The organism is Acetobacter malorum, assembly GCF_001580615.1.
GTDB lineage: Bacteria > Pseudomonadota > Alphaproteobacteria > Acetobacterales > Acetobacteraceae > Acetobacter > Acetobacter malorum.
This window is the reverse complement of the sequence record NZ_LHZC01000043.1, coordinates 1-57,671: the sequence shown is the minus strand read 5'-3', so window position 1 is coordinate 57,671 and position 57,671 is coordinate 1. Positions and strand designations below refer to the sequence as shown.

General features: G+C 57.8%; 48 protein-coding genes, 1 tRNA gene and 1 riboswitch (1 of these 50 running past the window's edge). Of the genes, 33 read left to right on the top strand and 16 right to left on the bottom strand.

The features are described 5' to 3' along the window. Positions 1-160, top strand: the end of a protein-coding gene (locus tag AD930_RS05075; protein WP_156476862.1) for a hypothetical protein. It extends 554 nt beyond the left edge of the window; 160 of the gene's 714 nt are visible here — the last part of the coding sequence; its start codon lies off the left edge, out of view; the stop codon is at positions 158-160. Between the two features lie 84 nt (positions 161-244). Here the strand turns inward: AD930_RS05075 and ppk2 are convergent, their stop codons facing one another. From ppk2 to AD930_RS05055, 4 genes are all read right to left on the bottom strand, one after another. Next, positions 245-1,159 (bottom strand): polyphosphate kinase 2, encoded by a 915-nt coding sequence (ppk2, locus tag AD930_RS05070; RefSeq protein WP_156476861.1) that lies wholly within the window; start codon positions 1,157-1,159, stop codon positions 245-247. Positions 1,160-1,256: 97 nt separating this feature from the next. Beyond that, entirely contained in the window at positions 1,257-2,801 is a 1,545-nt protein-coding gene (locus AD930_RS05065) for a carbohydrate porin (protein WP_244150497.1), read from the bottom strand. 247 nt (positions 2,802-3,048) lie between these two features. After that, on the bottom strand, positions 3,049-3,726 hold the full coding sequence (locus AD930_RS05060) for a hypothetical protein (protein ID WP_156476860.1): 678 nt from the start codon (positions 3,724-3,726) through the stop codon (positions 3,049-3,051). Between the two features lie 103 nt (positions 3,727-3,829). Next, on the bottom strand, positions 3,830-4,855 hold the full coding sequence (locus AD930_RS05055) for an NAD(P)/FAD-dependent oxidoreductase (RefSeq protein ID WP_061505385.1): 1,026 nt from the start codon (positions 4,853-4,855) through the stop codon (positions 3,830-3,832). A gap of 351 nt (positions 4,856-5,206) precedes the next feature. Between AD930_RS05055 and AD930_RS17705 the strand changes: the two genes are divergently transcribed. Next, positions 5,207-5,890, top strand: coding sequence for a hypothetical protein (locus AD930_RS17705; protein WP_156476859.1), 684 nt, complete (start codon positions 5,207-5,209; stop codon positions 5,888-5,890). Between the two features lie 163 nt (positions 5,891-6,053). Here AD930_RS17705 and AD930_RS05045 read toward each other — a convergent pair whose 3' ends face one another. Next, entirely contained in the window at positions 6,054-7,274 is a 1,221-nt protein-coding gene (locus AD930_RS05045) for an NADP-dependent isocitrate dehydrogenase (protein ID WP_061505384.1), read from the bottom strand. A 247-nt stretch (positions 7,275-7,521) separates the two neighbouring features. On the opposite strand from AD930_RS05045, the gene AD930_RS05040 reads away from it, so the two are divergent. Continuing rightward, positions 7,522-9,018 (top strand): peptide MFS transporter, encoded by a 1,497-nt coding sequence (locus AD930_RS05040; RefSeq protein ID WP_061505352.1) that lies wholly within the window; start codon positions 7,522-7,524, stop codon positions 9,016-9,018. Positions 9,019-9,272: 254 nt separating this feature from the next. Here AD930_RS05040 and AD930_RS05035 read toward each other — a convergent pair whose 3' ends face one another. The 3 genes from AD930_RS05035 to AD930_RS05025 all read right to left on the bottom strand — a co-directional run bounded on the left by AD930_RS05035 (position 9,273) and on the right by AD930_RS05025 (position 13,271). Next, on the bottom strand, positions 9,273-10,079 hold the full coding sequence (locus tag AD930_RS05035; protein ID WP_061505351.1) for an SDR family NAD(P)-dependent oxidoreductase: 807 nt from the start codon (positions 10,077-10,079) through the stop codon (positions 9,273-9,275). Between the two features lie 31 nt (positions 10,080-10,110). Then, positions 10,111-10,746: a glutaredoxin 2 gene (gene grxB / locus AD930_RS05030; RefSeq protein WP_061505350.1), complete on the bottom strand. Its 636-nt coding sequence runs from the start codon at positions 10,744-10,746 to the stop codon at positions 10,111-10,113. A 119-nt stretch (positions 10,747-10,865) separates the two neighbouring features. Continuing rightward, entirely contained in the window at positions 10,866-13,271 is a 2,406-nt protein-coding gene (locus tag AD930_RS05025; protein ID WP_061505349.1) for a TonB-dependent siderophore receptor, read from the bottom strand. 273 nt (positions 13,272-13,544) lie between these two features. On the opposite strand from AD930_RS05025, the gene AD930_RS18170 reads away from it, so the two are divergent. Further along, positions 13,545-13,847 (top strand): hypothetical protein, encoded by a 303-nt coding sequence (locus AD930_RS18170; protein ID WP_208598571.1) that lies wholly within the window; start codon positions 13,545-13,547, stop codon positions 13,845-13,847. A 79-nt stretch (positions 13,848-13,926) separates the two neighbouring features. Here AD930_RS18170 and AD930_RS05020 read toward each other — a convergent pair. Both AD930_RS05020 and AD930_RS05015 read right to left on the bottom strand, forming a co-directional pair. Next, a tRNA-His gene (locus AD930_RS05020) sits at positions 13,927-14,002 on the bottom strand. Positions 14,003-14,168: 166 nt separating this feature from the next. Further along, a complete protein-coding gene (locus tag AD930_RS05015) occupies positions 14,169-15,344 on the bottom strand; it encodes an aminotransferase (protein WP_061505348.1) in 1,176 nt (391 codons plus the stop codon). Positions 15,345-15,606: 262 nt separating this feature from the next. Between AD930_RS05015 and AD930_RS05010 the strand changes: the two genes are divergently transcribed. The 4 genes from AD930_RS05010 (at position 15,607) to AD930_RS04995 (ending at position 21,623) form a co-directional block, all read left to right on the top strand. Then, positions 15,607-15,945 (top strand): P-II family nitrogen regulator, encoded by a 339-nt coding sequence (locus AD930_RS05010; protein ID WP_043551886.1) that lies wholly within the window; start codon positions 15,607-15,609, stop codon positions 15,943-15,945. A gap of 98 nt (positions 15,946-16,043) precedes the next feature. Continuing rightward, the gene (gene glnA, locus AD930_RS05005; protein ID WP_043551888.1) at positions 16,044-17,489 is read left to right on the top strand and encodes a type I glutamate--ammonia ligase; all 1,446 of its coding nucleotides are present in this window, start codon (positions 16,044-16,046) and stop codon (positions 17,487-17,489) included. Positions 17,490-17,674: 185 nt separating this feature from the next. After that, positions 17,675-17,899: riboswitch (cobalamin riboswitch) on the top strand. A 124-nt stretch (positions 17,900-18,023) separates the two neighbouring features. Next, positions 18,024-20,309, top strand: a complete 2,286-nt coding sequence (locus AD930_RS05000) for a TonB-dependent receptor plug domain-containing protein (protein ID WP_082781713.1) — start codon at positions 18,024-18,026, stop codon at positions 20,307-20,309. A gap of 126 nt (positions 20,310-20,435) precedes the next feature. Continuing rightward, complete coding sequence (locus AD930_RS04995; protein WP_244150496.1) at positions 20,436-21,623, top strand: major royal jelly family protein; 1,188 nt, start codon at positions 20,436-20,438, stop codon at positions 21,621-21,623. 125 nt (positions 21,624-21,748) lie between these two features. Here AD930_RS04995 and AD930_RS04990 read toward each other — a convergent pair whose 3' ends face one another. Together AD930_RS04990 and AD930_RS04985 are read right to left on the bottom strand one after the other, a co-directional pair. Continuing rightward, positions 21,749-22,609 (bottom strand): hypothetical protein, encoded by an 861-nt coding sequence (locus tag AD930_RS04990; protein WP_061505347.1) that lies wholly within the window; start codon positions 22,607-22,609, stop codon positions 21,749-21,751. A gap of 70 nt (positions 22,610-22,679) precedes the next feature. Further along, the gene (locus tag AD930_RS04985; protein WP_061505346.1) at positions 22,680-23,501 is read right to left on the bottom strand and encodes a hypothetical protein; all 822 of its coding nucleotides are present in this window, start codon (positions 23,499-23,501) and stop codon (positions 22,680-22,682) included. Between the two features lie 165 nt (positions 23,502-23,666). On the opposite strand from AD930_RS04985, the gene AD930_RS04980 reads away from it, so the two are divergent. After that, positions 23,667-24,689 carry an adenosine deaminase gene (locus AD930_RS04980; RefSeq protein ID WP_061505345.1) on the top strand — a complete coding sequence of 341 codons (1,023 nt, stop codon included), beginning with the start codon at positions 23,667-23,669 and terminating at the stop codon, positions 24,687-24,689. A gap of 20 nt (positions 24,690-24,709) precedes the next feature. Here the strand turns inward: AD930_RS04980 and AD930_RS04975 are convergent, their stop codons facing one another. After that, the gene (locus AD930_RS04975; RefSeq protein WP_082781712.1) at positions 24,710-25,915 is read right to left on the bottom strand and encodes an aldose epimerase family protein; all 1,206 of its coding nucleotides are present in this window, start codon (positions 25,913-25,915) and stop codon (positions 24,710-24,712) included. Between the two features lie 418 nt (positions 25,916-26,333). Here AD930_RS04975 and AD930_RS04970 point away from each other — a divergent pair, with 418 nt between their 5' ends. The 9 genes from AD930_RS04970 to AD930_RS04930 all read left to right on the top strand — a co-directional run bounded on the left by AD930_RS04970 (position 26,334) and on the right by AD930_RS04930 (position 39,373). Then, positions 26,334-28,739: a glucose/quinate/shikimate family membrane-bound PQQ-dependent dehydrogenase gene (locus AD930_RS04970; protein ID WP_061505344.1), complete on the top strand. Its 2,406-nt coding sequence runs from the start codon at positions 26,334-26,336 to the stop codon at positions 28,737-28,739. A gap of 227 nt (positions 28,740-28,966) precedes the next feature. Further along, positions 28,967-29,833, top strand: coding sequence for an NmrA family NAD(P)-binding protein (locus tag AD930_RS04965; protein WP_061505343.1), 867 nt, complete (start codon positions 28,967-28,969; stop codon positions 29,831-29,833). Between the two features lie 48 nt (positions 29,834-29,881). Beyond that, positions 29,882-30,130: a hypothetical protein gene (locus AD930_RS04960; protein ID WP_061505380.1), complete on the top strand. Its 249-nt coding sequence runs from the start codon at positions 29,882-29,884 to the stop codon at positions 30,128-30,130. After that, entirely contained in the window at positions 30,127-30,897 is a 771-nt protein-coding gene (locus tag AD930_RS04955; protein ID WP_061505342.1) for a helix-turn-helix transcriptional regulator, read from the top strand. Before AD930_RS04960 ends, AD930_RS04955 begins: the two co-directional genes overlap by 4 nt. A gap of 192 nt (positions 30,898-31,089) precedes the next feature. Next, entirely contained in the window at positions 31,090-33,564 is a 2,475-nt protein-coding gene (locus AD930_RS04950; protein WP_082781711.1) for a TonB-dependent receptor domain-containing protein, read from the top strand. Between the two features lie 248 nt (positions 33,565-33,812). Beyond that, positions 33,813-35,618 (top strand): translation elongation factor 4, encoded by a 1,806-nt coding sequence (lepA, locus tag AD930_RS04945; protein ID WP_043551897.1) that lies wholly within the window; start codon positions 33,813-33,815, stop codon positions 35,616-35,618. 100 nt (positions 35,619-35,718) lie between these two features. Then, on the top strand, positions 35,719-36,894 hold the full coding sequence (metX, locus tag AD930_RS04940; protein WP_061505341.1) for a homoserine O-acetyltransferase MetX: 1,176 nt from the start codon (positions 35,719-35,721) through the stop codon (positions 36,892-36,894). Continuing rightward, the gene (gene metW / locus AD930_RS04935) at positions 36,894-37,523 is read left to right on the top strand and encodes a methionine biosynthesis protein MetW (protein ID WP_061492268.1); all 630 of its coding nucleotides are present in this window, start codon (positions 36,894-36,896) and stop codon (positions 37,521-37,523) included. The genes metX and metW overlap by 1 nt, the downstream gene beginning before the upstream one ends. A 509-nt stretch (positions 37,524-38,032) precedes the next feature. After that, positions 38,033-39,373, top strand: a complete 1,341-nt coding sequence (locus AD930_RS04930) for a DEAD/DEAH box helicase (RefSeq protein ID WP_043551901.1) — start codon at positions 38,033-38,035, stop codon at positions 39,371-39,373. A gap of 74 nt (positions 39,374-39,447) precedes the next feature. Here AD930_RS04930 and AD930_RS04925 read toward each other — a convergent pair whose 3' ends face one another. The 3 genes from AD930_RS04925 to AD930_RS04915 form a co-directional block, all read right to left on the bottom strand. Continuing rightward, positions 39,448-40,479 carry an endonuclease/exonuclease/phosphatase family protein gene (locus AD930_RS04925; protein ID WP_244150495.1) on the bottom strand — a complete coding sequence of 344 codons (1,032 nt, stop codon included), beginning with the start codon at positions 40,477-40,479 and terminating at the stop codon, positions 39,448-39,450. 70 nt (positions 40,480-40,549) lie between these two features. Then, positions 40,550-41,233, bottom strand: a complete 684-nt coding sequence (locus AD930_RS04920) for a carbonic anhydrase (protein WP_043551903.1) — start codon at positions 41,231-41,233, stop codon at positions 40,550-40,552. Positions 41,234-41,511: 278 nt separating this feature from the next. After that, on the bottom strand, positions 41,512-42,147 hold the full coding sequence (locus tag AD930_RS04915; protein ID WP_043551905.1) for a LabA-like NYN domain-containing protein: 636 nt from the start codon (positions 42,145-42,147) through the stop codon (positions 41,512-41,514). 126 nt (positions 42,148-42,273) lie between these two features. Between AD930_RS04915 and folK the strand changes: the two genes are divergently transcribed. The 15 genes from folK (at position 42,274) to AD930_RS04840 (ending at position 57,528) form a co-directional block, all read left to right on the top strand. Beyond that, on the top strand, positions 42,274-42,810 hold the full coding sequence (gene folK / locus AD930_RS04910; protein WP_061505340.1) for a 2-amino-4-hydroxy-6-hydroxymethyldihydropteridine diphosphokinase: 537 nt from the start codon (positions 42,274-42,276) through the stop codon (positions 42,808-42,810). A gap of 78 nt (positions 42,811-42,888) precedes the next feature. After that, the gene (gene rpoZ, locus AD930_RS04905; RefSeq protein ID WP_025829482.1) at positions 42,889-43,260 is read left to right on the top strand and encodes a DNA-directed RNA polymerase subunit omega; all 372 of its coding nucleotides are present in this window, start codon (positions 42,889-42,891) and stop codon (positions 43,258-43,260) included. Between the two features lie 81 nt (positions 43,261-43,341). Then, on the top strand, positions 43,342-45,627 hold the full coding sequence (locus AD930_RS04900; protein ID WP_082781714.1) for a RelA/SpoT family protein: 2,286 nt from the start codon (positions 43,342-43,344) through the stop codon (positions 45,625-45,627). Further along, complete coding sequence (gene acpS, locus AD930_RS04895) at positions 45,624-46,031, top strand: holo-ACP synthase (RefSeq protein WP_061505339.1); 408 nt, start codon at positions 45,624-45,626, stop codon at positions 46,029-46,031. Before AD930_RS04900 ends, acpS begins: the two co-directional genes overlap by 4 nt. Before the next feature lie 76 nt (positions 46,032-46,107). Next, complete coding sequence (lepB, locus tag AD930_RS04890; RefSeq protein WP_043551910.1) at positions 46,108-46,917, top strand: signal peptidase I; 810 nt, start codon at positions 46,108-46,110, stop codon at positions 46,915-46,917. Continuing rightward, positions 46,914-47,660, top strand: a complete 747-nt coding sequence (rnc, locus tag AD930_RS04885; protein WP_043551911.1) for a ribonuclease III — start codon at positions 46,914-46,916, stop codon at positions 47,658-47,660. The genes lepB and rnc overlap by 4 nt, the downstream gene beginning before the upstream one ends. Next, a complete protein-coding gene (era, locus tag AD930_RS04880) occupies positions 47,653-48,552 on the top strand; it encodes a GTPase Era (protein ID WP_061492264.1) in 900 nt (299 codons plus the stop codon). The genes rnc and era overlap by 8 nt, the downstream gene beginning before the upstream one ends. 113 nt (positions 48,553-48,665) lie before the next feature. Then, positions 48,666-49,403, top strand: a complete 738-nt coding sequence (gene pyrH, locus AD930_RS04875) for a UMP kinase (RefSeq protein ID WP_043551915.1) — start codon at positions 48,666-48,668, stop codon at positions 49,401-49,403. Between the two features lie 144 nt (positions 49,404-49,547). Beyond that, on the top strand, positions 49,548-50,069 hold the full coding sequence (gene frr, locus AD930_RS04870; protein WP_052404034.1) for a ribosome recycling factor: 522 nt from the start codon (positions 49,548-49,550) through the stop codon (positions 50,067-50,069). 113 nt (positions 50,070-50,182) lie between these two features. Further along, entirely contained in the window at positions 50,183-50,863 is a 681-nt protein-coding gene (uppS, locus tag AD930_RS04865; protein ID WP_197056279.1) for a polyprenyl diphosphate synthase, read from the top strand. Then, positions 50,860-51,690, top strand: coding sequence for a phosphatidate cytidylyltransferase (locus tag AD930_RS04860; protein WP_061505338.1), 831 nt, complete (start codon positions 50,860-50,862; stop codon positions 51,688-51,690). The genes uppS and AD930_RS04860 overlap by 4 nt, the downstream gene beginning before the upstream one ends. Positions 51,691-51,754: 64 nt before the next feature. Beyond that, positions 51,755-52,912, top strand: coding sequence for a 1-deoxy-D-xylulose-5-phosphate reductoisomerase (gene dxr, locus AD930_RS04855; RefSeq protein ID WP_061505337.1), 1,158 nt, complete (start codon positions 51,755-51,757; stop codon positions 52,910-52,912). 31 nt (positions 52,913-52,943) lie between these two features. Further along, on the top strand, positions 52,944-54,056 hold the full coding sequence (gene rseP, locus AD930_RS04850; protein WP_208598573.1) for an RIP metalloprotease RseP: 1,113 nt from the start codon (positions 52,944-52,946) through the stop codon (positions 54,054-54,056). A gap of 129 nt (positions 54,057-54,185) precedes the next feature. Then, positions 54,186-56,627 (top strand): outer membrane protein assembly factor BamA, encoded by a 2,442-nt coding sequence (gene bamA, locus AD930_RS04845; RefSeq protein ID WP_043551921.1) that lies wholly within the window; start codon positions 54,186-54,188, stop codon positions 56,625-56,627. A 4-nt stretch (positions 56,628-56,631) separates the two neighbouring features. After that, entirely contained in the window at positions 56,632-57,528 is an 897-nt protein-coding gene (locus AD930_RS04840; protein ID WP_082781709.1) for an OmpH family outer membrane protein, read from the top strand. Positions 57,529-57,671 lie beyond the last annotated feature (143 nt).

Sequence of the window (57,671 nt, the reverse complement as noted above, 5' to 3'; positions counted from 1 at the left end):
CCCCGGTGGTGGCCGCGCAAAGGATGACGGCAAGAAGGACGGCGGCGGGAAAGGCGGCGGTGGTGGTGGAGGCGGAGACGGTGGCGGCGGTCATGAAATGGGGATGATGGGCGGCACAGGTGCGGAGCATCATGAGGTGACAATTTCATCTGGTATTTAAATCGGACAAGGGGTTATTTGGTCAGAATCTTTTGAAAATCTTTGAGGCGCGTTCACAAAAGGACCAGTGAACGCGCCGTTTGTTTTAGTAGAGTTCCGGCACAATCATGGATTCGGGTGTCGGTTGCCGTTCATAATCCGGGTGGTAGATGCGCGGGGGCAGGACTACCTCGGGGCAGGAGACGGGCTGATACGGCACCAGAGACAGAAGGTGGCTGATGCAGTTCAGGCGGGCCTTCTTCTTGTCCACGCCCTGCACAACCCACCAGGGGGCTTCCGGAATGCTGGAGCGTTCCAGCATGACTTCCTTGGCCAGCGTGTAGGCTTCCCATCGTTTGCGGCTTTCCAGATCCATGGGGGAAAGTTTCCACTGCTTGAGTGGATCATCCATGCGGGCGCGGAAGCGGGCTTCCTGCTCATCATCCGTGATGGAGAACCAGAATTTGATAATCTGGATCCCGCTGCTGACGAGCATGCGCTCAAATTCCGGCACGGAGCGGAAGAACTCTTCATACTGCTCGTCCGTGCAGAAGCCCATCACGCGTTCCACACCGGCGCGGTTATACCAACTCCGGTCAAACAGAACGATTTCCCCCGCTGCGGGCAGGTGCGCTACGTAACGCTGGAAATACCACTGGGTGCGTTCGCGGTCATTGGGGGCGGGCAGGGCGGCAACGCGGCAGGTGCGCGGGTTGAGGCGCTGGGTAATGCGTTTGATGGCCCCGCCCTTGCCTGCGGCGTCACGCCCTTCAAACAGCACAACCACACGGTGCCCGGTGGCCTGCACCCAGTCCTGCAACTTAATCAGTTCGCCCTGCAGGCGCACCAGTTCACGAAAATAGACACGACGAAAAGCGCGATCTTCAGCGTCCAGACTGCTTATGCCATCGGCATCGTCTTCCAGAGAAAGCTCAAATTCCTCGTCAAGATCATCAATAATCTCACGGCGCCTCTGTACGCGTTCGCGTTCTTCTGCTGAGAGGCTCTCCAGATCGCTCATTCTTATCCCTTTTTCGTCGCAGGTCATGGTCTGCGACGCGGACTATAAAGATTGAGGGATGGAACCGGTTTGAAACTTTGATGACATTGAAGAAGCCTCAGAACGTGGTGGTGACGTTCAGGCCAGTGACAACGCCGTTGCGGATATGTTTGCCGGTATCCGGGTTGAGCGACGTGCCGCCAACGTGCCAGAAATACTGGAAATCCGGCTGTACAATCAGCCAGGGGGTAGCTGCCGCCTGATAGGTGAATTCCAGATGATGTTCCGGCGTGAGCGCGCCTGCGGTATTGGTGCCCAGACGGAAACTGTCATGCGTGTTTTCCTTGGCGCGCAGGCCATACAGGCCGGTGCCCCACGCTAAGCCGAGTGTGTCATCCGGTCTGCCAGGCAGCAGTTCATCAAATGTAAAACCGCTTTGAATTTCAGAAGAAAACCGGCTGTTGGTGCCGTTGCTCAGGGTGGCCCGGGCAAAAAAGTTGATGGTCTTGCCTGAGCCTTTTTCCTTACGCCAGATCATCTGGTCTATAACGAAATAGGCCATCCAGTTGCCCTGATGATAGAGCGGTGAGCCGCTACTGTCCGGGCTGGCCAGCAGGCCGTGCTGTGCATCGTAACGCTGGTCCGGGAAGCGCCCGGAATCATACAGCCCGCCAATTTTCCACACACCGGGCAAAGCCACATCGTCACGGCTGCCAATCTGCTTTGCGGCATCCAGCCAGAGCTGGGCCTCCCCAATAAACAGCGCGCCGCCTTTGGTGGAAAAGAGCGTGCCGGACGGGTCGCGCTGGGCTGCACTGATGGTGCTGTAAAATGGGCCATGCGTCGGGTTGTCATTCGTGATGGCACCCATGAGCACCAGTGGAGCTGCGGCACGCCACTTCACGCGCCCACCAACAGCGGAATAGGGCCAGGACGGGCCGCCGGAATAGAGATTGTTAGAAGTGGAAAGCGGCCAGCCGAAGCTTGAGTTCAGGAAGAACGAGGCGTTCTGACTGACCAGAAATTCCGTATCCAGATCCAGCGTGCCCACGCGCACGTCCAGCGTGCTGTTCAGAAAACTCTGGCCATACCAGAGTTCAAACAGGCGGGTGGAGCGTCCGGCATCATAACCGCTGACGGTGTTCAGCGCGCCCAGCCGTTCCCCGGTAAAGGACCGGCCACGAATTTGCAGCGCGCTGACATTCAGCAAACCGCCCTGCCAGCCAAAGGCTTTGCCGGTATCCAGTGAGAGGGCGGCGGCGGTCATGCCATCATACGTCGCCCCGCGCTGCATGCCGCCGGAGGCCAGCCCCCACAGTTCCTCAACGTCCTGCAGGGTGATCCGCACGCCTTTTTTGCCCAGCCATGTGCGCGCCCCGCCCATGGTGCCGAGCAGTTCCGTGCTGGCGTCTTCCTCCGGTGGGGAGAAGGTGGGTGAAGGCACGGGGAGTGGCACGCCGGAGGGCAGAATATCCGTGGCCAGCGGGATATTGGCAGCGTGCGCCAAAGGGATGGGGAGTAGGCAAGCGAGCAGACCGCAGAGCGTGGTGAGCAGGCGGCTCGTGGCCGGGTTCCGGGGCTGCCGGTCAGGCGTCAGCATGGCAGAAGGGGCGGAGCCGGGGCGATATGGGACGCATAAGCAGGGTGGTCGGGGATGTGTCACGCCTGCTCCTTTTCGCGCGGTGATGTGGAGAATTTTGACAATTTCGAAGTCGATTTAAAAGGACCTTATCATGGCAGATCACGTTGCTTATTGCGTTTAAGCGTTTTTCTCGGGAAGGGGGCGGGAGGTTATGTGCTGGATTGAATAATCATTTGCAAATGAGAAATTTGCAAAGCGCTCACTGTGTATCCATAAAAATTTCTTTCTAATACAATTCTATATTTATTTTACAATAAAAAATAATAAATCACTTTTCAAAACTATACGCTGTACTTATTAAGATAATATATATAATAACGAAAGCATATTTTAGCTTTGTTGCAGCTTTCAATAGAAACACGTAGGGCTTCACCATGAAATTATAAGGTATCTTTTTCAAAATCACAATATAATTTCTAAATAAAGTTGTCAGCCTAAAATCTAAATAATAAATAGAAAGCCTATTAAATATAGATGAATGGTACATAAAACATAAAAAAGAAATAATCAATAATAAAAAATGTAATATTATATAGAATGTTTTAAGTATATTATATAAATTGGAATTATTTTCATGTATGGTTGGAATTGGGATTATATTTGTTGCATAATGAACTGAAATGACGTTCAATGCTGAGATGTATAAAATCCAAGAAAGTGCTTTAAATTTAGGTTCGCATTTTTTGAAATATTTATCAAAGTTTTCTTTTGATTGCTCTTCTCTATTTCTTAAGGTTTCAATACTGTCATCAATATTTTTTATTTGGCTTTCGTTCTCTCTCCTTAGTTCTTTTATTCTTTCTTTTTCTCTTTCAATCTCTGAAAGCATTGATTCTTTTTGCTCTTTGGTTAATATATGATTGTTTTCTATCTCATAAATAAATCCATGTATTGAAATTTCAAAACTTCTTATTTTATCGTTTCTTTTTTCAAATATACTTTTCATTTTGTAACCTAAATTTCACGGACCACTAAATTTATAAATTCGTTCCATTAAGTTAAGAATAGAATATAAATCTAGTGGGCCAGCCTTCGGATTAAGAAATTTATTAATTTTGGCCTACAGGAACACCCTTACTGGTGGAATATTCGAAGTGCAGGGCCTGATCGGGGTTGACGATCGGGTAGATGGAATGGGCGGCCATTGCTCCTTCACTAAACCCTTGCAGGATCAGCTTGAGCTTGCCGGGGTAGGTGGCCACATCGCCAATGGCGAACACGCCGGGCATGCTCGTCTCGCAGGAGGACGGCGTGACGGGGATGGTGGAGCGGACGGTGTCCATGCCCCAGCGGGCAATGGGGCCAAGGTCCGTCGCCAGCCCGAAGAAGGGCAGCAGTGTATCGGCTTCCAGATGCCGGGTTGTGCCGTCCAGATCCGCCACTTCCACACTTTCCAGCGCGCCGTTGGCTCCGTGCAGGGCATGGAGCTGGTAGGGCACGACCTTTTCAATCTGCCCGGCGGCCACGGCTTCATCCAGCAGGCGCAGGCTTTCCGGCGCGCCACGGAAGCGGTCCCGACGATGCACCAGATACAGCTTTGCAGCTTTGTCCTTAAGAGACAGCGCCCAGTCCAGCGCGGAATCCCCGCCGCCGGCAATCACAATGCGCTTGTTTTCAAAATCAGCTTTGCGGCGCACGTAATATTGCACAGCGCCACTTTCTTCAAACGCTTCCAGCCCGTCCAGCGGCGGACGGTTGGGGCCAAATGCGCCTGCACCGGCGGCAATAATCACCGCTTTGGCGTTAAGGGTTGCGCCTTTATCCGTGCCCAGCGTGAACGCGCCCCGATGGCCGCTCAGGCTTTCAATCCGGTGTTTGAGCAGGCGGGGGATATCAAACGGCGCAATCTGCTGTTCCAGATTGGCAATCAGCTGCGCGCCTTCCACGGCGGGGCAGGCGGGAATGTCGTAAATCGGCTTTTCAGGGTAGAGCGCCACACACTGGCCGCCAATTTCCGGCAGCACGTCAATCAGCACGCACCGCAGGCGCAGCATGGCGCACTGGAAGGCAGCAAACAGCCCCGTGGGGCCAGCGCCGATAATGGCGACGTCAGTCTCGATCGGCATATCCGTCATGGCGCGGTACATCTCCCCTTCTGGCCGTATGATCTGCCGTTGTTTTTGCGACAGGTCCGCAGTCCGCGCAATAGGGCAGGGTTCGGGAGCCTTCTATGCCCCTATTAGAGGGAGTGGGATTCCCGAGCAGTATAAACATGCTAGACATGAACATAGAGGACGGACGTTTCAGCATTGGATTGCTGAATGTACCGGGTATATAAGTTTGAGATGCTCAGTCTATATGACCAAAATTCAATGTCATCCGTTTAGTGAGGATCAGGAAGTCATAAGGATGCGTATTTTTTAAAAAAGCATGATTGGAAGGAAAAGTTATAATTTTATATTATATTGTCAAAGGGTATTATTGAAATGTCTAATATTTTTCAAAAATTGACATGCCGCAAATGGGTGCTTGCATGCCTTGTCTTACTACTAGCTGGTGCGGCTTTTAAATCTTTTTACGACCAGCCTTCTCCTTTTGAAGACTACAGATTAAACGGAAAATGTTTCAGAATTCCTGCGGGTTATGTGGTTACTTATATTGCGTCCAATAAGCCTGGTGGAGAAGATTATCTTGGAATGATAAGCAAGTGGCCTGATTTATCTCCAAATTCTTATCAATTCTATCATCCAGATCCGACGTCTCATGGCCCCTTTGAAGACCGGGGTGTGATCACGATTTCTATTTTTTCTAACTCTCCAGGAAATGTTTCTGGTCAGGCGTTACTTGACAGAAATGTCGAAATAGGAGGGATAAAGAATTTAAATAATCCGGTTAAAGACAAATTAGGATTTAATGAATATTATGGAATAATAAATACGCTTTACGAAAAAGAAATTAATAATATAAAAAAAGTTGTGTCCTGTTCCCCGACCCTTAATGGGCACCTAAAGTCGACATGTGAATACAAATTCCCACTTTTTGTTCAGGATGAGAATAAATATTTATACGAAGATATGATCGATATTGAAACAGGTCCGCAGCATTTGAAAGATATGTTTGAAGTGGGAGAGGCTGTGCGGGCTAAGGTTCTATCATGGATGAGGTGTTAATTGATGTGCCGTATCCGTATCAGGAGGTATCGTTAGGATATCACAGCAGGCGGTGCCCAGACAGGCGTGTGCAATAACGTACAGACTGCCTGCTGGGTATGAGGAGAGAGGGGGACTGTGCCGCGGACTTTTGTCTTCCGAATCCGCACAATCCCCTTTCCCATCAGGCTGTTTCAAGAGCCTTTTTCAGCGCAGCATCCAGCACATCAAGGAAGTCCTGCGTGTTCAGCCATTTGGCGTCTTTGCCAACCAGCAGGGCGAGGTCCTTGGTCATCTGGCCGCCTTCGACCGTTTCGATACACACGCGTTCCAGCGTTTCGGCAAAGTGGACAACGTCCGGCGTGTTATCAAACCGGCCACGGTAAGCCAGCCCGCGGGTCCATGCAAAAATGGATGCAATGGGGTTGGTGCTGGTGGGGCGGCCTTTCTGGTGCTCGCGGTAGTGGCGGGTCACCGTGCCATGGGCTGCTTCGGCTTCCACCACTTCGCCCGTCGGGTTGAGCAGCACAGAGGTCATCAGCCCGAGGCTGCCAAAGCCCTGCGCCACAATGTCGCTCTGCACGTCGCCATCGTAGTTTTTACAGGCCCAGACATACCCGCCCGGCCATTTGAGGGCGCAGGCCACCATGTCATCAATCAGGCGGTGTTCGTAGGTCAAACCGGCCTTTTCAAAGTCAGCTTTGAATTCCTTGTCATAAATCTCCTGGAACACGTCTTTAAACAGGCCGTCATAGGCTTTCAGAATGGTGTTTTTGGTGGAGAGATAGACCGGCATGTTGCGGTCCCGCCCGTAGGAGAGGGAGGCGCGGGCAAAGCCTTCAATGGACGCACGGGTGTTGTGCATGCCCAGTGCCACGCCGGGGCCTTTGAAGTCATGCACGTCCAGCGTCACGGTCTCGCCGCCGCCTTCGGGCGTGTAGGTCAGCTTGACGGTGCCGGGGCCGGGCACGAGGGTTTCCACCGCGCGATAGATGTCACCATAGGCATGGCGGCCAATCACAATCGGCTTGGTCCAGTGCGGCACAAGGCGCGGCACGTTGGAGCAGATGATGGGCTCACGGAAAATGGTGCCATCCAGAATGTTGCGGATGGTGCCATTGGGTGAGCGATACATGCGCTTCAGCCCGAATTCCTTCACGCGGGCTTCATCCGGGGTGATGGTCGCGCATTTTACGGCCACGCCGTAGCGTTTGGTGGCTTCGGCGGCATCGACGGTGACCTGATCATCCGTTGCGTCGCGGTGTTCAATGCCAAGATCATAATATTTCAGGTCAATATCGAGATAGGGCAGAATCAGGCGCTCACGGATAAAGTGCCAGATGATGCGCGTCATCTCATCACCATCCATCTCAACGATGGGATTTTTAACTTTAATTTTTGTCATGGTGAATACTCCCTCGTCCCCGCATGGGACCGTAAAAATCCGCATGAGGCGTATGAGCATCATGCGGCAGGCGGATGAACGGGATAAGAGGCCGGGGCCGGTCTGTCGCTTCACATTCCGGTTAGGAAATTCCCTCTAAGTGGGGTGTTTTCCCCGGTTTTGTGCCGCTGGAGGCCGGATTTGTGCGGGGTGTGTGCTTGTGGCGGAACTGGTGTAGGAGGGGGCATCACAATATGGTCAGGACTTCATGACAGCATCTGCGTCTTCTCTGCCGTCCCGAACCCAGTCTTTTTCTGTCGTGCTGGCGATTGAGCTGTGGGAACGGTTCGGCTTTTACGGCATGCAGGGTATCCTGCTGCTTTACATGATCCAGCGGCTTGGCTTTTCCGATACACAAGCCAACCTGCTGTGGGGCACCTTTTCCGCCGTCTGTTACGCCGCCCCCGCAGTCGGGGGCTGGGTAGGGGACACCCTGCTTGGTGCCCGCCGCACCATGGTGATGGGCGCTGTGGTGCTGACGCTGGGATATGTCCTGCTGGGCGTGGACCTGGGTGGCCAGATGGCGCTGTTTGTCGCCCTTGCGGTCATTGCGTTGGGGAATGGGCTGTTTAAATCCAACGCGGCCAATCTGGTCCGCCGGGTTTATGAAGGGGACGATGCCCGCATCGATGTCGCCTTCACCATTTACTATATGAGCATCAATGTCGGCTCCACGCTTTCTCTGCTGCTCACGCCGTGGTTGCAGGAAAACTATGGGTGGTCTCCGCCATTTCTGGTCTGTGCCGCCGGCTTGGCGCTTGGGGTGGCGTGTTACACGCTGTGCCGAAAGTGGCTGGCGCGCATTGGCTCCCGCCCGGATTTTGAGCCACTGGTGTTCTCCCGCCTGATGGCGGTGCTGGGCGGGATGGTGCTGGTTCTGGCCGTTATGGTCGGGCTGCTGCGGTATCCGGCTGCGGGCCGGGCCTGTGTGTGGGTTGCCGCACTGAGCGTGGCTGTGGTGTGGACGGTGCTGTATCGCCGAGCCTCCGCCGCCGTGCGCCCCGGCCTGCGTCTGGCGTATCTGCTGATTGTGCAGACCATGCTGTATTTTGTGTTCTACCAGCAGATGGTGACGTCCCTCACGCTGTTCGCGCTGCGGGATGTGGATTCCGCCTTTACGGTGGGTGGTTTCACGCTGTTCCACCTGTCAGCCGGGCAGTTTCAGGCGCTCAATCCGGTGTGGATTATGCTGGCCAGTCCGCTTCTGTCCTGGGTTTATAAAGCCATGGCGGACCGGGGGTGGAATTTCCCCATTGCCGAGAAGTTCATTGTCGGCTTCTCGCTGGTCTCGCTCTCCTTCCTCATCTGGTGGTGGAGTGCGGCGACGGGCGGCAACCATCTGGTCTCACCCTGGGTGATGTTCTGGGCCTATGGGGCGCTGTCTATCGGGGAATTGCTGATCAGCGCGCTCGGGTTGGCCGTTGTGGCACGGTATGCGCCCGCCAATGTCGGCGGGTTCATGATGGGCAGTTACAACGTCTCCAACGGTGTGGCGATGTATCTGGGCAGCGCGCTGGCCAATCTGGCAGCGGTGGGGCCTGCCGTGGCCTCGGGTGACCCGGCCCAGACCCTGCCGGTTTATGCGGGCCTGTTCCGGATGCTGTTCCTGCTGGGCCTTGGCTGCACGCTGCTGTTTGTGGTGTGTCTGCCCTTTACCCGCCGGTGGGATGCCCAGCACCGCGCAGCGCAGGGCGCGGCGGAGTAAGCGGCGGCGTTCCTGTCTGCATAAGTTCCGAACGGGGCGGGGGGAAATCCTCCGCCCCGTTTGCGTTGGGGCGGGCAAACAGGCTGCTCTTTGTCCAGAGTTCGTGTCTGCGCCGCGTTTGAAGGGCATCTGCGGGGCACGGCGGCAGCGTTTTCACACCAGGTCTCCATAATAAAAAGTTGGAGGCCAAACGCAGTGTGCTGCAAAAGGTTCTGGGTAAAAACGGTATGCCCGGTCTGTGCCCCGTGCGGGTTTTACAGAATACCGCCGGCAATCGGCAGGTTAACGCCAGTCATGTAGCTGGCGGCATCGCTCAGCAAAAAGGACACAACGCCCGGAATTTCCGAGATATTGCCGTAGCGGCGCATGGGCACGCTGCCAATCATCTGCTTGGCCACGGTCTCAGGATCGGTGGAGAAATACTGCGTGTTGGCTTTAGCCTGCTTTTCCACCTGCATGTCCCACATCGGCCCCGGCCCCATAAAGGCGGGGCTAATGGCGTTGACGCGGATATTATGCGGCGCGAGGTCTTTGGAGGCCGTTTGCGTCAGCCCGACAATGGCAAATTTGGACGCGCCATAAGCTGCCATGTTCGGCGGGCCCTGCACGCCGGCCATGCTGGCCGTGTTCACAATGGCCCCGGATTTCTGTTCCACCATCTGCCGGGCAACGGCCTGCAGGACATGAAACGCGCCACAGACATTGATCTGGATAACGCGGTTAAAATCCTCTTCCGGGTAATCCTGCACCGGGGCAAAAGCCCCCTGAAAGCCTGCGTTGTTGAACAGGAAATCAATTTTCCCAAAATCGGAAACAACTTTCTCTGTTGTGCTGTTAACGCGCTTTGCATCCGTCACGTCACACACATAAGGCCGGACAATGGTGCCGTATTGCCGGACTTTTGTGGCGGCTTCCTCCAGTTTGTCCTGTTGCAGATCAAACAGGGCGATGTCCGCCCCCAGAGAGGCCAGATGTTCGGCCACAGCAAGGCCAATGGTGCCAGCGGCTCCGGTAACCACGGCAATCTTGCCTGAAAACTGGCCGGATGCGTGTGTCTTCATGAAGGGTCTCCTGTTCGTCCAATATCAGCCGTTACTGGGCCTGATCCGCCAGCAGCGGCACGCGGCTTTTCTGCGCCATGTCCTGCATATAGCGCAGGGTGTTGGGGCCGAAGTTCAGGCCTTTGACAATGCTCAGGGAGCGCAGCACCGGGTAGAGGTGGAAGTCGGCTTCTGTCAGCACTGGCGGGCTGGCCAGCAGAGGTTCCAGCTTATCGAGCTGCGCCTGCACGGGGGGCAGGAGCGTCTCTGTCTGCGCCATGAGGGCATCCAGATTGCCAAAATGCTGCTCTTCACGAGCAATAAAGGCCTGTCGGGCGGCATCGGTCGCGACTTCTGCAAATTTGCCACGGGTAAAGCGGGGCACAATCAGCTTGAGGCCCAGAGACCAGGTCTGTTTGCTCCAGACCATAAGGGCTTCATTGGCGGGGGATGTCAGCAGGCGCGGCGGGTAGGTGTCATCCAGATAATGCACAATATCCAGACTTTCCGGCATGCAGGTGCCGTCGTCTTTCTGCAGGATGGGCAGACCCTTTTTACCGGTGAGGCGCAGCGGGGTTTCGCTATCGCCTTCCATCACAACGCACAGCTCGACGGGAATATTTTTCAAACCCGCCATCATGCGGGCGCGGGAGCAGAACGGGCAGTGTTCGTAAATATAGAGCTTCAACGACAGACTTCCTCACTCCGACCGGACCCATGGAGAGCCGGCCACTCTCTTAGTTTTGCGTAACTAAAACACGTGAGGGAGAGGATCGTTGCACCGCGGTGCTGGCAGGGCTGGTGTGCTTAGAATTCAGCAGACAGGGTGAAGTGATACACGCGCGGCAGGCCGGCATACAGGCTGGAAGACGCGCCGGAGGTGCCGCTGGGGGCGCCGGTGAAGACGGAGGCCCAGTAGCGTTCGTTGGTAGCGTTGCTCACCCCAAAGCGCAGGACCATCGGCAGGCGTTCGGTCGCGCGGAAGGCGTAGCGCGTGCCCAGATCCAGCGTGGTGTAGGAGCCGGTGTGCAGTGTGTTGGTCACGTTGGCCGCGCGGTTGCCCATGTAATGCATGTTGGCATTAAACGCCCAGCCGGAGGCGAAGGAGCCGAGGGAGGCTGGCAAGCGATAGTCCAGCAGCAGGTTGGCCTGCAGCGGGGCCGCGCCCACAATTTCCTTGCGGTCCAGCGTGGGGGAGGCCGCATGCACCAGTTCCGCATCCAGCCAGGTCATGCCGGCCAGAACGGAAAGGTTGGGCAGCACTTCACCTGAAATCTGGGCTTCCACACCATAGTTCCGCTGCGTGCCACCATACTGGTAGGTCTGGCAGTTGGTCATGGCGGCGCAGCCAGTGTTCGGGTTGGCTGCGGCGACATACATGGCGTAGGGCGAGGTCATGCGGAAGCCGGCGACGTTAAACTGCATGGTATTGTAACGCAGTTTGTAGCCCACCTCATATTCTTCGGAATGGGCGGCGGGCAGCGCGATGTTTGTGTTGGTGTAGCTCGCGCTGTTTGGCGTGACAGGCCCGGCTTCAACAGAGCGACCATAGGTGAAGTAAAAAGTCTGGTTGTCCGTCGGCTTATACATAAGGCTGGCGGTTGGGCTGAACGCGGCAGATGTTTCAAACGTGTCCCGCAGAGCGCTTTTGGCGTTCAGCGCGCCGCGCTGATGGATCCAGCCCCATGAGAGCGTGCCCATGATGGACCAGTGTTTGTTGAGTTGCAGGGTATCCCCCACAATGAAAGACTGGCTCATGATGCTGCTGGATTTATAGCGCCCATGATAATAAGGCTGCGTGCCACCGTTCTGGCTCGCGCCATACATGTTGTGGATGCCCAGATTTTGCGCAGCGGTTGAGGCGGCAACCGGGTTGTAGTTGCCCATCATGTAGCCGTTGGTGCCAATCACCAGATCATGCCGGATGGGGCCGGTGTAAACGCGGCCGTTGATGTAGGCCATGTTACTGCCAACGCGGAAATCGTTCGCGGTGGTGGTGGCGGTGGCTCTGGAGCTGTACCAGCCGTCACTCCCGCGCAGGCCGCCGCAGGTTTTGCCGCCGTCACACAGGGTATCGGCTACACCAAAAGCCTGACGCGCGGCATCCTGATACAAACCACCGAGTGTGAAGCTCCAGTTTTCGTTAAACTGATGCTTGATTTTTCCGAGGAAGGTGTTGGTTTCCATATGGTAGCCGCTCCATTCCGGAGCCAGACGCTTGCTCAGATCCGGAGCTTCCGGGAGTTTGTCGCCTCCCACGCCGGTGGCCAGAATACCAAAGCCGGGCGCACCGCCGCGCTGGTCATAGGTGTAGTGGCTAGCGTCAATTTCGATAACTGTCTTGTCATCCAGATGGAAATCGAAATCACCGCTGACCATTTCACGGCGCATGGAGCTGCCCTGCGTATAGGCCGTGCCATCGGCATGCAGCATGTTCAGGCGGTAGCCGAACCAGCCGTTGCGGCCCAGACGGCCAGAAATATCACCATTCACGGTCGGGGTGCCGATGGAATCCACGCCAACGGAAAGCCGTTCCGTGCGGCGGTCGGTCGGGCGTTTGAGTGTGTATTCAAACACGCCAGCCGGGTTTTCCGGCCCATACATGGCCCCTGCCAGACCATTGAGCACCTGAAGGTTATCCACCCATTCCGCCGGATACGGGGTGGTGGAAACCACGTTCAGCCCGTCCAGACGGGAGTTGGCGACAACATCGGACTCAAACCCGCGAGACTGCGGGCGGGACGTGTTGGGGTCACCACGGATTTCCAACTGCACGGAGGGCAGATACTGCGCCATGTCATTAATGCTGCGGATCTGCTGGTTGACCACAACGTCATGCGTCACACCCATGACGGAGTAGGGCGTGTCCAGCGTATCGCGGTTGCCCAGCGGGCCGAGATACACAACCTTGTTCATATATTTGGCGGCGGTGCCGTCGGCGGCGTGGTGGCCGTGGACGTTGATCGTTTCCCCGTTGGAGCCGTCAAGAATCCCGGCAATGGGGGTAGAGGTGCGCTTTGCAGGCACCGCAGCTGCAGGGGTTTTAAGAGCAACCTTTTGGGCGGGTGCTGCTTTGACGGCGGCCTGTTTATCTGTTGTGGCCTGCGGGGCTGAGGCGGGGACGGGTGCGGGCGTGGAGGCCAGAGCAGAGCTCGTCAGCAGGAGTGCGCCAAATGTCCCTGTGGCGAAAAGGCGGGGAAAACGATCGTGCATGGCTCTGGCAGGTCCGGAATAGGAATGAACAACAAGTGAGCCGCTTTTGCCGAGCTTGCCGGGCGTTGTCTATATACGATCAGACATAAACCTATATACGGACGAATATAATCATCTGACTGATGCCAGAATAATACAGTTGGGCAGTGTTTCGCCGGGAAAATGGGCGTGCCTGCGCAGTTTTCTGCATTATGGTGATGCGGGAAATGTATGGGGAAAACTGTGGCTAAATGTGCATCTATGGTGAGTCTTATTTAAGAAGGGATCACCAACATGACGCATGCAGATTTCAGCGAGAACGAGAGCGGTTTTCAGGAATGGCAACGTAATCACCCGGACGGCGTATTCGTTAATTCTATGCCGGGGAAGCTCAATCCTAACTATCTCGTTGCCCATAAATCAAACTGCCGGACAGTGAGTCGGCATACTGGGCGTACCACAGTGTATTCAAAGCATTGTTTTGATAGCCTGGTGGATGCACAGGCGTATTTAGCGGCAACTTGCGGGAAGCAGGCCTCCACAGGTTGCAACATTTGCCATGTAGGAAAATCCCGCCTTACTGCCGTGTCTGGATAGGTCCACCAAATCCGGACGCGCAACGAAAGCACCTAGGATGCTTTGCTTCAGCTATTATCAATTTTTAGGAGAAAAATGCTGGGGCGAATGACGGGGCTCGAACCCGCGACAACCGGTACCACAAACCGGCGCTCTACCAGCTGAGCTACATCCGCCACACAGCAAGCGCTCATGTAGAGAAACGGAGCTGGCCCGTCAAGACCGAGATGCGGCGAAGAGGCAAAAAATTCCGCCGCCCGCTTTTACGCAGGCGCGGGGCGGCGCTCTGGCGGTCCCGGCTCTGTTTGCAGGCCGCCAGAGGTCAGGAGGTCAGGGGAGGGGTTAGCCTCGCTGGCTGGCCCAGCGTTCGATGCAGGCCACAGCCTCCTGCAACACGCTTTCCTGCTTACAGAAGGCAAAGCGAACCAGATGCGTGGGCGGGGCACCGTTGGACGGGTCATAAAAGGCGGAGGCGGGGATGGTCGTCACGCCAGCTTCTTCCGTTAGCATCCGGGCGAAGGCGACATCATCCAGCCCGTTGGCCAAGGGGGTGATGTCCGCCATCACAAAGTAACTGCCGTCACACGGGAGCACATCCAGCCCTACGCCGCGCAGGCCAGCGGAGAGGATGTCGCGCTTACGGGCCATGTCCCCGGCCAGATCGCGGAAATACTGCTCATCCTTATTCAGGCCGAACGCCACGGCACGTTGCAGGTTGGGGGCGGTGGCAAACACCAGATTCTGGTGCGCCTTGGCCACCACGGCGGCCAGCGGAGCCGGGGCGGTGACGTAGCCCACTTTCCAGCCGGTGAGCGAGAAGCTCTTGCCTGCGCTGCCAATGCGCAGGCAGCGTTCCCGCATGGCGGGGCGGCTCATCAGCGAGACATGCGGCGTGTCGAAAGTGAGATGTTCATACACCTCATCACATACGGCATAGGCGTCGTGCTGAATCAGCAAGCCGGCGATGAAGTCCAGTTCTTCCGTGGAGAACACCTTGCCGGTGGGGTTCATGGGGGTGTTGAGCAGAATGGCCTTGGTGCGGGCGGAAAAGGCGGCCGCCAGCGCCGCACGCGGGAGCGTCCAGCCCGGTTCTTCCAGCCGCACCAGTTTTGGCACGCCGCCAAGCTGGCGGACCATGGGCAGGTAGGTGTCATACAGCGGTTCAATCAGCACCACTTCATCACCAGGTTCGATCAGCGCCATGAGCGAGGCGGCGAGGGCTTCTGTCGCCCCGGAGGTGACGATCACTTCCGACTCCGGATCAATCTCCAGTCCCTGAAAGCGGGCGTTGGAGTCTGCCACCGCGCGGCGCAGCTCCGGCAGGCCGGTTAGCGGCGCATACTGGTTGCGGCCATCCAGCAGGGCATCCGCTGCTGCCTGCACCATGTCGTGCGGGCCTTCCGTATCCGGGAAGCCCTGCCCCAGATTAATGGCGTCATGCGCGCGGGCCAGTTCCGACATCACGGTGAAAATGGTGGTGGGCAGGGCGGCAATCTGCCGGTTGAGCGGTTTTGTCATGGCCGTATGTCCTGAAGGCTGCCGGGGGAAAGACGCAGTGGAAAAGCACAAAGTGGCGGGCAGACTGCCACGGGCTGGCAAGGGGAGAAAAGAGGGGAGATTGATGCCGGATCGTTATATTTCGCACAAGGCCGATTGCCCGCGCGGCCAACCCGTGCAAGTTTGGGGCTGTTCGGCCTGAGCCTTCATGCCCTATGGGCAGGTTCGCGCAGGAAGGACCCCCTCTTGTTCAGTGCAGCACCAGATATATTGATGACGTGACATGAGAAAGATCGAGGCCATAATCAAGCCGTTCAAGCTGGACGAGGTGAAGGAAGCCCTTCACGAACTCGGCCTGCAAGGCATTACCGTGATCGAAGCCAAGGGTTTCGGCCGGCAGAAAGGGCACACGGAACTCTATCGTGGCGCGGAATATATTGTCGATTTTCTGCCCAAGATGAAAATTGAGGTTGTCTGTCCCGCAAATCTGGTGGAACGCGCGGTGGAGGCGATCTCGGCCGCAGCGCGTACCGGACGAATCGGCGACGGCAAAATCTTTATTCTCCCGGTGGAAGACGTGGTGCGAATCCGCACGGGGGAACGAGGGGAAGATGCTATCTGAGGCAGCCCGGCCCGGGGCGCCCCGAGAGCGGACGCGAGTTTTATAATCCTAGACGTGCCGCAAGAGTGTGGTGCGCAACAGGTTGTAGGTGAAGACATATGGTGAAGAAAACGACCACTGCGGGTGACAGCAAAGCCGCAGCGATTGCTAAGGTTTTTGACCTGATCCAGGAAAACTCGGTCGAGTTTGTCGATCTGCGTTTCACGGATCCGCGCGGCAAGTGGCACCACACCACGCAGTATGTCACCACGATTGAAGAAGACACCTTTACCGAGGGCTTCATGTTCGATGGTTCCTCCATTGCCGGATGGAAAGCCATTAACGAAAGTGACATGGTTCTGCTGCCGGACCCGGAAACAGCCGTGATGGACCCGTTTACGGCCCGCCCGCAGCTGATCCTGTTCTGTGACATCATCGAGCCGTCCACAGGTCAGCCCTATAACCGTGACCCGCGCTCCACCGCCAAGCTGGCTGAGCAGTATCTGAAGTCCTCCGGTCTGGGTGATACCGCCTTCTTCGGTCCGGAAGCTGAATTCTTCATTTTCGACAACGTGCGCTTTGGCACGGGCCCGAACTTCGGCAAATATCAGCTCGACAGCATCGAAGGACCCGGCGCGTCCCTGAAGGACTATCCGGAAGGCAACATGGGCCATCGTCCGGGTGTGAAGGGTGGCTACTTCCCCGTACCGCCGGTGGATAGCGAAAACGACCTGCGCGCCGAAATGCTCGCCACCATGGGTGAGATGGGTCTGCCGATTGAAAAGCAGCACCACGAAGTCGCACAGTCTCAGCACGAGCTGGGCACCAAGTTCGACACGCTGGTCCGCTCTGCCGACTTCATGCAGATCTACAAATACTGCGTGCACAACGTGGCCCATTCCTACGGCAAGACCGCCACGTTCATGCCCAAGCCGATCTATGGCGATAACGGCTCCGGCATGCATGTTCACCAGTCCATCTGGAAAGACGGCAAACCGACCTTTGCAGGCAATGGCTATGCGGACCTGTCCGACACCGCCCTGTATTACATCGGTGGCATCATCAAACATGCCAAGGCGCTGAACGCCTTCACCAACCCGTCCACCAACTCCTACAAGCGCCTGATCCCGGGTTTTGAAGCTCCGGTGCTGCTGGCTTACTCTGCGCGCAACCGCTCTGCGTCCTGCCGTATTCCGTATGCCACCAACCCGAAAGCCAAGCGCGTTGAAGTCCGCTTCCCGGACCCGACGGCCAACCCGTATCTGGCGTTCTCCGCCATGCTGATGGCTGGTATCGACGGCATCAAGAACAAGATCCACCCGGGCGATGCCATGGACAAGGATCTGTATGACCTGCCGCCGGAAGAACTGAAGCAGATCCCGACGGTTGCTGGCTCCCTGCGTGAAGCGCTGGAAGCTCTGGCTGCTGACCATGAGTTCCTGCTGGCTGGTGGCGTGTTCACCAAAGACCAGATCGAAAGCTACCTGACGGTGAAGTGGGAAGACGTGTATCGCTTCGAACACACCCCGCACCCGGTTGAATTCGAAATGTACTACTCCGTCTGATCCCTCTCCTTTAGAGGTTCAGTCGATCAGGAACGCGGCCTTCTTCGGAGGGCCGCGTTTTTTTGTGCCTGCCGTCCGGGCGTTGGCCCGGAGGGAGGCTGATACGCTTTTGCTGTTTGGGGGTTGTGTGTTGCCTGCGGGCAGCACTGGAGCGCGCGGTAATTGACTCGGCAGAACGAAGCGATAAGACACCCTCTTGTGATGGTTTTCCCCCACACAGGGGAATGAAAAGGGAACCGGGTGCAGGCCATGCCTGCGTTAATCCCGGGCTGCCCCCGCAACTGTAAGCGGTATGCCTGAGTACGCCCGAGCGCCTGACGCTCGGCCCACTGGAGAAGGTGTTTTTCCGGGAAGGGGTGCGCAGGTGAGATGCCGTAAGCCAGGAGACCTGCCATCCAGCAAGTGGTTGCGATCAGGAAACGCCAGTCGGGGTGAGTTGGCGTGCGTAACTGAGTGTTGCTCCGGCGTCTGCCGCATGGGGCAGGCCAGAAACGCTGTCCTGTGGCAACGGCTGACCACGGGATACGAGTAACCATGAGCCTTTTTCGTTGTGTGCTGACAACCTCCACCATTCTGGCTGTGTCCGGCTTTGGTCTGGCAGGCGCGCAGGCCGCCACCCTTTCTGACGCGCAGACGCCTTCAGGCAAACAGCTGGCGCATAAAGCCGCCTCTTCTGGCAAGACGGTGAAAGGTCGGGCCGGAGTGTCTCGCACCAGTGCACGCGGTGTTTCTGCACCGTCGCAGACCGGCGCGGCGCCGCAAGCAGCGCAGGGGAATGTCGGGCAGGTTGCCAGCGGAAACGGCGTCTCACCTATGGCCGCTCAGCAGCCAGTCGGCATGGCACCGGCGGGGCAAACGCGGGTCTCACTCAGCCCGTCACAGGGATTACCGGAAGTGGTTACGGTCAGTGCGCTGCGCAGGCCTGTGCGGGCGGATGATGTCGGGTCCAGTGTCACCGTGGTCACGGATGAGCAGATTGCCACCCAGCAGCGCCGCACCTTGCCCGATATTCTGGCGCGTCAGCCGGGGCTGAATGTGGTGCGGTCTGGCGGCTTTGGCGGCACAACGTCCATTTTCATGCGTGGGGCCAACCCCAATGACGTGAAGGTGCGTATTGATGGCATGGACATCAATGATGGCAGCTCCGCCAGCAATGCGTTTGATGCCGGGCAGTTTGTGACAGACGGCATTGGCTCCATTGAAATCCTGCGTGGCCCGCAGAGTGGCCTGTATGGTGCGGACGCCATGGCCGGGGTGATTGATATCAACACCAAACAGGGCGAAGGGCGCTTCAAACCTTTTGTGCGGATTGAAGGCGGCTCCTACGGCACGTTCAATCAGGCATTCGGGGCTTCAGGCAGCACCGGGCGCTTCCATTATAATGTTGTTCTGTCCCATTACCGGAGCGACGGTTTTCATGAAATCCCGCGTTATATTGAGCGGTATAATGAGGCCAATCGTGCCCAGCGCCGCGCGGGGGACCGGAATGATAACCGCAGTGCAAACGTCAAACTGGGTTATGACGTCACGCATAATTTTGACCTTGGTCTGACAGCGCGGCTGATACAGGCCAATTATCATACCTTCACATCATATGATCAGATGTTCACGCCATACAACGGTGACCAGCTGATCCGCGACCAGAATACGCAGAATGAGGCCGTTGTGCGCGGCACGGCGCATCTTTCCTCCTTCGGTGGGCGGTTTGATCAGATTCTGGGTCTTGGTTACATGACCAACCGCCGCCGCTACATGCAGGATGGGTCTTACGCGGATGGTGAGCCCGCCATGACGGACCCGGATTACTACCGCTCCACCCGCCTGAAGGTGGACTGGCATGGCACGGTTGACCTGCGGAAATTCGGCACGGTTCTTGTGGGTGCCGAGCATTTTCACGATAATATCAATGTCTCTACGGATGACCCAACGGCCCCGGTTCACACCAGCGCAGGCATGGATACAACAGCGGGCTACGGGCAGTATGAAGGCAATTGGAACCGCATTCTCTATGGTGCGGCCAATGTGCGGTATGATGCCAATTCCCGCTATGGCAACCATGTCACGTGGCGTGTGGCTCCGGCCATCCATGTGCCAAACACCGGTACCATTATCAAAGCCAGTGCCGGCTCTGGCTTCCATGCGCCGTCACTGTATCAGCTGTTTGTCAATCAGCGTGGCGCAGGCTGGGCGGAAGAGGGTAACCCGAACCTGAAAGCCGAAACCATGATTGGCTACGATGTGGGTGTCGAGCAGAAGCTGCTGCATGACAAACTGCATTTTGGCGCCACATGGTATGACAACAAGGTGCGGAATCTCATCCAGTCTTCCTCATATGTGCTGCCGTCGGCTGGGAGTGCATGGGGCGATTACATCTATTCCTACGGCAACGTTGGCCATGCGCGGATGTATGGTGTGGAAGCGTTCCTGGACTGGAAGGCGCTGGATACGCTCAGCTTCGCGCTGAACTACACCTGGACCCACGCGCGGGATACGGAAAACGATGCGCTGCTCCAGCGCCGCCCGCAGCATAAGTTCAATTTCAACACTACATGGTCTCCGGTTAAGGACTTCACGCTGTCTGGCAATATTCTCTACACCAGCGGCTGGCGGGATTATCCTTTGGTGGGCGAAAACTACTGCGCCACCTGTGCTAAAGGGCATGGATACTTCACGATTGATCTGACCGCACATTACAAAATCAACCGCTATATCTCGGTGTTTGCGCGGGCGGATAATCTGCTCAACCGCCAGTATGAAAATCCGGTTGGCTACCTCCAGCCGGGCCGTGCCGGATATGGTGGCTTTACGCTGAATTACTGATCCCCCACAGGGCGCGTGCTACAAGGCCATTGCGACGGAACACTGTTCCTGTGGCAATGGCCTTTTTTACGCCATGCGTTAGAGTGACAAGACAGTTTGAGACGTCTTTGAGAAAGGTTTTCCCGTATGGTCACGCAACGCCCCGAAACACAGTCCACACAGCGCCAGCCGGTGCGCCGCACGTTTAAGGCGCTGGTGCGGTCTGGCATGCTGATGGGCCTGCTCTGCGCATCCGTGTCCGGCACGGCGCTGGCGGAAGACAGCACGGTGCATAACTGGACCACCAGCGGGAATGTGACGGTGGCTGATCGCTTCCCGGATGTGCAGGCGTCCGGCATTGCGCGGCTGCCGGATGGGCGGATTGTGCTCTCTCTCCCCACCAGTGCCCAGCGGCATAAAGGCCCGGTGCTGGCTACATGGACGCAGGGGCAACTGACGCCGTTCCCCAGCAAAGCCGCGCAGAGCAAGATGATCTCCCCACTGGGCATGACAGTGGACGCCAACGGCCAGCTCTGGCTGCTGGATGAAGGTGTGCGGGCGGGCAGTAAGGCCAAAGCCAAACCCGCCCTGCTGCATATTGACCCGAAGACGAACAGGATTATCCGTCGCTACGCATTTGGCGCACCCGCCGTGCGGCCTGACAGCCACGTGAATGATGTGCGCGTTGACCTCACCCACGGCAGCGCAGGCACGGCGTTTGTCAGTGATACGTCACAGACAACGCACCCCGCTCTGCTGGTGGTGGATCTGGCCAGCGGTAAGGTGCGGCGTATTCTGGAAGAAACCGTCTCCGTCAGCCCGGTGCCGGGTTTTGTGATGGAAGCGGATGGTCGCCTCGGCCGGTATGATGCCGAGCACCCCACCGTGCCGCAGGGTGGCGTGGACGGTGTGGCGCTGAGTGCGGATTCCTCACGCCTTTACTGGTCTCCTCTGTCCTCCCGCCGGCTCTACAGCGCTCCGACCGCTGTGCTGGCCGACCCCAACGCCACGGAAGCCACGCTGGAAGCTGCCGTGAAGGATGAAGGGGAAGTGGGGATTATGGACGGCATGATCACCGCCCCCGATGGCAGCCTGTATGTGACGGATATTGAGCGCCATGCCGTGGTGCGTCGCGCGCCGGATGGCAGCCTGTCCCTCGTTGCGCAGGATGCCCGCCTGATTGCACCGGACAGCATGGCGTTTGACGGAAACACTCTCCTGCTGACAGTCGGCCAGTGGGCGCGCCTGCCGGACTTCCATAATGGCAAGGATATGCAGGAACGCCCGTATATTCTGGTGCGTATTACCCCGCCGGCGCTGCCTGCCCAACCCTGAGGCTTTTTTGAAAAACCGCTTCCTGTGCTGTGTCTGCCGAGTTTTGACGGGCACAGGGCAGGGAGCGGTTTTAATTTGATTTTTAGGATGGCGGCAAGCTTCCGGCGTCTTTTGGCCTGATCGGACTAGATGAATTTGGGAGTTTTAAGAGTTTTACCTGCCCGCATACTCATCAGTGCGCAGCAGGCCAGAACAAATTTGTTGCGCGGAAAGCTTCTGCAATATCCGTAAAGGAAGACAATATCCTCGTTGGTTGTTGAGTCATTCTCTTCAGGAATGGGAATGAGCTTTTCGGGATTGTCTTGATTTGCAAAATTCCAGCCGCTTATCAGGCCCAGAAAGGCCTCGTAATACACAACGACGAGCTGACGATTGTTCTTTTCATAGAATTTTACAAATTCTGAACAGGGCGAGGAGACTGGCCCGTAGAGCCGGACCTGACCTGCAGGAAGAGGTTCTGTTTTCAGGAATTTTTTTCTGACAGCTTCGGAAAAGGAGGTGAAATTTTCACTCATATAGTCTGGAATTAAATTCAGATTTTTGAGTTCGCCACTATTATGAACTTCATAGTGTGTTCCCTTATCTCCTATGATGAAGAGATCATCCCTGAGTTCAAAATACGCATCAAGTTTGCCCTCCTTGTTCAGGAAATAGGTCTGGTCATGATCGTCTATCATGTAGGCGTTCAATTTGATCGACAGTTCGAGCATTTTTTCCATCAGGGTGTCGCTCGGCCTTTGTGCGGTAAAACCCCATGGCTCGAACCAGATCGCACTTTCGCCGTTTTCATACTCCTCCCGCACCGGGTTCCCGACATAAATCACTACGCCATAGCGAGGATCTTTTTTATCAGGCTCAAACGCCAGAGTTGGGTCGGCATCAATAACGGCATGGACAATGTGGGGCTGGAATTGCAGAAGGGGACGACCTGCAACTTCGTCATCCCAGCAGCCTGCTTCACGTGTGATGTTCACTGTAAAAGACATTATTTATTCTTTCTGTGATTTATAAAAATTCTTCTTATTGAGAAGTGGGTTTTAAAAAAGGGAAGGATGGTCACTGGCGGTCCAGTCGCATAGTGCGGAGAGCCAGACAGGCTGAAACGAACATGTCATCAGGATTGCGTGTGCAGTAGGCGTATAAAAACGCAATATCCACATTCACGACAGGATTTGAGGTCTGATATGTAACATTTTTCTCCGGGCTATCCTGATAGGCAAAGTTCATGCCGCTGAGAAAACTCAGGCACCAGAAATAGTAAGCGTGAATGGAAAGCGTGACGTTTTTTTGGTAAACCGTGCTGAAAAGTGAGCACTTAAAGGTGCCCAGTCCTTTTAAAAGAGCGGGTGCTGGCGCGTTGGTTTTTCTCTGCGTCGTGTCTGGCTTGTCTTGCAGAAAAGAATAGTCATTTTCTGCAAGATAGTCGGGCAGGCGTGCAGCGTCCGCCAGAGCACCTGTGGGAGTGACGGCGTAGCGTGTGCCTTTGTCTCCCGTAATATAACTTTTTGCGTCCAGATCCTCGGTAATATTCAGTAAACCGCTGGCATCTTTGAAATAGAGGGCACCATGGTCGCTCAGAACATGGGCTTTCAGCTTTTTGGCAAGGTCGAGAAGTTTGAGAACAAGGGGGGCGTCCGCATTGGTGCTGCGAATACCGTCTTTGGTGAAGGAAAATCTGTGAACCTGCGGACTGCCAGAAGAGTCCGGGCTTTTATGCAGAATGGTTCCGTAACCCGGGTCTGAGGCGCTTTCTTCAAAATCGAGCGAAGGGTCTGTTACCACCAATGCATACACAGCATCCGGCATGATGCGCAGGGCAGGGCGTGTCTTGTCCTGCAGTGCGAAAGGCTCCCGCGTGATCAGAAGAGTAACATCCATAATAAAATTCGCCTGAAATCTCTAAAAATACGGTTTCTATTTATAGAAGATACGTTCCTCACGACAAGGCACGGCAGGAAATAAGCGGATAAATTTGCGTTATGGTGCCGTTTTGTCCTTAACTGGTCTTATTTCTACATGATCGTTTAGCCAGAAGGAGCGCCAATGCACAGGCAGGATTTTATTACGGAAATTCCGAAAGCTGAGCTGCATCTGCATATTGAAGGCAGTCTGGAGCCGGAACTGATGTTTGCGCTGGCGCGGCGCAACCGGGTTTCCATCCCGTTTTCTTCTATAGAGGATGTGCGTCAGGCGTATCAGTTTACAAAGTTGCAGGATTTTCTGGATATCTACTACGCCGGGGCTGATGTGCTGCTGACGGCGGAGGATTTTCGGGATCTCGCCGTTGCCTATTTTGATCGTGCAGCGGCAGATGGCGTAACGCATGCCGAGATCTTTTTTGATCCCCAGACGCATACGCTGCGAGGTGTGCCGTTTGACGTGGTGATGGAAGGGCTGCTTGCAGGGGTGGAGGACGCCCGGCGCAGGCATGGGATGAGTGTTCTGCTGATCCTGTGTTTTCTGCGCCATCTGGATGAAGACTCAGCGTTTGCAACGTTCCGCTCGGCTGAAAAATGGTTTGGTCAGATTAGTGGTGTCGGGCTGGATTCTTCAGAAGTCGGGCATCCACCATCAAAGTTTGCAAAAGTCTTTGCCGCCGCAGCCGATGCCGGGTTGAAACGTGTTGCGCATGCCGGGGAGGAAGGGCCGCCCGCCTATGTGTATGAAGCCCTTGATATCCTGCGGGTAGACCGGCTGGACCACGGCAACCGATCACTGGAAGATCCTTTTCTGATCAGCCGTCTGGCGCGGGACGCCATGACACTGACGGTCTGCCCGCTCTCCAACCTCAAGCTCTGTGTGGTGGAGGATCTGCGGAACCACCCCATTGATATCATGCTGGAGAAGGGGCTGCGGGCGACCCTGAACTCGGATGATCCGGCTTATTTTGGTGGCTATGTTGCGGAGAATTACCGCGCGCTTGTCGATGCAGGGAAACTGTCAAACCGGGATGTTGCGACGCTGGCTCGGAACAGTTTTCTTGGTTCTTTCCTGAATGATGAAGCTCTGACGCACCAGCTTGAAAGGCTTGATGCGTTTTTGCTGCGTCATACTGCGGCTCTGTAAAGGCAGGCCGTCAGGCCCTTTTACGGCTCAACCCCAAACGCAAAGACTGTGGTGTGGTCAAACTCTTCACCCGGTCTGAGCACGGTTGAGGGGAAGTTGGCGTGGTGCGGGGAGTCCGGGAAGAACTGGGTTTCCAGCGCAATGCCGTCCGTTTGTCGGTAGGTCTGGCCGGACGGGCCGGCATAACGGCCATCCAGACTGTTGCCGGTGTAGACCTGAATGCCGGGTTGCGTGGTGAAAACAGACAGGGTGCGGCCGCTGGCCGGGTCCGTCAGCGTGGCGGCCAGACGCGGGGCCGGGCCGGTCGGTGGGCTGAGAACCCAGTTATGATCATAGCCGTGAGCATGGCGCATTTGCCCGAAGGTGCTGCGCAGCCGCTCGCCAATTCGGGTGGGGGTGCGGAAATCCAGTGGCGTGTTCTCAACTTTGGCAATATCCCCCGTGGGGATCGAGGCATCATCTGTCGGGGTGTAATGCTCCGCGTTCAGGGTGAGGACGTGGTTTTCCACCGTGCCGGAGCCTTCACCACTCAGATTGAAATAGCTGTGGTTTGTCAGGTTCAGAACGGTGGGGCGGTCCGTGCTGGCGCGGTAGCGGATGCTCAGGCGGTTGCTGTCATCCAGAATGTAGGACACGCGCACCGTCAGCGTGCCGGGAAAACCTTCATCCCCATCCGGGCTGACCAGTGTGAGTTCTGCACCCGTGGCGTTGGTCAGGTCGGAAAGTTTTTTGACAGACCATATCTTTTTATCAAACCCGTTACGGCCACCATGCAGGGTGTTCGGTGGCTCAGTGGCCGGGAGGTGATAAGTCGTGCCGTCCAGATCAAATGAGGCACCGGCAATGCGGTTGGCATAGCGGCCTACCAGTGCACCAAAAAACAGACTGCCTTCTGCACTATCCCGTGTGTAGCCCTCCAGCGTGGGGAAGCCGAGGACGATATTGGCCTGCTTTCCGGTTTTATCCGGTGTGGAAATGGCCGTAATCACCCCGCCATAGGAGAGAAACTGTACGGTGAGGCCTGCTTTGTTGCGCAGCGTATAGCGGGAGACCTTCTGCCCGTCTGCCAGTGTCCCAAACGGTTCCGCTTCAAACGCGCCGGCCGGGGCAGCATGGGACAGAGGCGGGAGGAGTGCTGCTAAGGCCGCCATTCCCAGCGTTGCGGAGCGGGAGAGGCGCGCCAGGAGGCCGCGTGGGGCGGCAGGGGGAACTAAGCGTGAAGTCATGCTGTGAAACCGTTCATGGAGACTGACCGGAACAAATGCCCGTACGCCGCGTTGGCGTATACTGCCCAATAACGGTGTGAGGGCATGAAAGTTCATGCACGCGGCGCAGGCAGGGCAGTGTCTGTCTGCATCTTTGTTAATTTGGATGGGCGTTCTCCAGATCATTTTTAGAATTAATTTGATAAAAAAAGAAAATTCTCTTGGGACTTCTTGAAGAAATATCAGTTTTTTCAGGAGTGAGAGCCTGTGTTCTGTCTCGATGAAAGATAAGAAGCCCACCTTGTGGCGCGATGTAGAAAACAGTTGCTCTCTTTTCTGTCAGGCATGAAGCCGTTTCAGAATTTTTCTGGAAAAAAATGAATTTATCTTATACGGTTGTCGTCCTTTCTTACATTTCTGACAACATTGGTTGACCTGAATGACGCCACCATCTTCGCGGCCCGGTATGCCGTTAGTGATTACGACTGTCCTTGTGGCAGTGCTGGGCCTGTTCCTGACGGGAGGCGGCGCATGGCTCGCTTCTCTGGGCGGCTCTCTCTTTTATGTGCTGTGCGGGCTGGTCCTGCTGGTCACCGCCGGGCTGCTCTGGCGGCGCCGGCAGGAAGCCCTGTGGCTGTATGCCGCTCTGGTTTTTGCAACGCTCCTCTGGTCCGTGGGGGAAGTCGGGTTTGACTTCTGGGCGCTGGCCCCGCGGGGGGACGTGCTGCTGCCGCTCGGCCTGTGGATGCTCCTGCCGTTTGTGACCAGAGACCTCTATCCGCAGTCCCGTCTGGGGCGTGCGCCGCTGGCGTTGGGCGTGGTGGCTGGTCTGGCAGTGTATGGCTTTGCGCTGACGCAGGACCCGCAGGATGTTGCGGGTGTGCTGCCCTCCGCAGGGCCGCAGGCTGCCATTGTGCCGGGTGATGCACAGGATGCGGCGGATGCCGACTGGCCCGCTTACGGCCGTACCCAGTTTGGTGACCGTTATTCTCCGCTCAAGCAGATTACCCCGGCCAATGTGTCCGGTCTGAAAGTAGCATGGGTGTTCCGCACGCATGACCTCAAAACCCCGAATGATCCGGGTGAATTTACGGATGAAGTCACGCCCATCAAGGTGCGTGACACGCTGTATCTCTGCTCCCCGCACCAGATCCTGTTTGCGCTGGATGCCGCAACGGGTAAGGAGCGGTGGAAGTTCGATCCGAAGCTTCAGTACAACCCGACCTTCCAGCACATGACGTGCCGTGGCGTGTCTTATTCTGAGATGCACCCCGGTGATGTGACGAGTGAGGGCACGCCGGCGCCTACCGAGTGCAGCCGCCGCGTATTCCTGCCGACCAATGATGGCCGCCTGTTTGCGCTGGATGCGGAAACGGGTGAACGCTGCCACGGCTTTGGTCAGGATGGCGAACTGGACCTGAAGGGCGGCATGCCGATGCATGAGGCCGGGTTCTATGAACCGACCTCTCCGCCGGTTGTGACGCAGAAGGTCGTGATTGTCTCCGGCGCGGTGACGGATAACTATTCCACGCATGAACCCTCCGGCGTGACGCGTGCGTATGACCTGTATACGGGTCGTCTGGTCTGGGCATTTGATGCGGGGAACCCCAACCCGAACGAACTGCCGTCCGACACCCATAAATATGTGGCGAACTCCCCCAATTCCTGGATTACGTCGTCCTACGATGCCCGGTTGAACATGATCTACATCCCCACGGGTGTGGCCACGCCGGATATCTGGGGCGGTCATCGCTCTGCGGATCAGGAACGCTATGCGTCCGGCATTCTGGCGCTGAACGCGGATACGGGTGAGAAAGTCTGGTTCTACCAGACGGTGCATCATGATTTGTGGGATATGGATATTCCAGCCCAGCCCAGCCTTGTCGATATTCGTCAGGCAGACGGCACGGTGGTTCCCGCGCTGTATGCTCCGGCTAAAACTGGCAACATCTTTGTGCTGGACCGCCGCAACGGGCACCTGATTGTCCCGGCTCCGGAAACGCCGGTGCCGCAGGGTGCTGCCCCCGGTGACCATGTGGCCCCCACCCAGCCTTATTCCGAACTCACTTTCCGCCCGAAGACCAAGCTGACGGATGCGGACATGTGGGGCGGCACGATGCTGGACCAGATGGTCTGCCGCATCATGTTCAAAAAGCTGCGGTATGAAGGCCCGTTCACGCCGCCGTCTCTGCAGGGCACGCTGGTGTTCCCGGGGAACCTGGGCATGTTTGAATGGGGCGGTCTGGCTGTGGACCCTGTGCGTCAGGTGGCGTTTGCCAACCCGATTGCCATTCCGTTTGTCTCTACCCTTGTCCCGCGCGGACCGAAAAACCCGGCACAGCCTGACCCGAAGGCCGGCCCTTCTGGTTCAGAAAGTGGTGTGCAGCCGCAATATGGCACGCCGTATGGTGTGGACCTGCATGCGTTCCTTTCCCCGCTGGGCATTCCGTGCAAACAGCCGGGCTGGGGCTACGTGGCCGGGATTGATCTGAAGACCAACAAGATCATGTGGATGCACCGTAACGGCACCGTGCGGGACAGCTCTCCGCTGCCGCTGCCTTTCAAGGTAGGTATTCCGTCTCTGGGTGGCCCGCTGACCACCGCTGGTGGTGTGGCGTTCCTGACCTCCACGGCTGATTATTACATCCGGGCGTATGACGTCACGACTGGTCGCCAGCTCTGGCAGGACCGTCTGCCGGCAGGTGGGCAGTCCACACCGATGACGTATGAAGCCAATGGTCGCCAGTTTGTGGTGACAGCTGATGGTGGCCACGGCTCCTTCGGCACCAAGCTGGGCGACTATATTGTGGCCTATGCACTGCCGGATGGTGCTGAAAAGCACTGATCTGATCAAACGGTGCCGGATGATCTTCCGGCATGACGAAAGGAAAGGGGCGAACCGGGAAACGGGTTCGCCCCTTTTTTATGAGCAGACTGAGATTATGCCCGTGGCTTGCCGGGGTAGAGAAACGCCTGTTTTTCTGACAGGAAGGGGCTTTGTAAGCGCAGGCCTCAGAGCCAGCGTGTTTCCAGACATGGCCTGCCGGAATGCGGGTGAGAAAAGGGGCGCAGATGTATGTCGTGATGGGGGCCACGGGCCATGTTGGGGGCAGTGTGGCGCGGGCGTTGCTGGCGGCGGGGGAGGCTGTAACGGTCGTGACCCGCAGCAAGGCAAAGGCCGAAGCATGGCGGCAGAAAGGGGCGAAGGCAGCGGTGCTGGATGTGCAGGACACATCAGCTCTGGCTGCCGTGTTTCAAAAAGCCAGACGCGCTTTTGTTCTGAACCCGCCAGCCAGCCCGGCCCTGAATACGGATGTGGAAGAACGCAGGACGGTGCAGGCTATTTTGAAAGCCTTGCAGGGCGCTGGGCTGGAAAAGATTGTGCTTCAGTCAACCTACGGCGCTCAGCCCGGCGCGCACTGTGGGGATCTGGGTGTTTTGTATGACTTTGAGGAAGGGGCGCGCCAGTTGGGCACCCCGCTCTGTGTCGTGCGGGCCGCGTATTACATGAGCAACTGGTCGTCTGGCTTGGACGCCGTGCGTGCATCCGGCGTTCTGGAAACCTTTCTGCCTGCCTCGCAAAAAGTGCCAATGGTAGCCCCGCAGGATGTTGGGGCGGTGGCGGCACAGTTGCTGCGTGCGCCTGCCTCTGAAACCGGCGTATATGCGGTGGAAGGCCCGGCGCGGTATAGTCCAGAGGATGTGGCGGAGGTGCTGGGAGAGGTTTTGAACCAGCCGGTGCGCGTAGCGTCCCTTCCCAAAACCGAGTGGCTGGCAGCGTATCGTCGCAATGGGTTTTCAGAAAATGCCGCGCAGTCTTACGCGCATATGACAGAGATTTTTGTCACACAGGCCTACGATGTGCCTGCCAGTCCTTTAAAGGGTAAGACCGATCTGAAGACTTATTTTCAGCAGGTTTTGACACCGAATGCGGCCTGAGCAGAGAAGCCGCTTGCATTCCCTCTGGTGATTAGTGATTCTCCTGAAATGTGGAATGAACCGTATCTGGAAACCTGTTGTCGCTCTGCCCTGCACCGTTTGTGTCTGGCGGGAGCGGTGGGGCGTCCCGCTGGGCAGCGGGATGATCCGTGTCTGGTGCGGATGGAAGGCATGGGCTTTGTGCGGGATGACGGACAGGGTCGCTTTTTTGTCACCGATGAAGGCGAGGCCCGCCATACGAGGGAAGTGCTGAAAGGAGCGGGCGGGCTCAAACCACCGTCTGCACGGCATGAATGATTCGCCCGGATGATCTGTGGGAGGCGCTGGATGCTCTGGCGCTGGAGAAGGGGCTGACCCCCTCCGGTCTTGCTCGTGCGGCAGGGCTGGATCCGACGACCTTTAATCCGTCTCGCAGGATCAGCCCGCATGGGGACATGCGGTGGATGGCATTACCCACTCTGCTGCGGGCGCTGGATGTTCTGAAAATCTCCCTGGCAGATTTTATCCAGCGGCTGGAAGGCGCAGGGCGAGGGCATGGTGCCTCTACGGCACGTCGCATTCGCGGGCTGCCTCTCTCCCGCCTGCGGGGCAGCGGCCTGTTTGATAGCGCAGGCCACCCGACCGGCGTGTTGTGGGAGGAAGTCACACTCCCCTGTGCCGTCACTGGTGATGCCTACGCTATTCGCGTGGATACAGACGCTATGGAACCGCTGCTGCGCGAAGGTAGCTCACTGGTGCTCATGCCCGATATGCCGCCCCGGCGTTCTGACCGAGTGTTGCTCTGGCGGTCTGGTGTGGAGCCGGTTTTGGGTATTCTGGTGGAAAACGCGTTCCCCCAAGATAATCGGGTATGCGCGGCACCTGCCTCGGTTCCCTTTCAGACAGACAAGGGGGAAACGCCTTCTCGCTCAGGCGGGGGAACACGCTGGGCAGTATTGCCTTATCAACACTCGGAACAAGGCGGCGTCGTGCATACGCAGGGTGATGCAACTGATCGTGCAGTGCCTGTGCCGGAGGGAAAGGGCGGCGTGTGGCTGCATCGGATTGTAATGGGAACGTTTTAAGAAAGACAGAATTACAGTTATTTTTATAAAAAATTGCATGAATAAAGTTCATTTCAGAAATAAATTTATGAATTCCCGTGCGCGGTGAAAGTACACGGGAATGTGAATGCAAACATTAGAGAATCCATTTCGAATCAGCATCGGAATCCCATACCGTGAAATCGTATAATATATGCGGCACGGGTGAATATAATGATGGCGTTGCTTTATGGTTTGCGAGGGCGTTCGTATTTCTTAACCTGCACAGCCCTCGTGTTGTGCTCAGTTGGGGGCGCGGAGCAGGCCCGGGCCGATGCCTCATTACCCCGGCCGAGCAAGGCTGTCGCAAAACAGCGCCATTCTGTGGTGCCGTCTTCTAAAAAGAGTGTCTCTGCGGGGCATCATTCTCCCTCTGTTCCGCGTACGCCGCGTGCTGTTCGTTCTGCTGCCGGGGAGGAAGTGCAGGTTACCTCTAATCATGCCCATTCAGTCGGTGCAAAGGTTGTTATTTCCCGTGCCGTGATTGATCACTTTACCTCTGGGTCCAGTCCGCTTCAGGTTCTGGCCGCTACGGCACCGGGGGTCAGCTTTGGGTCATCCGATGCGTTGGGGATGGATACGGCTGCCAGTACTTTTTATGTGCGTGGCTTTAACCAGTCTCAGTTGGGCGGCACGATTGATGGGATCCCAATGGGCGGGTTCGGGTTTCATAACTGGTATGGTTTGAATATCGACCAGATTGAAATTCAGGATAATATCCAGTCCATGTCTGTCTCTCAGGGGGCAGGTGCGGTCGATATGCCTTCCGGTCAGACGCTGGGCGGCGCGCTGACGTTTCAGTCTTCTGACCCGAAAGACAAGGCTGGTGGCAAGATTAGCCAGAGCTTTGGCAGCTATAATGGCTTTCGAACTTTTGCCCGTGTAGACAGCGGTATTCTGAATGAGACCGGGACAAAATTTTACGCGTCCTATGCTCGGACAGCGCAGAATTTGTGGAAAGGGTATGGAGACCAGAGGGAAAATCAGGCCAACTTCAAACTTGTGCAGCCTTACCTGAACGGCCGCGGGAAGCTGACAGCAATTTTCGATTATTCTGGTTTTACACAATACAACTTCCTGACCATGACGAAAAACATGTGGCAGAACTACGGTCAGGTTGCCATGCTCAAGCCTGACTATGCAAAAGCCGTTCGATGGGCGGCTAATGCGCAGGCCGGCACGGTCCCAACAGAAGTGCAGGGTGTGCTTTCAGCCGATGAAGCCTCCAATATTTTCTGGGATGGCTCACAGGTGCAGAGAAACTATCTCAGCGCGCTGGTCAACGAGTATCAAATTCTCAGTAATCTCAAATCCGATACGGTTCTTTACGGGCATGTTTCAAACGGGGATTATGGCGGGACTAACAACTTTCTGACCTCTCCCACCTCCGGTATTCCCATGGTGCAGCAGATGGGGCACCCGGATGTCAGGCGTATTGGCTTTACGCAAAGCTTTACGTTGAAACTGCATAATAACGATATTCAAAGCGGCGTCTGGTATCAAAATAATAGCTTCAATTATCCCACACGGTTGTATGAGGATGGTGTGAACGGCGCGCACGCAACGCTCAGCGGTTTTAAAAAAGGCACCGGCACCACATGGTGGGCGGACTCTTTTAACAGCAATACATTTCAGTTTTACCTGAAAGACGTGTGGCATATTATCCCGGGCATGACGCTGGAAGGCGGCTTCCGCTCTCTGACGCAGACAACACATGGCGGCACAACCGTGGACAATACGGCCGCACTCGCGTCCACCTGGGGAACGTATTACGCACATCCAGTGTCCGGGAGCATGACCTCGTCTAATGCATTCCTGCCGCACTTTGCCTTTGACTACCATTTTCTCGATAAGCATGAATTCTACTGGGACATTGCGGAAAACATGCGCACGTATGATTACGCAACCCAGACAAATGGTGGCACACCCTGGGGTGGCCTTGGTAATGCAGGCAATCCGGCTCAGCAGGTTTTTAATGAAAACAAAAGCAAGCTGAAGCCGGAGAGAACATGGAACTATGTTGTGGGCTACCGCTACAACTCAGCTTTGTTCTCGGGTGCTGTCGATTTTTATCATACGGATTATTACAACCGTCTGGCAGGTATCACGTCCGGCCCTGTCAACAATACCTACAGCGCCTATCTGAACGTGGGGCGTGAAACCATGAACGGAGCCGATGTTCTTGGCACTATTCGCCCGTTCCATGGTCTGGAAATTACTAACAGCTTTAGCTGGAATGATGCGCAGTATAAATCAAGCGTTATCCCCTATAATGGCGGCACTGTCAGCATTAAGGGAAAGCATCAGGTTTTCTATCCAAAGTTCATGTATAAAGCGAACGTGAATTATACCTATCGCCGTGCATCGTTTAACTTCAATACGACCTACAGCAGCGCTATGGCGATGACATATACGAATGACGTGAAGGTGCCATCTTACTGGACCTCGTCTTTAATGGCCTCCTACAATTTTGGAAAAATTGGTCATTCCTTGCAGGATCTGAAAGTCAGCTTCTCGGTGAACAACCTGTTCAATCAGAATTATTTCGGTGGGCTTTACGGAACGGCGGCCATGTCTGGTGATAATAACGCCATTCTCTATCAGGCAGCCCCACGCGAATATTTCGGCACGGTCTCTGCTGAGTTCTAATCGAGGCGTTAGGCTTTCACAGGAAGGCCTGTCTCTTGGTTATCAGCAGGAGCGGGGAGGCGATGAAGACTCGTCTCTCTGGTGTCCCTCACCAGATCTTGGCGGCTGTATAAGTATGTAGGGTTGCTGGCTGGCCTGACGGCTCTCTAAGGGGTTGGGCGTCAGGCCGGTAAAATTTTTCAGGGAAACAGCCCCCGGCGGTGCGGAACTGGCTGACAAGTCTCTCCGTATCGCTTAAAGGGAGCAGCATGACCGACACACCCCTTTCGCTCATCCGCAATTTCTCGATTATCGCCCATATTGACCATGGGAAATCGACACTGGCCGACCGCATGATTCAGGCTTGCGGGGCGTTGACCGCCCGCGAGATGACGAATCAGGTGCTCGATAATATGGATCTTGAGCGTGAGCGTGGCATCACCATCAAGGCCCAGACTGTCCGGCTGACCTACCCGGCCAAGGATGGCAAGACTTATGTCCTGAACCTGATGGACACGCCCGGACACGTTGACTTTGCGTATGAAGTCAGCCGCTCACTGGCCGCGTGTGAAGGCTCGCTGCTGGTGGTGGATGCCTCGCAGGGGGTGGAAGCGCAGACACTGGCCAACGTGTATCAGGCCATTGATGCCAACCATGAAATTGTGCCGGTGCTGAACAAGGTCGATCTGCCCGCAGCCGACGTCGAGCGCGTTAAGGCGCAGATTGAGGAAGTGATTGGTATCCCCGCAGATGATGCGGTGGAAATTTCCGCCAAGACCGGCCTGAATATTGAAGGCGTGCTGGAAGCCGTTGTGACCCGCCTGCCGCCGCCGGTGGGCGATGCGGACAAGCCGCTGCAGGCCATGCTGGTGGATAGCTGGTACGACCCGTATCTGGGTGTCATCGTGCTCGTGCGCGTCAAGGAAGGCCGCCTGCAGCGCGGCATGAAAATGCGCATGATGTCCAGCGGTGCTGTGCATCAGATCGATCAGGTCGGTGTGTTCGCCCCACGCATGACGGTGGTGGAAAGCCTCGGTCCGGGTGAGATGGGCTACATCAACGCCGCTATCAAAACCGTGGCCGACTGTAACGTGGGTGACACCATTACCGATGACCGCCGCCCGGCGGAGAAGGCTCTGGCAGGCTTCAAGCCCTCCATTCCGGTGGTCTGGTGTGGTCTGTTCCCCATTGTGGCGGATGACTTTGAAAAGCTGCGTGACAGCCTTTCCAAACTGCGCCTGAACGATGCCTCGTTCCATTATGAGGCCGAGACGTCTGCTGCACTGGGCTTTGGCTTCCGTTGCGGCTTCCTTGGTCTGCTGCATCTGGAAATTATTCAGGAACGCCTGTCCCGCGAGTTCGATCTTGATCTGATCGCCACCGCGCCGTCCGTGGTGTACCACATCATGCTGACCAACGGGCAGAAAGAAGAGCTGCACAATCCGGCCGATATGCCGGACCTCTCCCAGATTGAGACAATTGACGAGCCGTGGATCAAGGCCACCATCATGGTGCCGGATGAATATCTGGGCGCGGTGCTGACCCTGTGCACGGAACGCCGTGGCGTGCAGGTCGACCTGACCTACGTGGGCAACCGCGCCATGGCCGTCTATCGCCTGCCGCTGAACGAGGTGGTGTTTGACTTCTATGACCGCCTGAAGTCCCTCACACGCGGGTACGCCAGCTTTGACTACCAGATGGATGGGTATGAGGAGAGTGACCTCGTGCGCATTTCCATTCTGGTGAATCAGGAGCCGGTGGATGCTCTGTCCTTCATTGCGCATCGCTCTGCAGCGGAAACCCGTGGGCGCGCTATTTGCGCCCGCCTGAAGGACCTCATCCCCCGCCAGCTGTTCAAAATCGCCATTCAGGCGGCCATTGGCAGCAAGGTGATTGCGCGTGAGACCATTGGTGCTCTTTCCAAGGATGTGACGGCCAAATGTTATGGCGGTGATATCTCCCGTAAGCGCAAGCTGCTTGAAAAGCAGAAAGAGGGTAAAAAGCGCATGCGGCAGTTCGGGAAAGTGGAAATTCCGCAGAGCGCCTTCCTCGCCGCTCTGAAAATGGATGGCTAACACTGGCATGGCAGGCCTGCGGCAGCGTTAAGGCGGACTTGATCCGTCCTGTTTTCGCTCCTATGTCGGAGGTCTTCCAGCCGGAGTTGGTATCACCTTCATGAACAGCACAGCGCCTCTTGATGTCGGCGACCATCAGCACGCCACGTTCCCCGATGGGCTGGATCTGGAATGCGGTGTGCATCTGCCATCCCTTGATGTGGCCTATCGCACCTACGGCCAGCTTTCCCCTAAGCGGGACAACGCCATTGTCATCTGCCACGCCTTTACGGGGGACCAGTATGTGGCGGAAACGCACCCGCAAACCGGCAAGCCCGGCTGGTGGGCGCGCATGGTGGGGCCGGGGCGGCCTATTGATACGAACCGCTTTTTTATTATCTGCATGAACGTGCTGGGCGGCTGCATGGGCAGCACCGGCCCGCGCTCCCTCAAGCCTGCCTGTGCGGAAGGCAAGGTTGAGCGTTGGGGCACAGATTTCCCGCCCATCACCATCCGCGACATGGTGCGTGCCCAGTATAAACTGGTGCGCTCTTTAGGGATTGAGCGGCTGTTTGCCGTTGTCGGTGGCTCCATGGGCGGCATGCAGGTGCTGGAATGGGCGGTTACGTATCCGCACATGATGCTGGCGGCCATGCCCATTGCCACAGCGCCGTTCCACTCTGCCCAGAATATTGCGTTTAACGAGGTCGGGCGTCAGGCTATTTTTGCCGACCCGGACTGGTATGGCGGCCGCTACTGGGAACATAACGTCGTTCCCGCCCGTGGACTGGCCGTGGCGCGCATGATGGCGCACATCACCTACCTTTCGGAAGAAGCGCTCACGCGCAAGTTCGGCCGCCGGGTGCGGCAGGAACCCAAAGATGCGCAGGCCCCGGAAGCCTCTCTGGCTATGTTCGGGGATGTGTTCGAGGTGGAATCCTACCTGCGTTATCAGGGGTCTGCTTTTGTGCGGCGGTTTGATGCCAATTCCTACCTGACCATCACCCGTGCCATGGACTGGTTCGACCTTGCCGCTGAGCATGATGGCGAACTGCCTGCGGCCTTTGCCGGCACGCCGGTGCGGTTCTGCGTGGTGTCGTTCTCGTCCGACTGGCTGTTCCCCACATCCAGCTCCCGCTATCTGGTGCGCGCGCTTAATCAGGCTGCGGCCAACGTCTCCTTTGTGGAGATTGAAACGGACAAGGGGCATGACGCCTTTCTGCTGGATGAACCGGATTTTGACAGAACCGTGCGGGGCTTCCTGTGCGGTGTGGCAGATCATGCAGGGCTCGCCTGATGCGTCTTGATCAACGGCTGATTGCTCAGATGATTGAACCCGGCACCCGGGTTCTGGACGTAGGCAGTGGTGACGGCGCGCTGATTGACCATCTGTTCCGCCTGCGCGGCTGTGATGCCCGGGGCATTGAAATTGATATGCGGGAAGTGACCCGCTCTGTCGCCCATGGTCTGCCCGTGGTGCATGGGGATGCTGACCACGATCTGGCGCATTACCCTAATGATGCGTTTGACTATGTGGTGCTACAGCGCACGCTTCAGGCCGTGGAACGCCCGCGGGAAGTGCTGCGGCAAATGCTGCGCATCGGGCGGCACGCCATTGTCTCTTTTCCCAACTTTGGCCACTGGCAGCTGCGGCTGAAACTGCTGCTGAGCGGGCGGATGCCCATGACGGCTGTCTGGCATACCCCGTGGTATGAAACGCCCAATATTCACCCCTGTACTATCCGGGACTTCATCGCGCTGTGCGCGGAAGAGGGGTATTGCGTGCAGCAATGGATGGCGGTGGATGAAGAGGGCGAGCGCGCACCATGGCGGCGTTCCATCCGGATGGCTAACCTGTTTGGTGAGCAGGCTTTGTTCCTGCTGCGGCGCGAAGGGGAGTGCCCGCCGCCGTCAGAGGAAAGCTGACCGCAAGCGGAGGCGCGTTGTTTTCGCTGGTCGTTTTGAAGGCTGAAATGGCTGTTTTGAACTGCTTGTGAATATTTCTTCTAAAACTTTGGTTAGTTCGCAACGGAACCGGATGCTCTCTTAAGAAAAGAAAGCGCCTGTTCTGTTTTTTAAAACTTCCTTTAAAATTGAGCAGCCATGGCTTTTGTTTCCTTGCGTCCGCGCGTTGGAGCCTGATCGGTGAACAGACTGTGACGATTATATGGCGGCTTTCTTTTAGGACCAATATGGTACGGAAGGCTTGCGGGGTAGGAAAACTCCACTTATATACACTCTCAAGGCAGGGTTTTCAGACTGACTTTTCTGAAAAGACGTGACGCTGCCAGCATTGTTAAAAAATGTTCATGAATGCGGGTGAAGGGTCGTGCACAGGGTGTGCCGTTTTCACTCCGTCCTGACACGATATGGTGCGTAACTGAAAAAGGGTGGTCTCGTCTCGCTTTTCAGGCTGCACGAAAAGGTTTGCCCTGATGACTACGTTTTCTGAACTGAATCTTGCCCCCCCTCTGTTGAAGGCGCTGGCTGAGCAGGGGTATGAAACCCCGACCCCCATTCAGGCCCAGTCCATCCCGCATTTGCTGCAAGGCCGTGATCTGCTGGGTCTGGCCCAGACAGGCACCGGGAAAACCGCAGCGTTTGCTCTGCCTATCCTGAACCACCTTAATGCGCACCCCAAGGTTGCCGGCCCCAAAAAGCCGCGCGTTCTGGTGCTGGCTCCCACGCGTGAGCTGGTTTCCCAGATCAGCGAAAGCTTTAAGGCCTACGCCCGCCACATGAAATTCACGCAGGCCGTTGTGTTCGGTGGCGTGGGGCAGGGGCGTCAGGTTGAAGCCATGCGCCGTGGCGTGGATGTGCTGGTTGCAGCCCCCGGCCGCCTGCTGGACCTCATTGGCCAGGGTTATATTGACCTCTCCGGCCTTGAAGTGCTGGTGCTGGATGAAGCCGACCGCATGCTGGACATGGGTTTTGTGCGCGATATCCGCCGCATCATGACCTATCTGCCCGCAAAGCGGCAGACGCTGCTGTTCTCTGCCACCATGCCGCGCAGCATTGCGGATCTGGCCAACTCTCTGCTGCATGATCCGGCCAAGGTGGAAGTCACCCCGCCGTCCAGCACGGTGGACCGCATCCAGCAGGCTGTGATGTTTGTGGAAGGCACCGACAAGCGCGATGCCCTGCTGACACTGGTTGAATCCCCCAAGGTTGCCCGCGCCGTGGTGTTTACCCTCATGAAGCATGAGGCCAACAAGGTTGCGGAATTCCTGAACAAAAACAACGTGGTGGCGGAAGCTATTCACGGCAATAAGTCTCAGGGTGCGCGTGAGCGGGCCATGAGCGGTTTCCGTGCTGGCAGCGTTAAAGTGCTGGTGGCGACCGACATTGCAGCACGTGGCATTGACGTGGACGATGTGAGCCACGTCTTCAACTACGATCTGCCGAACGTGCCGGAAAGCTACGTGCACCGCATTGGCCGGACGGCGCGTGCAGGGCGTGATGGCTGGGCCGTGTCCTTCTGTGACCCGGAACAGCGCGCCTGGCTGCGTGATATTGAAAAAACCATTGGCAAGCCCATCCCGGTGGTGCGTGACCATCCCTGGCATTCCGAAAGTGCTGAGGCCTCTACCATGCGTCCGCCCGTGCTGGGTGGCGGTGGCCGTGGTCGCGGTGGTCCGCCGCGTGGCGGGAATGGCGGCGGCGGTGGTCGTGGCCGTGGTGGCCCGCCGCGTGGTGGCAATGGTGGCGGTGGTCGTCCGGGTGGCGGTGGTCGCTCTGGTGGCGGCGCATCGTCTGGCCGTGGCCGCTCCTTCTAAGAGTTACCCTGATCCCTTCGGGGGTTATGGCGCGTGTAAAAAAGCCGCTGGGGAGCAATCCTCAGCGGCTTTTTTTATGGCAGAGTGTCGGACGGGAGAGCCGTTGGGGTGGGTGCTGGAGAGGGTGCGGGCGTTTGTGGGCCCAGCCGCACAGAAACGGCGCAATGGTCAGAAAGTGTGGCGGGTTGGGTGTCTGGCCGATAGGTCATGACCCGTAAAGAGTGCGGTTGCAGCCAGCTTTGTGCGGCACCACCCAGCAGAATATGGTCAATGAAGTAGGAGCCGTTTTCACACGGGCTGGCCCATCCTGCGGTTGTCAGGCTCAGCGGGGCTGCGTGATTTAGCAGCAGGAAAAACGGATCATAAACCGTCATGCGCCGGTTGAAATCACCCATAATCACAAAGGCTTCATGGGCCGCAGCCCGCGCGCTGATCCAGTTTTGCAGCACACCAAACTGTTGCAGGAGAGTGGGACAGTTATGCTGTCTTTCTGCAACCGGATTGTCCCAGCAGCCTGTTTTCAGGTGCAGCACCAGAATGCGTAGAGGCGACGTGCCGGCCTCTACCGTCACATCCAGCCCACGGCGTAGTTGATGTGCGGCGGTGGGAAGGGCGACGTCCAGTTCCACCAGATCCGGATTTTTGTGGGCGCGGAGCGGTTTGCGGATTGCTAGTGCCGGATGCTGGAGAAGGGCATCATCCGTCATGAAGATCTGATAGGTGCGGGCAGGGAAAATCCGCTCTGCCGTAGCGTTCGCGTCCACTTCCTGTAGCCCGATGATGTCAGCATCCAGATGCTGCGCGTAGGCTGCCAGTTTTTCAAAATCGGCGGCGGTGCGATGCGGGCGGTCAGGTGGGGCCGTCGCTGCCAGTGGCCCATCTTCCGCTATCAGCCATTCCATATTCCATGTTGCCAGTTTGAGGGGGCGGCCGGGAGTAGTGGTTGTCGGGACTGAAGAGGCGTCTTCTGGCTTGGGTATGGGTGCGATAAGCTCGTGTTCAGCAGTTTGGCTCGCAAGGGCGCGTTGTGTGAATGTGCCGGACACAGTCGTTGCCAGAAGGAGCACTGCGCCTGAGAGCGTCAGGGAGTGGGCAAAGCGTGCCATGCAAAGAAAAACCGGCGAAGCATGCGCTCCGCCGGTCTTGTTCGAGTGTGAAAGCAAAGTGCCGGGCCTTTTATGCAGGCTCGGCTTCCAGCTGCGCGATGGCTTCCGGAATGGTCGTGGTTTTACGAGTCGTTTCATCAAGAATGGTAATTTCACCGGTCCCGATGTCATAAAACCAGCCTTGCAGGAACAGGGTGCCACGCGCCATGCCCGCCACCACAGCCGGGTGGGTTTTCAGGTGAGAAAGCTGCAGTAGCACGTTCTGTTCAGACAGGTTGCGGACATTGGCCGGGCCAGCGTCTTCAGCTTTCAGGTCGCCCAGTGCAGCACGCGCGGCCTCGGCATTGCGCAGCCATTTACGGACGGTCGGCATTTTGTCCAGACCGCTCTTTTCAGGGGCCAGCAGGGCTTTCATCGCGCCGCAATCGGAATGGCCGCAGACAATAATGGCGGACACGCCCAGGCCAGCTACAGCATATTCCACAGCGGAGGACACGCCGCCCAGCATTTCGCCATAGGCCGGAACAATGTTGCCAATGTTGCGCAGAATGAACAGGTCGCCCGGTTCCGTCTGGGTAATCATGCTGGGGTTAATGCGGCTATCTGCGCAGGCAATAAACAGGGCGTTCGGAGACTGACCATCTGCCAGAGCGGCAAAAAGGTTCTGCTTGGCCGGGAAAACCTCAGTGTTGAAGTGTTCAACGCCACGTAGCAGGGAAAGGAGGCCGGCTCGGGCTTCAGAACAAGTAGGCATAGGCTTCTCCAAAAAATACTCAGAAGGGTGCAGGCGTCGGTCGTGGCCAGAGGCCTCTGCTCTGCATGATAGAGTTGAATAGAACGCATGGCACCGGGTTTTTTTCCGTCAGTCTGAAATTTTTTTTACAGGAAATTGGGCGACGGCACAGCCCGGTAAAAAATACCCCTGCCAGCGTGGCCCGGAAAGGGCCGGCTGAAACAGGGGTATTGTCTTAAAACGTCTTAGTCATGTGGGCGGGTTATAGAGAGACGGTCCCGCACGGCAGAGAGGGGAGATCAGAGGATATCGGTCTCGTCGTCATCCAGATCCGGCTCACTCATCTGGTCCGCCGGGTGGCGGATGGGGGAGGGGGTGCCAACGCGGGGGCGCTGGGTTTCTGCCTGCTGGCGACGTGTGAAGTTGTTGGCAATGGTTGCCAGTTCCATGAAGTTGTCGGCCTGACGACGCAGATCATCCCCAATCAGCGGCGGGGAGGAGCGCATGGAGGAGACCACAGAAACGCGGGTGCCCTGACGCTGCACGGCTTCCACCACGCGGCGGAAGTCGGAGTCGCCAGTGAAGAGAATGGCGTGGTCGATATGCGGTGCCATTTCCATCATATCCACGGCAATTTCGATTTCCATATTGCCCTTCACGCGGCGTTTGCCGGTGGAATCGGTAAATTCGCGGGCGGGTTTGGTCACCAGAAAATAGCCGTTGTAGGATAGCCAGTCCGTCAGCGGTTTAAGCGGTGAATAATCTTCCGTGTCCAGAATGGCGGCGTAATAATAAGCGCGAATGATGTGTGTTTTGGATGTGAAGAAATCCAGCAGCTTTTTATAGTCGACATCAAACCCCAGACCACGGGATGTTGAATAAAGGCTGGAGCCATCAATGAAGAGGCAGGTCCTCTCTTCTTTTTTGAGATTCATTGGAGTTTTTCCTCTAAATTACATGATAAGGTGTTTTGAATGTTGGTTAAAAATCTAGCTCATTCAGGGATTTAAGGGTAAGGGGGGCGAATTATACCCGTGTTCAGAAAAAAAGATACATCAGCAATGGCATTTATATCAGGTCTGACAAAAACCCCGAATGAGGCGGAAACCGTCCTGATCGCGATAGGGGCAAATCTGCCTTACGCGGGGCAGGCAGCGCGTGAGACATGCCAGCGGGTTGTTGCAGCCCTACGGGACGTGCCGGGGCTGCGGATAAAGGCTGTCTCAGCCTGGTATGAAAGTGCTCCGGTCCCACCTTCCGGTCAGCCTCCTTATATCAACGGCGTGGTTCGGGGGGTTGCCAGTCTTGGGCCTGAGGCTCTGCTGGAAGCGCTTCAAACTATAGAAACACGCTTCGGGCGTGAGCGTTCCATACCAAATGCAGCCCGTACGTTAGATCTTGATCTTATCACATACGGCTCCCTTTGTCAGAATGATTCGCATCTCACTCTGCCACATCCGCGGGCGCATGAGCGGGCTTTTGTTCTGCTCCCCCTGCAGGAGGTAGCACCCGAGTGGGTTCATCCTTCTAGCGGGAAAACGCTGGCGGACCTGCTGCCTGATGTCGCAGATCAGGAAATCCGCCGGATTCAGGAATAAGGACTTCCTAGGGGTGGGGGGATGCGTTACAATGCTCTTTCTGAATTTTTTATCTGAATTACCTGGAGGCTCTTCGTAATGGCACGCGTCACTGTCGAAGACTGCGTTGAGAAAGTCCCGAACCGCTTTGAGCTGGTGCTGTATGCGGCGCAGCGCGCCCGCAACATCTCCCGCGGGGAAGAGCTTACCATTGACCGGGATAATGACAAGAATCCGGTTGTCGCCCTGCGCGAAATCGCGGACGAAACTGTCAAACTGCCCGACCTGCGCAATGATCTGATCCGCTCTCAGGCCCGTGAGCCCGAGCCCGAGCCTGTGGATGAAGAAGTGCAGGATCTGGTGCCGACCGAACAGAATATCTTTGGTCTGCAGGAAGTCTCTCCGGAAGAAGAAGCTTCTGATGATGCCGGTGCGATTGAAGCCGCTCTCAGCGGGCGCGCACGGCGGTAAGAGCGTGTGACGCAGGCGGGGGGCGACAACAGAACCGGGACTTTGGTGTCTGAGGCAGGCTCCTCAGCCGGTTCTACGCTTCTGCCTGCTGTAACGGGGGACTCCACCCCCGTGCCGGTTTCTCCTGAGCCTTCCGGGCGTGGAGAGATTACGTGTGACCGGCTGGTCAATATTGTGCGCGGTTACGCGCCCAATGCTGATCTGGAGAGTATTCGCCGCGCGTTTGACGTGGCGAAAAAGGCTCATGAGAGCCAGCTTCGTGATAATGGTGACCCGTACATAACGCACCCGCTGGCGGTTGCGATGATTCTGGCTGGTTTCCGGCTGGATGTGCCGTCCATCCTCACGGCTCTGCTGCACGACACCATTGAAGATACCGGCATCACGCAGGAAGACCTGCGGGCGCAGTTCGGCCCGACCGTGGCGGATCTGGTGGATGGCGTCACCAAGCTGACCCGGCTGGAACTCCAGTCCGACCGCACCAAGCAAGCCGAAAACTTCCGCAAACTTGTGCTGGCGATGTCGAAGGACATCCGCGTTCTGCTGGTCAAGCTGGCCGACCGCCTGCACAACATGCGCACGCTGCATTTTGTGGAGCGGGTGGACCGCCGCCAGCGCATTGCGCGGGAAACGCTCGATATCTACGCCCCCCTTGCCGAACGTATCGGTATGGATCGGGTCAAGACCGAACTGCAGAACCTCTCCTTTGCCCAGCTTGAGCCGGAAGCCGACGCTACCATCCGCGCCCGCCTGAACTATCTGCGCGGGCAGGGGGCTGACGTGATTGAAGAGGTGCGGCGGGAACTGCTGCGCCTGTGTGAAGAAGCCGGACTGAAAAACGTTCACGTCTCTGGCCGGGAAAAGTCGCCGTATTCCATCTGGGAGAAGATGCAGCGCCGCAATGTGGCGTTCGAGCAGTTGTCCGACATCATGGCGTTCCGTGTTGTCGTGGATACGCGCGAGGATTGCTATATGGCGCTGGGGGCTGTGCATGCCGCCTATCCGGTTATTGCCGGGCGCTTCAAGGACTACATCTCCACCCCCAAGGCCAACGGATATCAGAGCCTCCATACCGGGGTGACGCTGCGTTCCCCGCGTAACCAGAAGATTGAAGTGCAGATCCGCACCGAGGCCATGCACGACATTGCCGAAAACGGCGTGGCGGCACACTGGGCCTATAAAGAAGGTGATGCCGAGAGTGAAGGTGGCGGGATTGCGGGTTTCCGTCGGCCGCGCTGGGTGCAGGATTTGCTGGAAATTCTGGAAGCCTCCTCCGCGCCGGATGAGTTTCTGGAAAACACCAAGCTTGAACTCTATCAGGATCAGGTTTTCTGCTTCTCTCCCAAAGGCCAGCTGATCTCGCTGCCGCGTGGGGCGACCTCGGTTGATTTTGCTTATGCCGTGCATAGCCAGATTGGCGATTCCTGCGTGGGGGCCAAGATCAATGGCCGTCTGATGCCGCTGCGGCATGAGCTGCAGAATGGGGATCAGGTCGAGATCATGACCGCTCGCGGGGGCGCACCGTCGCCGTCGTGGGAACGGTTTGTGGTCACCGGCAAGGCACGGGCGCGTATCCGCCGTTATGTGGCCGCGCAGCAGCGCCAGACCTATCTGGATAGCGGGCGCGCGGCTCTGGCCAAGGCCTTCCGTCAGGAAGGGGTCGATGGCTCCGAAAAGGTTATTGAAACCACACTGAAGACACTGAAGCAGAATTCGCTTCAGGATCTGTATGTGTCGGTGGGTAACAACAATCTCGGGGCGCGGGATGTTGTCCATGCGGCTTACCCGGAACTGCGCCGCGCGCCGCGTGTGCCGCGCATGGTGGCTGGCCTGCCGGGTGTTCTGGGCACCGCCGGGCCGCGCCCGCGCGCGACAAGCGGGGCCAGCAGTGGCCGGTCTGGCGGCGCTATTCCTCTGGTGGGGCTTGGTCCCGGTGTGGCGGTGCATTTTGCCGCCTGCTGCCACGCGCTGCCGGGGGACCGGATTGTGGGTGTGGTTGCCACCGGTAAGGGCGTGACCATTCACACCCGCACCTGCCCAACGCTGGAAAGTTTTGCCGCTACACCAGAGCGTTTTCTGGACGTGGACTGGGATTATGACGCCATGTCTCGCTCCGGCAGCGGAGAACTGCGGGTGGGGCGCATTACCATTGTGGCCGAGAACGAATCTGCCGTGCTGGCCGCCATTACCAATACGGTGTCCAAAGCGGATGCGTCGGTGGTGAACCTGAAGATTGTGCATCGGCAGCTCGACTTCATGGAAATCCTTGTGGATGTGGAAGTGCGGGACCTGCGGCATTTGTCCTCCGTGATCGCCGCACTTCGGGCTGCGCAGGGCATCTCTCAGGCTGACAGGGCACGCGCGTGAGTGTCATCGCCGCCGGAGTGGATTTGTGCGACATGCGCCGCATTGAGCGTGTGATCGAACAGTTCGGGGACCGTTTCCTCAACCGGGTTTTCACCCCGACGGAGCGTGCGCGGGCGGACCGCCGGAGCGGTCAGGCCCGGATTGGGGCCTATGCTAAACGCTGGGCCGCCAAGGAGGCTTGCGCCAAGGCGCTGGGCACCGGGTTTGCGCAAGGTGTGGCGCAGAGCCAGATCGGGGTGGCCAATCTCCCCTCCGGCCAGCCGACACTGGTGCTCACTGGCGCGGCCCTGCTGCGGTTGCAGCAGATCATGCCAGCAGGGCAGGTGCCGCATCTGGTGCTGAGCATGACGGACGAGCATCCGTATGCTTTTGCTGAGGTCATTATCTCGGGGCGCCCCGCTTGACATCCCCTGGGGTGCGCGGCTTGATCCCGCCGATTTTTCTTTTCTTACCTAACGACGCAGACAGGCGGTGCAGGACATGACCAACCCGAACCAGACTCCCACGGCATCAGGCGCAGGGGGGCCGGCAACCATCGGGCAGCTCGTGCTGGACTATGCGAGAACCATCATCGGCGTGGTGCTGGTGGTTACGCTGTTCCGCACCTTCCTGTTTGAAAGCTTTGTCATTCCGTCCGGCTCCATGATCCCGACCCTGCAGGTAGGGGACTACATCATGGTGTCCAAATACAGCTACGGGTATTCCCGTTTCTCCTTTCCGTTCTCACCCAATCTGTTTCAGGGGCGCGTGTGGGGGGCGGAACCGCATCGGGGGGATGTGGCTGTGTTCCGCTTCACCAAGGATACGTCGCTTGATTACGTCAAACGGATTATCGGCCTGCCGGGTGACCATATCCGCGTGACGGAAGGCCATCTGTATCTGAATGACCAGCTTGTGCCCTGCCTCGGCCCGCATCCTTACACCGCGCAGGATGAATCCCGCGTGCCGATGGAAGGGGAGGCCTGTGAGGAACAGCTGCCCGCCAGTAGTGGCAAGGGCGTTGTGGCGCATCAGGTGCTCAAGCTGATGGATGATGGCGCGCAGAACAATACGCCAGATTACGTCGTGCCGCCGGGCTACTTCTTCGCCATGGGCGATAACCGGGATGATAGTGCCGATAGCCGCTTTATGGGCGATGGCCCGAAAGACCTTGGTTTTGTGCCGATGGAAAATCTGGTTGGCCATGCGTCCCGGGTGTTCTTCTCTGTAGAGTCCGCGCATCCGGTCTGGCAGATCTGGTACTGGCCGGTGGAAATTCGCTGGGCTCGTCTTTTCCGGAGCATCACGTGAAGCGCCCCGCACTCTTCGCCGGAGAAGCCTCAGCCGTAACGGCCCTGCAGGATCGGCTGGACTATCAGTTTGCTAACCCGGCTCTGCTGCATGAGGCCCTGACGCATCGCTCTGCCGCGCATCAGAACGCAGGCGGCCGGCGTCGACCGCAAAAGGCGCGGGGCATGGGCTCCAATGAGCGTCTGGAATTTATCGGGGATCGTGTACTGGGCCTGCTGATGGCGGAATGGCTGCTCGAACGCTATCCGGCAGAGCAGGAAGGTGCGCTTGGCTCCCGTCTGGCGCATCTGGTCTCCCGCACCACGCTGGCTGAAATTGCCGAGCGGATTGATCTGCCCGCCAGTCTGGCTGTTGCAACGCATGAAGCCCGCGTTGGCGTGCAGAGCACTGCCAATGTGGTGGCTGATGCGCTGGAAGCCGTGCTGGGTGCAGTGTTTCTGGATGGCGGGCTGGCCCCGGCTCGGAATATTGTCCGCACGGCATGGAAGCCGCTGCTGGATGCGCAGGCCCGCCCGCCCAAGGACCCGAAAACGGCCTTGCAGGAATGGGTTCTGGGCCGCGGGCAGAGCCTGCCGGTGTATAAGACAATCGGGGCCGATGGCCCCTCTCACGCGCCCTTGTTTGTGGTGCAGGTTACCGCTGGTGGCCGGAGTGGAGAAGGGCGGGCCGGAAACAAGCGGGCCGCCGAGAGTGCCGCAGCAGCGGATCTGCTTGAACAACTTGGAGGCCCGCAACATGGGTGAGACGACACGCTGCGGGTTTGCCGCTCTGGTGGGGGCACCGAACGCCGGTAAATCCACGCTGCTGAACAAAATGGCGGGGGCTAAGCTCTCCATTGTCAGCCCCAAGGCGCAGACAACCCGCGCCCGTGTGCTGGGGATTCTGATGCGTGGCACTACGCAGATTCTGCTGGTGGACACGCCCGGAATTTTCCAGCCGCGCCGCATGCTGGACCGCGCGATGGTGGCCGCGGCATGGAGTGGTGCGGAAGATGCGGATATCACGCTGCTGCTGGTGGATGCGCGCTCCGGCCTGACGGATGCGGTCAGCAGCATTATCGAGCGTCTGGCGACCACAGGCCGCAAGGTCTGGCTGGTGCTGAATAAGACTGATCTGGTCTCCCCAGAACGGCTGCTGCCGCTCACGCAGGACATCACCAAAAAGCTGACGGTGGAGCATGTCTTCATGGTCAGTGCCCGCTCCGGCAGCGGGGTGGAAGATCTGCTGGACCGTCTGGCCGCCAGCCTGCCGGAAGGCCCGTATCTCTACCCGGAAGATGATCTGACCGATCTGCCCGACCGTCTGCTGGCAGCCGAACTGGTGCGTGAGCAGATCTTCCTGCAAACGCATGAAGAAGTGCCGTATGGCACGACGGTGGAGACGGAAAGCTACAAGGAACGGCCGGATGGTTCCGTGCGGATTGACGCCACCATTTATGTTGGACGCACAGGGCACAAGGCGATTCTGATTGGGGAGCGCGGGCAGAAAATCCGCCAGATTGGCGAGCGTGCGCGCAAGCAGCTTTCCGGTCTGCTGGAGCGCCCGTGCCACCTGTTTCTGAATGTAAAAGAGCGCTCCGGCTGGGATGAAGAGCGCGCCCGCCTGCGGGCCATTGGTCTGGATGATGTGCCATAAGGCGGTCCTCACCGCTTGTGGCCTTGCGTCATGAAGGATAAGAGAGGGGCGACTTGTCCTGCCCCTGCATGGGGGCAGGGCCTTTTTCAGACGATCTGCGTGATTGAGGGCCAATGACTGCTTCCACTGGCGAGATGCCACCCCGTAAACGCGTATTGCTCAAAGTTTCCGGCGAGGCCCTGATGGGGTCAGGCGCTTATGGCGTCGATCAGCAGACGGTTGAGCGTATTGCCGCTGATGTTGCCGAGGTTGTGCGCAGCGGGTGGGAAGTCTGCCTGGTTGTGGGCGGTGGCAACATCTTCCGCGGTCTGGCCGCAGCGGCCAAAGGCATGGACCGCGCCCAGGGTGACTATGCCGGGATGCTGGCGACCGTGATTAACGCTCTGCTGTTGCAGAACGCGCTGGAAGGCCAGGAACTCCCCACACGGGTGATGTCCGCCATTGCGATGTCCGCTATTGCCGAACCCTATATTCGCCGTCGCGCCGTGCGGCATATGGAAAAGGGCCGGGTGGTGATTTTTGCTGCCGGCACCGGCAACCCGTTCTTCACGACCGATACCGCCGCCGCTCTGCGCGCTGCGGAAATGGAATGTGATGTGCTGCTTAAAGGCACGCAGGTGGACGGCGTGTATTCGGCTGACCCCAAGCGTGACCCGTCCGCCGTGCGGTATGAACAGCTGACCTATATGGATGTGCTGTCCAAGCAGCTGAACGTGATGGATGCCGCAGCGATCAGTCTGGCGCGTGAAAATCGTCTGCCGATTGTTGTGTTCAACATTGGTGAGCCGGGGTCTTTCCCGCGCGTGATGCGTGAAGAAGGCCCTTACACGCGGATTATCGAAACCGCGTAAAACCAACGGACTATTGTGTCCGCGGCGTGCTGCCGCCGGACCCTGTTGTTGAGAGTGATGAGACGGACCTGTGCGGGTCCGTCGGGAAACGGGAGAGAGACCGTGTCTGATCTGAATGCCCTTCTGGAAGACCTGACGCGCCGCATGGATGGCGCTCTGGAAAGCCTGCGTCGTGACTTTGCTGGCCTGCGCTCTGGCCGCGCCAGCCCGGCCCTGCTGGAGCCGGTGCGCGTGGAAGCCTATGGTGGTGAAGTGCCGCTGACGCAGGTTGGCTCCATTGCCGTGCCCGAAGCCCGGATGATTACCGTGCAGGTGTGGGACCGCGTGCTGGTGGGTGCTGTTGAGCGCGCTATTCGTGATTCCGGGCTGGGCCTGAACCCGGCGTCCGACGGGCAGCTGATCCGCGTGCCGATTCCGCAGCTGACGGAAGAGCGCCGCCATGAACTGGCCAAGGCTGCGGCCCGCTATGCCGAAGGGGCAAAGATTGCCGCCCGTGGCGTGCGTCGGGATGGCATGGACAAGGCCAAGGGGTTTGAGAAGAAGAGTGAGATCAGTCAGGATGACGTCAAGACGTGGTCTGACGCCATTCAGAAGCTCACGGACCAGTATGTGAAAAAAATTGATGACATGCTGGCTGACAAAGACCGCGAGATTAAGCAGGTCTGACGCCAGTGGCGTCGGGATTCCTCTCTCTGGCCCGTGGTGGTGAAGCCGTGCCAACAAAATCATCCGGGACTGTAGACAGGAAATCTGTCGTCCCCGCGCATGTTGCCGTCATTATGGATGGCAACGGGCGCTGGGCGCTGGAGAGAGGTCTGCCGCGTCTGGCCGGGCATAAAGCGGGGGCGGAAGCTGTCTCCCGCTGCCTGCGTGCGGCCATGAATCGCGGCGTGAAGTATCTGACGCTGTATGCGTTTTCTTCCGAAAACTGGTCCCGTGAGCCCGCCGAGGTTGCGGATCTGACCAGCCTGCTGCGCTATTACCTGCGGCATAAGGTGGCGGAACTGCACCGCGAGGGTGTGCGCATTCGCTTTATTGGCGATCTGGCGCGCTTTGATGCCAGTCTGCGGGATGAGCTGGTGCGGGCGGAAACGCTCACGCGGAACAATGGTCGCCTAACCTTGCTGCTGGCCCTCTCTTACGGCGGCCGTGGGGATATTGTGCAGGCGGCGCGTCGTCTGGCGCAGTCCGTGCAGCAGGGCGATCTGAAGCCCGAAGAAATTAACGAAACCCTGTTTGCGGACAAGCTGTGGACCGCTGGCGTGCCAGACCCGGATGTGGTGGTGCGGACCAGTGGGGAATTCCGGCTGTCCAACTTCCTGCTGTGGCAGAGCGCCTACGCGGAACTCGTTTTTCTGGATATTTTTTGGCCCGACTTCAATGAAGGGCATTTTGCGACCGTGCTGGAGGCCTATGCCCGCCGGGAACGCCGGTTTGGCACAAGGCCTTCTGCATCATGACGCAACCCGACGCTTCAGCCTGGAGAGACCTGCGCACCCGCCTGATGTCCGCCTGTGTGCTGGTTCTGGTGGCCGGGCTGTGCATTGGCATGGGCGGCCTGCTGTATGACATCCTCATTCTTGGCGTGATGGGCGGTATGGCGGCGGAAGCGGCCATTCTGTTTGGTTTGTCTCCCAAATCATGGCGCGGCAGCATTTATGTGCTGTGGGCCATTGGGGCCGGGCTGGCGGCCGTTACGGGCCGGTGGGAAGCCTTCCCACTTTTCTGCCTGAGTTCTTTTGTCTTCGGTGCGCAGTTATGTGCCGTCATGTGCGTGATTGTGCTTGCGGGCACGGCCCTTGTCTGGCTGCGGCTGGAGAGTGTGTGGCCGGTGCTGTTTGTGGTCGCGGTTGTGGTGGCGAGTGACAGCACGGCTTACCTGACAGGCCGGTTGTTTGGCGGCCCCAAGCTGGCCCCGCGTATTTCTCCCGGAAAAACATGGTCCGGCTCATTGGGTGGGCTTGTGGGCGCTGTGCTGTGCGGCTGCCTGATAGCCGCCCTCTCCGGACAGGGTGGTGTGGCAACGGCTGCGTTTTGGGGCGCTGTTCTGGGCGTTGTAGCGCAGGCGGGTGATCTGGCGGAAAGCGCTATGAAGCGCGCGCTGGGCGTGAAGGATTCCGGCACCCTGCTGCCGGGGCATGGCGGGCTGCTGGACCGGTTTGATGGTCTGGTTGTCGCAGCACCTGCGGCGGCTCTGGTGTCTTTGTGTGTGGCGGCTCCGGCACCGTTCTGGACGGCAGGCGCACACGCTGTTTTCGCGTTTCTGGCAGGAAAACTGCCGGGGTGAGTCTCAACATGCGGCACGGCCCTGTGGGGGCAGACCGCCTTCGTCTGGTTTGAAAGAAAGCGCAATGAGAACCGTTACCGTTCTGGGAAGCACAGGCAGCATTGGCTGTTCAACCGTGGATCTGCTGGAGCAGGCGCGTGACCAGTTCCGGGTACGGGCGCTGGTGGGCGGCACCAATGCGGCAAAGCTGGCAGAGCAGGCCAAAAGCCTGAAAGCCGAACTGGCCGTTGTGGCGGACGAAAAAGCGTTTGAAGAACTCCGCACCCTGCTGGCCGGAAGCGGCACCGAAGTTGCGTGCGGGCGTGAGGCTGTGATTGCTGCCGCTGGCCTGCCGGCAGACTGGACCATGGCGGCCATTACCGGCGCTGCCGGGCTGGAGCCCACATTGGCCGCAGTCAAAAACGGCAAATCTATCGCGCTGGCGAACAAGGAAGCGCTGGTCTGTGCGGGTGATGTCATGCTGCGCGCCGTGGCAGACGCCGGGGCCACGCTGCTGCCGGTCGATTCCGAGCATAATGCCGTAGCGCAGGCCATGGCCGACAAGCAGGCGGATCAGGTTGCTAAAATCATCCTGACGGCCTCTGGCGGTCCGTTCCGTAAATCCAGCTTGGAAGAAATGGAAGCCGCAACGCCCGCACAGGCGTTGAAGCACCCGACGTGGAGCATGGGTGCCAAAATCAGCATCGATTCCGCGACCATGTTCAACAAGGGTCTGGAAGTCATTGAAGCCGCCCGTATTTTCGGCCTGACGGAAGACCGCATTGACGTGCTGGTGCACCCGCAGTCCGTGGTGCACGGGCTGGTGCAATACACGGATGGCAGCCTGATTGCCCAGATGGGCTCTGCTGACATGCGCATCCCCATTGCGCACACGCTGGCCTGGCCGAAGCGTATGAGCACGACCTCCAGCCATCTGGATCTGGCCGCGTTCGCAACGCTGGAATTCAGTGCGCCGGATATGGTGCGGTTCCCGGCGCTGCGTCTGGCGCGTGAGGCTCTGCGCAGCGGCGGCGCTGCTCCGGCCATTTTGTCTGCTGCCAATGAAATTGCGGTTGAGGCCTTCCTGAAGGAACAGATTGGCTTTCTGGACATTGCCCGCGTGGTCGAGCAGACCATGACGGCTCTGGGTGCGCCCCCGGCAGACACGCTTGAAGCTGTGCTGCACTGGGATGCCGAAGCCCGCAAGGCGGCCCGTAGCCATACTCTTGCCCTGGCCGCTTGAGAAAACAGCTCTCTGAGCCGATATTCGGATTATCATGATACACGAATACCTCCGTACACTCATCTCCTTCGCCTTTGTGCTTGGCGTGCTCGTGAGCATTCACGAGCTGGGGCACTATCTGGCGGCGCGCTGGCGGGGGGTGCATGTGGAAGTGTTCTCTCTGGGCTTTGGCCCCGCTCTGTTCCGCTGGCATGACCGCAGCGGCACGGAATGGCGCATCTGCCCCATCCCGCTGGGTGGATACGTCCGCCCGCATGGGTTTGAAGACCCGGAAGACGCCACGCCGGAGCAGAAGGCCGCGTGGCTTCCGGGCCGCACCTTTCATGATAAATCCGTCTGGTCCCGGGCGATCGTGATTGTCGCCGGGCCGGTATTCAACTTCCTGCTGGCCATCCTGCTGTTCACCATCATTTTCGCTTCCGTGGGCCAGCCCGTCGTGCGGAACGAGATTGCGGCTGTGCAGCCGGGCGGGGCTGCGGCGGCTGCCGGGGTGCAGGCTGGTGATGTGATCCGCAGAATCGGCACGCATGATGTGGCGAATGTGCAGGATGCGCAGGCCACCATTCTGGGTGAGGCCGGTGCAAAGACCACACTGACCGTCCGGCGCGGCGGGCAGGATGTGGATCTGCCTGTCACCATCGGGACGGCCACGGAGTCGTCCTCCTCCACGCCGCATGGCCAGCTTGGCGTGATGTTTGCGACAGAAGCCGGTAAGCCGCTTTCCGTCCCTGGCGCTGTGGTGGCGGGGGTAAAAGCCACATGGACAACGACCGTGCAGACGCTGGACGGGGTGTGGCAAATTCTGACCGGCCGCCATACAGCCAAGGATCTGGGCGGCCCGCTCAAGATTGCGCAGCTTTCCGGGCAGGTGGCTCAGTATGGTTTTGCCAGCCTGCTTTCCTTCATGGCTTTGCTTTCCGTCAATCTGGGGCTAATAAATTTGTTCCCGGTGCCGCTTCTTGATGGCGGACGCCTCGTTTTTTATGCCATAGAGGCTGTACGGGGGCGTCCGGTTTCAAAACGGATACAGGAAATCAGCTTTCAGGCTGGCTTCGCGCTTCTTGCAGGTCTGTTCTTGTTTTCGACATTTAATGACCTGTCTGGTTTTGGACTGTTTAAGTGGATTGCATCGCTCGTAAGCTGAATTACAGCAGGGTTGGAACGGAAGAACTTGCGTGACAAGGGTTATATCGGATACGTCCCCCTGCGGGCGACAGAGCAACAGGGGACGGTCTCCTGAAATGGGAACGCCCCCGATGGAGGATGGCAAATCTTGACGGGTAAGCGTTCAGCCCTCTTTGTTTCTGTCTGCGTGCTCCCTTTCTTCCTGACGGAAGGAAAAGGCGCGCGGGCTGCAGCAGCGGATCATGGTGCGCAGTCACCAGCGTCCGTATCTCCTGCCCGGCAGGCCAGACTCTCGGCATCCACATCCACGCTTGCCGGTCATTCCGGCGGCGTGATTGAAGATATTACGGTCTCCGGGAATACCCGTATCGAGACCAATACCGTGCTGTCCTACATGGTGGTGCGTCCGGGAGATTCGTTCAGTCAGGACGATCTGGACCGCTCTTTGAAGACGCTCTACGCCACAGGGCTGTTCAAGGATGTGACCATGCGGCGCGAGGGGGGAATCCTCCACGTGCGTCTGGTCGAAAATCCGATTGTCAACCGCATTGTGTTTGAAGGCAATCACGCTGCGAAGGATGAAGACCTGCGCAAGGTCATCGCCCTGCGTCCGCGTGCCGTGTTCTCGGCAGAAACAACAGCGGATGACCGGCAGAAGATTCTGGACGTCTACGCCCAGAAAGCCCGCTACGCAGCCGTTGTGACGCCGCAGATTGTCCGTCTGGCGCATAACCGTGTGGACGTTGTCTTCCAGATCAATGAAGGCCCGCAGACGCTGATCCGTAAGATCAGCTTTGTTGGCAACAAGGCGTATTCTGAAGCGCGTCTGGCCAGCGTGGTCTCCTCCAAGGAAACTGCCTGGTATCGGTTCTTCTCATCCTCCGATGAGTACAACCCCGATCGTCTGAAATATGACGCCGAGCTGCTGCGTCGTTTCTATCTGGCCAACGGCTATGTGGATTTTGAGATCAAGAACGCCACGGGCGAACTCTCTCCGGACCGCAAATCCTTCTACGTGACCTTCACGATGAACGAAGGGATTCGCTACCGTCTGGGTAAAGTGGATATCCGCTCCAGCCTGCGGCACGTCCCGGCGAAGTCCCTGCGTAAGTATGTCGAGCTGTTTGCCCACCAGTGGTACGACGGCAAGGCCGTGCAGGATAACGCCACGGACATGGAGGAAATCCTTCAGGCTCAGGGCCATCCGTTCGCTATGGTGCGTCCGGAAATTGCGCGTAACCCGGAAAAGCACACCGTCAATCTGCTGTTTGATGTGAGCGAAGGCCCACGCCGGTATATTGAGCGGATTGACGTGAACGGGAACACCGTCACGCAGGACAACGTGATCCGTCGCCAGTTGCCGTTTGCAGAAGGGGACCCGTACACCCCGAGCTACAAGAAATACGCCAAGCAGAGCCTGGAAGATCTCGGGTTCTTCAAAAGCGTGTCTCTTGATGAAAATCAGGGGTCCGCACAGGACCGCACCAACGTTTCCGTCAACGTGACGGAAAAGCCGACGGGTGAATTCTCGCTCGGTGGTGGTTACTCGACCGACGTTGGCGTGCTGGGGAATATTGGCCTCAAACAGCATAACCTGCTGGGCACGGGTGTGGATGCCGGTCTGTCTGGCACCATGTCCATGTGGCAGAAACAGGCTGACTTCTCAGTGACTGATCCGGCCTTCCTGAGCCGCAACATGGTGGCCGGGATCGATCTGTTCGGGATTGAGAACAAATACCAGACCTATCAGAACTATTCTGAAAGCCGGTATGGTCTGACCCTGCGTATGGGTTATGCCTATAACCGCTATCTGTCACAGTCCTGGAGCTACAGCCTTATCCGCCGTGGCGTTGGGAACACCTGGGATCAGTCGTCCTGGTATGTGCTGGATCAGAAAGGCCATTCCACGCTGTCTCAGCTCAGCACCAATCTGGTGTATGATACGCGAGACAACCACATGGCACCGCATAGCGGCTACATGGTCTCCGTAGGTGGTGATTTCGCCGGTCTGGGCGGGAACGAACGGTATCTGCGTGGCAAGGTCAACGCGGCCTACTACATCCCGCTGGATGACCTGACAAACAGCCATGAATGGACGGCCTCTTTCCGTGCCGGCATGGGCTACATGACGGACTGGGGCGGCGGTCGCCACGATATCATCGATAACTTCTATCTCGGTGGTAACAACCTGCGCGGCTTCCTTGACGGTGGTGCAGGGCCGCGAAGTGTCGGGTATTACGGGCATTCGTCCGAAGATCTGCTTGGTGGTCGCTTCATGTACTCGGCGTCTGCCCAGCTTAACTTCCCCATTCCGTTCCTGTCCGACATGGGTGTGAAGGGACGTGCGTTTGTGGACTCCGGCAGTGTTGCCGGTCTGCGTGTGCGCCGTAACCTGACCAACCCGGTTACTGACCAGCCTGATTATACGCGGGTGAGCGGTAATACGCTGCGGCCGCGTGTGAGTGCGGGTGCGGGCTTCTCCTGGAAAAGTCCGTTCGGCTTGCTGAATATCGATCTGGGTGTGCCTGTCATGCGCAGTCACAATGACCGGACACAGCTCCTTCGCTTTGGCTTCGGCCAGCAATTCTGAGGTAATGATGCCCAAGTTTAACAGAACAGCTGCTCTTTCCGCGGCTCTCCTGTCAATTTCCGTTGCGCTGGCACCGTCTGCCATGGCTCAGAACGCTGGGGGCGGTGGCTGGTTTGTGCCCAAGGCCGCCCAGCAGCCTGCGCCTCCGGCGGCGCATACCCAGCGCCGGGCACCTTCTCCGGTTCCGCTGCCTGCCGCCCCGGCTGACAGCAGCGAAGCAGACCAGCAGCAGACGCCGCCGGTCCTGCCGCTGCCGCCCATTCCCTCCATGCAGGATCTGCCCAAGAGTGTTGCGCCCCCGCCGACCGTTATTGGCGTGATCAGCGTTTCCGGCGTCATGCGTCAGTCCAGCGCGGCTATGCAGGTGGAACGCACACTGGGTGGCCGTCGTGATGCGCTGGCACAGGACCTGCAGAAAGAGCAGGCTGGCTGGCGGGATGAGCAGCAGACCCTGCAGGCTCAGGCCAAGTCCATGACGTCTGACCAGATTCAGAACCGTGAACGTAGCCTGCAAAGCCGCGTGATGAAGGCGCAGCGCGATTTCCGTAATCGTAACCGCATCATTCAGGAAGCCGCTCAGGTGTCTCTGGGCCAGATCGAGCGTGAGCTGGTTCAGGTTATCCAGAAGGTTGCAGGCTCTCACGGGATGAACCTCGTGCTGCATAGCGAGCAGGTTGCTCTGCATGTGGACGGGCAGGACATTACCAACGAAGTGGCCAAGCAGCTGAATGGTGTGCTGCCGTCCGTGTTTATTCCGGACGCCAATGTGGACCCGGAAGTGCTGGCAAAATCCGGCAAGATGCCGACGACGGCGGATGCGGATCAGGAAACGCCTGCAACGGGTCCGGCTCCGGCAGTCGCTCCTGCGGCACCTGCCGCCGCTCCGGCAGCGCATAAGTAAGGATGACCAGCACCAAAGCGTCTTCGGGGCCTGCTGACCCCCGGTTTTTTACACGGTCCGGTCCGTTTGACGGGCAGGCTCTGGCTGAAGCAGCCGGAGCCACACTGGCCCCCCCGCGGGAAGGCACTCTTCCCGCGGCGGGG

Coding starts and splice junctions, on each gene's coding strand:
- AD930_RS04980 (WP_061505345.1), top strand. CDS start 23,667: ATGCACAGGCAGGATTTTATTACGGAAATTCCGAAAGCTGAGCTGCAT.
- AD930_RS18170 (WP_208598571.1), top strand. CDS start 13,545: ATGACGCATGCAGATTTCAGCGAGAACGAGAGCGGTTTTCAGGAATGG.
- AD930_RS05025 (WP_061505349.1), bottom strand. CDS start 13,271: ATGCACGATCGTTTTCCCCGCCTTTTCGCCACAGGGACATTTGGCGCA.
- dxr (WP_061505337.1), top strand. CDS start 51,755: ATGAGAACCGTTACCGTTCTGGGAAGCACAGGCAGCATTGGCTGTTCA.
- AD930_RS05035 (WP_061505351.1), bottom strand. CDS start 10,079: ATGAAGACACACGCATCCGGCCAGTTTTCAGGCAAGATTGCCGTGGTT.
- AD930_RS04840 (WP_082781709.1), top strand. CDS start 56,632: ATGATGCCCAAGTTTAACAGAACAGCTGCTCTTTCCGCGGCTCTCCTG.
- AD930_RS05010 (WP_043551886.1), top strand. CDS start 15,607: ATGAGAAAGATCGAGGCCATAATCAAGCCGTTCAAGCTGGACGAGGTG.
- AD930_RS04915 (WP_043551905.1), bottom strand. CDS start 42,147: ATGAATCTCAAAAAAGAAGAGAGGACCTGCCTCTTCATTGATGGCTCC.
- uppS (WP_197056279.1), top strand. CDS start 50,183: ATGGATGGCAACGGGCGCTGGGCGCTGGAGAGAGGTCTGCCGCGTCTG.
- rpoZ (WP_025829482.1), top strand. CDS start 42,889: ATGGCACGCGTCACTGTCGAAGACTGCGTTGAGAAAGTCCCGAACCGC.
- frr (WP_052404034.1), top strand. CDS start 49,548: ATGGATGGCGCTCTGGAAAGCCTGCGTCGTGACTTTGCTGGCCTGCGC.
- AD930_RS04985 (WP_061505346.1), bottom strand. CDS start 23,501: ATGGATGTTACTCTTCTGATCACGCGGGAGCCTTTCGCACTGCAGGAC.
- AD930_RS05060 (WP_156476860.1), bottom strand. CDS start 3,726: ATGAAAAGTATATTTGAAAAAAGAAACGATAAAATAAGAAGTTTTGAA.
- AD930_RS05045 (WP_061505384.1), bottom strand. CDS start 7,274: ATGACAAAAATTAAAGTTAAAAATCCCATCGTTGAGATGGATGGTGAT.
- lepB (WP_043551910.1), top strand. CDS start 46,108: ATGACCAACCCGAACCAGACTCCCACGGCATCAGGCGCAGGGGGGCCG.
- AD930_RS04995 (WP_244150496.1), top strand. CDS start 20,436: ATGGTCACGCAACGCCCCGAAACACAGTCCACACAGCGCCAGCCGGTG.
- era (WP_061492264.1), top strand. CDS start 47,653: ATGGGTGAGACGACACGCTGCGGGTTTGCCGCTCTGGTGGGGGCACCG.
- AD930_RS05015 (WP_061505348.1), bottom strand. CDS start 15,344: ATGACAAAACCGCTCAACCGGCAGATTGCCGCCCTGCCCACCACCATT.
- pyrH (WP_043551915.1), top strand. CDS start 48,666: ATGACTGCTTCCACTGGCGAGATGCCACCCCGTAAACGCGTATTGCTC.
- AD930_RS04920 (WP_043551903.1), bottom strand. CDS start 41,233: ATGCCTACTTGTTCTGAAGCCCGAGCCGGCCTCCTTTCCCTGCTACGT.
- AD930_RS04960 (WP_061505380.1), top strand. CDS start 29,882: ATGTGGAATGAACCGTATCTGGAAACCTGTTGTCGCTCTGCCCTGCAC.
- lepA (WP_043551897.1), top strand. CDS start 33,813: ATGACCGACACACCCCTTTCGCTCATCCGCAATTTCTCGATTATCGCC.
- AD930_RS04975 (WP_082781712.1), bottom strand. CDS start 25,915: ATGACTTCACGCTTAGTTCCCCCTGCCGCCCCACGCGGCCTCCTGGCG.
- AD930_RS04860 (WP_061505338.1), top strand. CDS start 50,860: ATGACGCAACCCGACGCTTCAGCCTGGAGAGACCTGCGCACCCGCCTG.
- glnA (WP_043551888.1), top strand. CDS start 16,044: ATGGTGAAGAAAACGACCACTGCGGGTGACAGCAAAGCCGCAGCGATT.
- AD930_RS17705 (WP_156476859.1), top strand. CDS start 5,207: ATGTCTAATATTTTTCAAAAATTGACATGCCGCAAATGGGTGCTTGCA.
- AD930_RS04925 (WP_244150495.1), bottom strand. CDS start 40,479: ATGGCACGCTTTGCCCACTCCCTGACGCTCTCAGGCGCAGTGCTCCTT.
- AD930_RS05055 (WP_061505385.1), bottom strand. CDS start 4,855: ATGACGGATATGCCGATCGAGACTGACGTCGCCATTATCGGCGCTGGC.
- AD930_RS04990 (WP_061505347.1), bottom strand. CDS start 22,609: ATGTCTTTTACAGTGAACATCACACGTGAAGCAGGCTGCTGGGATGAC.
- metW (WP_061492268.1), top strand. CDS start 36,894: ATGCGTCTTGATCAACGGCTGATTGCTCAGATGATTGAACCCGGCACC.
- ppk2 (WP_156476861.1), bottom strand. CDS start 1,159: ATGAGCGATCTGGAGAGCCTCTCAGCAGAAGAACGCGAACGCGTACAG.
- folK (WP_061505340.1), top strand. CDS start 42,274: ATGGCATTTATATCAGGTCTGACAAAAACCCCGAATGAGGCGGAAACC.
- AD930_RS04930 (WP_043551901.1), top strand. CDS start 38,033: ATGACTACGTTTTCTGAACTGAATCTTGCCCCCCCTCTGTTGAAGGCG.
- metX (WP_061505341.1), top strand. CDS start 35,719: ATGAACAGCACAGCGCCTCTTGATGTCGGCGACCATCAGCACGCCACG.
- AD930_RS04970 (WP_061505344.1), top strand. CDS start 26,334: ATGACGCCACCATCTTCGCGGCCCGGTATGCCGTTAGTGATTACGACT.
- AD930_RS04965 (WP_061505343.1), top strand. CDS start 28,967: ATGTATGTCGTGATGGGGGCCACGGGCCATGTTGGGGGCAGTGTGGCG.
- AD930_RS04950 (WP_082781711.1), top strand. CDS start 31,090: ATGATGGCGTTGCTTTATGGTTTGCGAGGGCGTTCGTATTTCTTAACC.
- AD930_RS05040 (WP_061505352.1), top strand. CDS start 7,522: ATGACAGCATCTGCGTCTTCTCTGCCGTCCCGAACCCAGTCTTTTTCT.
- AD930_RS04955 (WP_061505342.1), top strand. CDS start 30,127: ATGATTCGCCCGGATGATCTGTGGGAGGCGCTGGATGCTCTGGCGCTG.
- AD930_RS05000 (WP_082781713.1), top strand. CDS start 18,024: ATGAGCCTTTTTCGTTGTGTGCTGACAACCTCCACCATTCTGGCTGTG.